The 57,671-nt window shown below is 62.5% G+C and carries 48 protein-coding genes, 1 tRNA gene and 1 riboswitch (1 of these 50 running past the window's edge); of the genes, 18 read left to right on the forward strand and 31 right to left on the reverse strand.

Features of this window, described 5'->3' with window-relative positions:
- Positions 1 to 266: 266 nt before the first annotated feature.
- Genes B9A15_RS19470 through B9A15_RS19485 form a run of 4 tightly spaced genes read right to left on the reverse strand, consistent with a single transcriptional unit; the run spans position 267 to position 5,324 of the window.
- Complete coding sequence (locus tag B9A15_RS19470) at positions 267 to 1,301, reverse strand: phytoene/squalene synthase family protein (RefSeq protein ID WP_244557042.1); 1,035 nt, start codon at positions 1,299 to 1,301, stop codon at positions 267 to 269.
- Positions 1,298 to 2,827, reverse strand: coding sequence for a phytoene desaturase (locus B9A15_RS19475; RefSeq protein WP_084412206.1), 1,530 nt, complete (start codon positions 2,825 to 2,827; stop codon positions 1,298 to 1,300). Before B9A15_RS19475 ends, B9A15_RS19470 begins: the two co-directional genes overlap by 4 nt.
- Entirely contained in the window at positions 2,824 to 4,014 is a 1,191-nt protein-coding gene (gene crtY, locus B9A15_RS19480; protein WP_084412207.1) for a lycopene beta-cyclase CrtY, read from the reverse strand. Before crtY ends, B9A15_RS19475 begins: the two co-directional genes overlap by 4 nt.
- Complete coding sequence (locus tag B9A15_RS19485; RefSeq protein WP_084412208.1) at positions 4,011 to 5,324, reverse strand: glycosyltransferase; 1,314 nt, start codon at positions 5,322 to 5,324, stop codon at positions 4,011 to 4,013. Before B9A15_RS19485 ends, crtY begins: the two co-directional genes overlap by 4 nt.
- A gap of 328 nt (positions 5,325 to 5,652) precedes the next feature.
- On the opposite strand from B9A15_RS19485, the gene B9A15_RS19490 reads away from it, so the two are divergent.
- Positions 5,653 to 6,933, forward strand: a complete 1,281-nt coding sequence (locus tag B9A15_RS19490) for an MFS transporter (protein ID WP_244557043.1) — start codon at positions 5,653 to 5,655, stop codon at positions 6,931 to 6,933.
- Between the two features lie 35 nt (positions 6,934 to 6,968).
- On the opposite strand, the gene B9A15_RS19495 is transcribed toward B9A15_RS19490, so the two are convergent.
- The 6 genes from B9A15_RS19495 to hemC all read right to left on the reverse strand — a co-directional run bounded on the left by B9A15_RS19495 (position 6,969) and on the right by hemC (position 13,391).
- Positions 6,969 to 7,772, reverse strand: coding sequence for a glutamine amidotransferase (locus B9A15_RS19495; RefSeq protein ID WP_084412210.1), 804 nt, complete (start codon positions 7,770 to 7,772; stop codon positions 6,969 to 6,971).
- Positions 7,773 to 7,778: 6 nt separating this feature from the next.
- A complete protein-coding gene (locus tag B9A15_RS19500) occupies positions 7,779 to 8,252 on the reverse strand; it encodes a tellurite resistance TerB family protein (protein ID WP_084412211.1) in 474 nt (157 codons plus the stop codon).
- Positions 8,253 to 8,341: 89 nt separating this feature from the next.
- Entirely contained in the window at positions 8,342 to 9,802 is a 1,461-nt protein-coding gene (locus tag B9A15_RS19505; protein WP_084412212.1) for a heme biosynthesis protein HemY, read from the reverse strand.
- A gap of 17 nt (positions 9,803 to 9,819) precedes the next feature.
- Positions 9,820 to 11,577: a COG4223 family protein gene (locus B9A15_RS19510; RefSeq protein WP_084412213.1), complete on the reverse strand. Its 1,758-nt coding sequence runs from the start codon at positions 11,575 to 11,577 to the stop codon at positions 9,820 to 9,822.
- A gap of 136 nt (positions 11,578 to 11,713) precedes the next feature.
- Positions 11,714 to 12,430 (reverse strand): uroporphyrinogen-III synthase, encoded by a 717-nt coding sequence (locus B9A15_RS19515; RefSeq protein WP_084412214.1) that lies wholly within the window; start codon positions 12,428 to 12,430, stop codon positions 11,714 to 11,716.
- Positions 12,431 to 12,440: 10 nt separating this feature from the next.
- Entirely contained in the window at positions 12,441 to 13,391 is a 951-nt protein-coding gene (hemC, locus tag B9A15_RS19520) for a hydroxymethylbilane synthase (protein WP_084412215.1), read from the reverse strand.
- 180 nt (positions 13,392 to 13,571) lie between these two features.
- On the opposite strand from hemC, the gene tsaD reads away from it, so the two are divergent.
- Genes tsaD through B9A15_RS19540 form a run of 4 tightly spaced genes read left to right on the forward strand, consistent with a single transcriptional unit; the run spans position 13,572 to position 16,490 of the window.
- The gene (tsaD, locus tag B9A15_RS19525) at positions 13,572 to 14,666 is read left to right on the forward strand and encodes a tRNA (adenosine(37)-N6)-threonylcarbamoyltransferase complex transferase subunit TsaD (RefSeq protein WP_084412216.1); all 1,095 of its coding nucleotides are present in this window, start codon (positions 13,572 to 13,574) and stop codon (positions 14,664 to 14,666) included.
- Entirely contained in the window at positions 14,663 to 15,667 is a 1,005-nt protein-coding gene (locus B9A15_RS19530; protein ID WP_084412217.1) for an NAD(P)H-dependent glycerol-3-phosphate dehydrogenase, read from the forward strand. The genes tsaD and B9A15_RS19530 overlap by 4 nt, the downstream gene beginning before the upstream one ends.
- Positions 15,668 to 15,726: 59 nt before the next feature.
- Positions 15,727 to 16,017, forward strand: coding sequence for a YciI-like protein (locus B9A15_RS19535; RefSeq protein ID WP_084412218.1), 291 nt, complete (start codon positions 15,727 to 15,729; stop codon positions 16,015 to 16,017).
- A 35-nt stretch (positions 16,018 to 16,052) separates the two neighbouring features.
- Positions 16,053 to 16,490, forward strand: a complete 438-nt coding sequence (locus B9A15_RS19540) for an EVE domain-containing protein (RefSeq protein WP_084412219.1) — start codon at positions 16,053 to 16,055, stop codon at positions 16,488 to 16,490.
- Positions 16,491 to 16,606: 116 nt separating this feature from the next.
- Here the strand turns inward: B9A15_RS19540 and B9A15_RS19545 are convergent, their stop codons facing one another.
- The 3 genes from B9A15_RS19545 to B9A15_RS19555 all read right to left on the reverse strand — a co-directional run bounded on the left by B9A15_RS19545 (position 16,607) and on the right by B9A15_RS19555 (position 18,504).
- Entirely contained in the window at positions 16,607 to 17,065 is a 459-nt protein-coding gene (locus B9A15_RS19545) for a GNAT family N-acetyltransferase (RefSeq protein ID WP_084412220.1), read from the reverse strand.
- A 120-nt stretch (positions 17,066 to 17,185) separates the two neighbouring features.
- Positions 17,186 to 17,797 (reverse strand): alpha-ketoglutarate-dependent dioxygenase AlkB family protein, encoded by a 612-nt coding sequence (locus B9A15_RS19550; protein ID WP_084412221.1) that lies wholly within the window; start codon positions 17,795 to 17,797, stop codon positions 17,186 to 17,188.
- Positions 17,794 to 18,504 carry a helix-turn-helix transcriptional regulator gene (locus tag B9A15_RS19555; protein WP_084412222.1) on the reverse strand — a complete coding sequence of 237 codons (711 nt, stop codon included), beginning with the start codon at positions 18,502 to 18,504 and terminating at the stop codon, positions 17,794 to 17,796. The genes B9A15_RS19550 and B9A15_RS19555 overlap by 4 nt, the downstream gene beginning before the upstream one ends.
- A gap of 427 nt (positions 18,505 to 18,931) precedes the next feature.
- Here B9A15_RS19555 and B9A15_RS19560 point away from each other — a divergent pair, with 427 nt between their 5' ends.
- From B9A15_RS19560 to thiC, 3 genes are all read left to right on the forward strand, one after another.
- Positions 18,932 to 20,074 carry a DUF4214 domain-containing protein gene (locus B9A15_RS19560; RefSeq protein ID WP_170923372.1) on the forward strand — a complete coding sequence of 381 codons (1,143 nt, stop codon included), beginning with the start codon at positions 18,932 to 18,934 and terminating at the stop codon, positions 20,072 to 20,074.
- A gap of 300 nt (positions 20,075 to 20,374) precedes the next feature.
- Entirely contained in the window at positions 20,375 to 20,761 is a 387-nt protein-coding gene (locus B9A15_RS19565) for a septal ring lytic transglycosylase RlpA family protein (RefSeq protein WP_084412224.1), read from the forward strand.
- 195 nt (positions 20,762 to 20,956) lie between these two features.
- A riboswitch (TPP riboswitch) is annotated at positions 20,957 to 21,073 on the forward strand.
- 218 nt (positions 21,074 to 21,291) lie between these two features.
- Complete coding sequence (thiC, locus tag B9A15_RS19575) at positions 21,292 to 23,145, forward strand: phosphomethylpyrimidine synthase ThiC (RefSeq protein ID WP_084412226.1); 1,854 nt, start codon at positions 21,292 to 21,294, stop codon at positions 23,143 to 23,145.
- 110 nt (positions 23,146 to 23,255) lie between these two features.
- Here the strand turns inward: thiC and B9A15_RS19580 are convergent, their stop codons facing one another.
- From B9A15_RS19580 to B9A15_RS19640, 13 genes are all read right to left on the reverse strand, one after another.
- On the reverse strand, positions 23,256 to 25,568 hold the full coding sequence (locus B9A15_RS19580; protein ID WP_084412227.1) for a 5'-nucleotidase C-terminal domain-containing protein: 2,313 nt from the start codon (positions 25,566 to 25,568) through the stop codon (positions 23,256 to 23,258).
- Positions 25,569 to 25,941: 373 nt separating this feature from the next.
- Positions 25,942 to 26,799: a DUF4214 domain-containing protein gene (locus B9A15_RS19585; RefSeq protein ID WP_084412228.1), complete on the reverse strand. Its 858-nt coding sequence runs from the start codon at positions 26,797 to 26,799 to the stop codon at positions 25,942 to 25,944.
- A 190-nt stretch (positions 26,800 to 26,989) separates the two neighbouring features.
- Complete coding sequence (locus tag B9A15_RS19590; protein ID WP_084412229.1) at positions 26,990 to 28,276, reverse strand: glycosyltransferase family protein; 1,287 nt, start codon at positions 28,274 to 28,276, stop codon at positions 26,990 to 26,992.
- Positions 28,273 to 30,618, reverse strand: a complete 2,346-nt coding sequence (locus B9A15_RS19595; protein WP_084412230.1) for a glycosyltransferase — start codon at positions 30,616 to 30,618, stop codon at positions 28,273 to 28,275. The genes B9A15_RS19590 and B9A15_RS19595 overlap by 4 nt, the downstream gene beginning before the upstream one ends.
- 3 nt (positions 30,619 to 30,621) lie before the next feature.
- A complete protein-coding gene (locus tag B9A15_RS19600) occupies positions 30,622 to 31,671 on the reverse strand; it encodes a class I SAM-dependent methyltransferase (protein WP_170923373.1) in 1,050 nt (349 codons plus the stop codon).
- A 296-nt stretch (positions 31,672 to 31,967) separates the two neighbouring features.
- Positions 31,968 to 32,276 (reverse strand): hypothetical protein, encoded by a 309-nt coding sequence (locus B9A15_RS19605; RefSeq protein ID WP_084412232.1) that lies wholly within the window; start codon positions 32,274 to 32,276, stop codon positions 31,968 to 31,970.
- A 153-nt stretch (positions 32,277 to 32,429) separates the two neighbouring features.
- Entirely contained in the window at positions 32,430 to 32,810 is a 381-nt protein-coding gene (locus B9A15_RS19610; protein ID WP_170923374.1) for a GtrA family protein, read from the reverse strand.
- A 28-nt stretch (positions 32,811 to 32,838) separates the two neighbouring features.
- Positions 32,839 to 33,774: a WxcM-like domain-containing protein gene (locus B9A15_RS19615; RefSeq protein ID WP_084412234.1), complete on the reverse strand. Its 936-nt coding sequence runs from the start codon at positions 33,772 to 33,774 to the stop codon at positions 32,839 to 32,841.
- Positions 33,771 to 34,727, reverse strand: coding sequence for a glycosyltransferase family 2 protein (locus tag B9A15_RS19620; protein ID WP_084412249.1), 957 nt, complete (start codon positions 34,725 to 34,727; stop codon positions 33,771 to 33,773). Before B9A15_RS19620 ends, B9A15_RS19615 begins: the two co-directional genes overlap by 4 nt.
- Positions 34,728 to 34,729: 2 nt before the next feature.
- On the reverse strand, positions 34,730 to 35,884 hold the full coding sequence (locus tag B9A15_RS19625; RefSeq protein WP_084412235.1) for a DegT/DnrJ/EryC1/StrS family aminotransferase: 1,155 nt from the start codon (positions 35,882 to 35,884) through the stop codon (positions 34,730 to 34,732).
- Positions 35,881 to 36,645 carry a trypsin-like serine peptidase gene (locus B9A15_RS19630; protein WP_170923375.1) on the reverse strand — a complete coding sequence of 255 codons (765 nt, stop codon included), beginning with the start codon at positions 36,643 to 36,645 and terminating at the stop codon, positions 35,881 to 35,883. The genes B9A15_RS19625 and B9A15_RS19630 overlap by 4 nt, the downstream gene beginning before the upstream one ends.
- Before the next feature lie 85 nt (positions 36,646 to 36,730).
- On the reverse strand, positions 36,731 to 37,840 hold the full coding sequence (locus B9A15_RS19635; RefSeq protein ID WP_084412237.1) for a DUF4214 domain-containing protein: 1,110 nt from the start codon (positions 37,838 to 37,840) through the stop codon (positions 36,731 to 36,733).
- 151 nt (positions 37,841 to 37,991) lie between these two features.
- Positions 37,992 to 40,178: a hypothetical protein gene (locus B9A15_RS19640; protein WP_084412238.1), complete on the reverse strand. Its 2,187-nt coding sequence runs from the start codon at positions 40,176 to 40,178 to the stop codon at positions 37,992 to 37,994.
- A 404-nt stretch (positions 40,179 to 40,582) separates the two neighbouring features.
- Between B9A15_RS19640 and B9A15_RS19645 the strand changes: the two genes are divergently transcribed.
- The 5 genes from B9A15_RS19645 to B9A15_RS19665 all read left to right on the forward strand — a co-directional run bounded on the left by B9A15_RS19645 (position 40,583) and on the right by B9A15_RS19665 (position 44,802).
- Complete coding sequence (locus tag B9A15_RS19645; protein ID WP_084412250.1) at positions 40,583 to 41,287, forward strand: response regulator transcription factor; 705 nt, start codon at positions 40,583 to 40,585, stop codon at positions 41,285 to 41,287.
- A 202-nt stretch (positions 41,288 to 41,489) separates the two neighbouring features.
- Entirely contained in the window at positions 41,490 to 43,289 is a 1,800-nt protein-coding gene (locus B9A15_RS19650; RefSeq protein WP_084412239.1) for a sensor histidine kinase, read from the forward strand.
- 13 nt (positions 43,290 to 43,302) lie between these two features.
- On the forward strand, positions 43,303 to 43,761 hold the full coding sequence (locus B9A15_RS19655) for an HPr kinase/phosphorylase (RefSeq protein ID WP_084412240.1): 459 nt from the start codon (positions 43,303 to 43,305) through the stop codon (positions 43,759 to 43,761).
- Positions 43,762 to 44,042: 281 nt separating this feature from the next.
- Complete coding sequence (locus B9A15_RS19660; protein WP_084412241.1) at positions 44,043 to 44,444, forward strand: PTS sugar transporter subunit IIA; 402 nt, start codon at positions 44,043 to 44,045, stop codon at positions 44,442 to 44,444.
- A 4-nt stretch (positions 44,445 to 44,448) separates the two neighbouring features.
- Positions 44,449 to 44,802, forward strand: coding sequence for an HPr family phosphocarrier protein (locus tag B9A15_RS19665; RefSeq protein ID WP_084412242.1), 354 nt, complete (start codon positions 44,449 to 44,451; stop codon positions 44,800 to 44,802).
- Positions 44,803 to 45,007: 205 nt separating this feature from the next.
- Here the strand turns inward: B9A15_RS19665 and mscL are convergent, their stop codons facing one another.
- Positions 45,008 to 45,445 carry a large conductance mechanosensitive channel protein MscL gene (gene mscL / locus B9A15_RS19670; protein WP_084412251.1) on the reverse strand — a complete coding sequence of 146 codons (438 nt, stop codon included), beginning with the start codon at positions 45,443 to 45,445 and terminating at the stop codon, positions 45,008 to 45,010.
- Between the two features lie 250 nt (positions 45,446 to 45,695).
- Between mscL and B9A15_RS19675 the strand changes: the two genes are divergently transcribed.
- Positions 45,696 to 49,169, forward strand: a complete 3,474-nt coding sequence (locus tag B9A15_RS19675) for a PAS domain-containing hybrid sensor histidine kinase/response regulator (protein ID WP_084412252.1) — start codon at positions 45,696 to 45,698, stop codon at positions 49,167 to 49,169.
- 11 nt (positions 49,170 to 49,180) lie between these two features.
- Here the strand turns inward: B9A15_RS19675 and gluQRS are convergent, their stop codons facing one another.
- Positions 49,181 to 50,089 (reverse strand): tRNA glutamyl-Q(34) synthetase GluQRS, encoded by a 909-nt coding sequence (gene gluQRS, locus B9A15_RS19680; RefSeq protein ID WP_084412243.1) that lies wholly within the window; start codon positions 50,087 to 50,089, stop codon positions 49,181 to 49,183.
- A 159-nt stretch (positions 50,090 to 50,248) separates the two neighbouring features.
- On the opposite strand from gluQRS, the gene B9A15_RS19685 reads away from it, so the two are divergent.
- The 3 genes from B9A15_RS19685 (at position 50,249) to B9A15_RS19695 (ending at position 52,650) form a co-directional block, all read left to right on the forward strand.
- On the forward strand, positions 50,249 to 50,911 hold the full coding sequence (locus B9A15_RS19685; protein WP_139798504.1) for a DNA-3-methyladenine glycosylase family protein: 663 nt from the start codon (positions 50,249 to 50,251) through the stop codon (positions 50,909 to 50,911).
- A 258-nt stretch (positions 50,912 to 51,169) separates the two neighbouring features.
- On the forward strand, positions 51,170 to 51,730 hold the full coding sequence (locus tag B9A15_RS19690; RefSeq protein ID WP_084412253.1) for an HNH endonuclease: 561 nt from the start codon (positions 51,170 to 51,172) through the stop codon (positions 51,728 to 51,730).
- Positions 51,731 to 52,188: 458 nt separating this feature from the next.
- Positions 52,189 to 52,650: a hypothetical protein gene (locus tag B9A15_RS19695; protein ID WP_139798505.1), complete on the forward strand. Its 462-nt coding sequence runs from the start codon at positions 52,189 to 52,191 to the stop codon at positions 52,648 to 52,650.
- A gap of 79 nt (positions 52,651 to 52,729) precedes the next feature.
- On the opposite strand, the gene B9A15_RS19700 is transcribed toward B9A15_RS19695, so the two are convergent.
- The 3 genes from B9A15_RS19700 to B9A15_RS19710 all read right to left on the reverse strand — a co-directional run bounded on the left by B9A15_RS19700 (position 52,730) and on the right by B9A15_RS19710 (position 56,953).
- Positions 52,730 to 53,701, reverse strand: a complete 972-nt coding sequence (locus B9A15_RS19700) for a 2-hydroxyacid dehydrogenase (protein ID WP_084412246.1) — start codon at positions 53,699 to 53,701, stop codon at positions 52,730 to 52,732.
- Positions 53,702 to 53,832: 131 nt separating this feature from the next.
- Positions 53,833 to 54,750 (reverse strand): cation diffusion facilitator family transporter, encoded by a 918-nt coding sequence (locus B9A15_RS19705; RefSeq protein ID WP_084412254.1) that lies wholly within the window; start codon positions 54,748 to 54,750, stop codon positions 53,833 to 53,835.
- Between the two features lie 4 nt (positions 54,751 to 54,754).
- Complete coding sequence (locus B9A15_RS19710; RefSeq protein WP_084412255.1) at positions 54,755 to 56,953, reverse strand: anthranilate synthase; 2,199 nt, start codon at positions 56,951 to 56,953, stop codon at positions 54,755 to 54,757.
- A gap of 717 nt (positions 56,954 to 57,670) precedes the next feature.
- On the opposite strand from B9A15_RS19710, the gene B9A15_RS19720 reads away from it, so the two are divergent.
- A tRNA-Ser gene (locus B9A15_RS19720) sits at position 57,671 on the forward strand; it runs 89 nt beyond the window's last position.

The raw sequence follows: 57,671 nt of genomic DNA on the forward strand, positions 1-57,671 counted from the left end.
CATTCATGCTGGCCTCCTTCCAGCCAGCATGTTGAATCACAGCCCAGAGAAAAGCGGAATCCTCAGCGACTCAGTTCGATGTCATCCCGCTCTAGCATCTTGGCCGGACGACCGAAGGGGATGCCCTGCTTCCGGGATCCGGCGCTGCCATGTTCTATCTATGCTCATCCGCACTGCGGAAGCACCGACCGCACCGCGCTCCCAGACGATCCGACGCCCCATCCAATCGGCACGGGGTCGTCGGAAAAGTCGAATATGTGCTGGCGTCAGGCATCGAGCCCGGCAATACGCGGGCGGGTCCAGAGATCGGTGGAGCGCTGCGGAAGCGTTCGGGCTAATCTGGAGGCCGCGACGAGGCGCATGCCGTGGCCGACATGGGCGATCTTGCGCACTGCCCCCGTTTTTGCCCGCGCATCGAGGGCTTGCGCCCCGCGACTCCTGAGAATGGTTCCGATCTCCCGGTAGACGCCATGGGCCGTCGCGACCGCCCATGCCGCCCGAGGCGGCAGCGCGGCGAGACCGTGAAGGGCGGAAGCATAATAGCCGTCGGCGAGATCGACGAGGCGCAAGACGAGTTGTGCCAGCGTCTCGCGATGGCGCGGCTCGCCCAGTTCGTCGGGCCTGATCCCCATCTCGTCCAGCCATTCGCACGGCAAATAGAGGCGCCCGGCGCGAAAATCCTCCGCGACGTCGCGGGCGATATTGGTCAATTGGAAGGCGATTCCCAGATCGCTGGCCCGATCGAGCGTTTCTGTGACCTTGGCGGTCTCGCGCTCATCCCGGCCCACCCCCATGACCACGGCCATCATAACCCCGACGACACCGGCGACATGGTAGCAATAATCGAGCGTGTCCCGCAGCGTCTCGTAGCGTCGCCCCTCTACATCCATGCGAAAACCCGCAAGGTGCTGGAGCGGCAAGGCCTCCGGCAAACGATGGCGAAGCGCCACGTCGCCGATGGCGTCGAACGCCCCCTCGCCCGTATGTCGTCCCCGGATGGCCGCAAGCGTCTTGGTCTCGAGTTCGTTGAGACGCGCCTCGGCATCGATTGCGCCAACGGGCGAGCGACGCGCAAAGCCGAGAATCTGATCGTCCACGACATCGTCGCAATGCCGGCACCAGGCATAGAGCATCATCGCGCTCGCCCGTGTATCGGTCCCGAAGAGCCGAGCGGCGGCGGCAAAGCTCTTCGAGCCCTTGGCAATCGTCGCCTGGGCCTCAGCCGCCGCGGCGGCACGGTCAGCCTTTCCGAGAGGCAGTGCGCGAGCAAGCATGGGCGACAGCGGTTCCGCGACGCTCATGCCGATACGCGCATCGAGGCTGCGTCAGCGATCATCAGCCCCGCCGTTGCCTTGGCCGAACCGACGACGCCTGGAACGCCTGCGCCCGGATGCGTCCCTGCTCCAACGATATAAAGATTGGGGATGGCGTCGTCTCGATTATGAGGGCGGAACCAGGCGCTCTGAGTCAGGATCGGCTCCAGCGAGAAGGCCGAGCCGAGATGGGCGTTGAGTTCGGTCGTGAAGTCGTTCGGCGTGAAGGTACGGCTTGTCACCAGATCGGCCTTCAAGCCCGGAATATAGTGCTCTTCCAGATAGTCGAAGATGCGGTCGCGATAGCGGGGCCCTTCGACCGACCAGTCGATATCGGCCTGGCCGAGATGGGGGACCGGGGATAGGACGTAGAAGCTCCCCATTCCATCGGGCGCCAGCGAGGGATCGGTGACGCACGGATTGTGCAGATAGAGAGAAAAGTCCGTGGCGAGTTCGGTGCCCCGGAAGATCTCGTCGATCAGCGGCCGATAGCGCGGGCCGAAACACACCGTGTGATGAGCAATGTCCGGCCGGTGCGTCTTGAGGCCGAAATAGATGACGAAGAGCGACATGGAAAAGCGCTTGCGCTTCAGCGCTCCGGCATATTTCGCGCCGCGCGCGGTTCGCCCGAGCAGCTTGTCATAGGTGTGAACGACATCGGCATTGGAGGCGACGAGGTCGGCCTCGAAACGGCGTCCGTCCGCGAGCTTCACGGCCTTGGCCTTGTCGTCCTCGACGACGATTTCGGCAACATCGGCCGAGGTCTCGATCCTGCCGCCGAGATCGGTGAAAAGCCGAACCAAGCCGTTGACCAAAGCCCCGGTTCCGCCGCGCGGAAAAAAGACGCCCCAGCGCCGCTCGAGAGCGTGAATCAGTGCGTAGATCGAGGAGGTGGCGAAGGGATTGCCGCCCACCAGCAGGGAATGGAAGGAAAAGGCTTGGCGCAGATGATCGTCCTCGATGAACTGCGCGACCTTGGAATAGACGCTGCGGTAGGCCTCTAGCCGGACGAGCTGTGGCCCGGCGCGAACCATGTCGCGGAAATTGAGGAACGGAACGGTGCCGAGCTTCTCATAACCTTCCCGAAAGACGTCCTTCGAATAAGCGAGGAAGCGGCGATAGCCTTCAACGTCCTTGGGGTTCAGAGCCTCGATCTGCCGATCGAGGTGCTCCTGATCGTCGGCATAGTCGAAACGGACGCCATCCTCCCAGGCTAGGCGATAAAAGGGCGCGACAGGCAGCAGTTCGACATAGTCGGCCATGGGTCGCCCGGCGACCTCGAACAACTCTTCGAGGGCCGAGGGATCGGTAATGACCGTCGGTCCGGCATCGAAGGTGAAGCCTTCATCTTCATAGACATAGGCCCGGCCGCCCGGCTTGTCGCGACGCTCTAGAAGGGTGGTCGAAATTCCGGCAGCCTGCAGGCGGATCGCCAGGGCAAGCCCGCCGAAACCGGCCCCGATGACGACGGCGCGGCGCCCCGTGCCGAAGGCGTTCGGTGCGATCCGGTTCATGCATAGGCTCCTTGAGGATGGCGAGAGGCGAGAACGCGCAAGGCGCTTCGCACGCTGACCGGCGGCTTGCCGGTGAGAATACGAAGCTTGTCGCCCCGTGTCAGCCGAGCGGCGTAAAAGCGCGAGACGACCGGCTCCGGCAGACGGTAAAAATGCTCCAGAATGCGGTAACGCTCGGCCGGGTCTCCGGCGAGATAGAGGAGCCTATTGAGCATGCGGAAGAAACCGCGGTCGGCCCAGGCGTCGATCGATTGGCGGCGTGTCGCGTCGAAGAGAGCCGCATTGGAATGGTCCGGCAGCGTGGCAATTCTGTCGGCGAGATGGACTGCATCGGGAAGCGAATAGCCTGTCGTCGGGTGGAACAGGGCCGCCGAAAGGCCGCTCGCCGGGAGCCCTTCGCGATCGGCCCAGAAGGCGTCGATGTCGCCCGAAAGCGCAATGGGCAGAACGCCCTCCTCTTCCCGCACGAGATCACCTTCAAGCCAGCCATGATCGCGCCGGTAAAGGTCGATCTTGGCGCGCGAGCCGTCCCGGTCTAGCGCGGCGGCGTCCGCATAATAGGTGTCTTCGATCAGAAGGCGTGTCGGCGTCAGCGGCAGCACATAGACGAAGCGATAGCCGTCGTCCTGGGGAACCGTCGCATCCATGATGGTCGGCTCGGCGACGCCATGGGGAGCGGCAAGCTCGATTTCCTGGCCTAGAAACTTCTGGAAGCCGAGGCTGAGATGGGGCCCCGGCCGATAGCCGCGACCATCGAGCGCCGCGCGCGCGCGAATCTGCGCTCCATCCTGAAGGACGAGACGCGTCTCCTCGCCTTCGCGCTCCACGGCTTCGACGGAGGACGACGTCTGCACCCGATCGCCGAAACGCTCGTTCAAAAGCGCGCGAAAGCGCTCCGAAGAGACGCTGAGATAGGCCGACGAGAGACGCCTGTGACGGTTTGGGAAGCGAACAAGGTTGCGGTCCCAGCGATAGGTGACGAAGGGCGCGAACCAGCGTAGCTCGTCTGGCGTCAGATCCTCTCCATGAAAAGACCAGGTATGATTGCCGCCCAGCTCGGGCCCGGCTTCCAGGAGCACGAAGGAAAGCTCTGGTCGCAGTTCGGCGAGCCGCCAGGCGACGAGGCCATTGGCGAGCCCTCCCCCGATCAAGGCGATATCGACCGGGCGGTCGGTCGTCTTGCTCACGCCACCAATCCTTGCAAACTCGTCTCCTTGTTCTGCCACCTCGAAGACCCGCTCAAAGCGGCCTCGGCAATGTCCGCTGCCATGACCGCGCCACCGGAGGCGCGGATTGGGCCGGCCATTCGACCAGCTGCTTTCCTGTAGCTATCTTCGCAGAGAAGCGCCTCAAGGGCACGGGCGAGTTTGCGGCGAGACAGAAGGACGCGGGGCAGCTTCAACCCGACCCCGTGATGGACGATGCGCGCCGCAATGCCGGGCTGATCGAAGGCAATGGGAAGAGCGAGAAGCGGCTTCCCGTCACGCAGGGCATCAAGGACCGTGTTCATGCCCGCATGGGTCACACAGACATCGGCCAGTGACAACGCGCTCGCCTGATCGACAAAATCGGCCACATGATCGGCCTCGAGCGAGGCTGCCTGCCGTTCGGTCAGCCGGCCGCAATGGGCGACGATCGTGGCTGCGCCGAGATCGCGCGCCGCGGCCACGATGGATTTCAGGAGGCGATGTCGATGCCCTTGCAGCGTTCCGAGGCTGACATAAACGACGGGCCGGCCAGCGCTGTGCTCCGGCAAGACGATCGGCGCAGGGGCCGTCGCCGCCGGGCGCCAGCGCCTGCGGATCGGGCCGACCCCATGACGGATCGACGAATATCCGCGCGGAAAATCGAACGCCTCGACGAGTTGCGAGACCTGCGCGCTCGTCGAAAGGCAGTCGGCGAGCTCGGAGCGAATTGGAAGACCAAGCTCGCGACAGGCCGTCTCGATCGCTCGGCCTTGATGTTTCAGAAGCCGGCGCGCGACCAACTCGCCGCCGCGATTGCGACCGAGACCCTCATCGCTCGGATCGTAGCGCCAGCCAAGAAAGGGAAGCGGAACGCTCTCGTCGCGATGCATCGGCAGCGCGGCAGCGAGCGACAGAAGCGGCAAGCCAAGCGCCTCGGCAATGAGACCGGCCGCGGGCTCCGTCTGATCGCCGATGACCGCGTCGCAGCCGAGGCGGTCCAGAAGACGCGGCGCGCAACGAGAGAGAGCGCCGGTCGCCTCGGCGCCGACCGCAATGGTCCGGAACAAAGCGAGCGGACCATCTCGGCTCGCCGCATCGACCATCCGCTCGGCAAGCCCCGCGCTCGGACCCTCGGCGCCATATTCGATAAGGCCGACACCCTCCGGCAGATCCTTCGAGAGGTGCCGGCCAGCCCCTTCCGGCAGGACAAAGCTTGCGCGATGACCACGCGAGACGAGCTCTTCGGCAACCGCTTCGAAGACCCGGAGATGGCTGAAGAGCGGCAGCGTGATCAATGCGAAATGCGCCATGGTCGGGCCTCTGGCCACTCCTCTTCCTCGGGTCTTCCGTACCCATGCGACGCCGTGGCGGCATCATGCGAAGGTTTTCCGTTGCATGATAACTGCCGATATCGTTACGCGTTCAACCGCTTCGCGAAAACCGCTGATCGCATCTTTGCCCGGCGCGGCGCCACAGATACGAAACATCTTCCCCGCCCTGCCCGAGGTCGACCGCATCGCGCATCGACAAAGCTAGGCGCGCGGGACCTTTCAGCCCTCCCAAAACCCTTTTGTCCACAGACCTTTTTGGTCTATGGCCAAATATCCCGCCTCTGGGCTTCTCAAGAAGGCCACTTCCTTGACCGATGCTGCTTCCGGATCGACCGGATCGAAACCGGCCCCCCAGGTCGGGCCTGAGCCGGACGACGATCGTTTCGCCGCTTTTAGAAATCCGCGCTTTCTTCGCTACTGGTTGGCGCGATTCTTCGCGACGTTTGCCACTCAGATCGTCATCGTCGCAGTCGGCTGGCAGATCTACGATCTAACCCGAGATCCGTTGGATCTCGGACTTGTCGGCCTTTGCCAGTTCATGCCTTCCCTGCTCCTCGTCCTCGTGACGGGCGTTGCCGCGGACCGCTATTCGCGGCGCTGGATCATGGGCGTCTCGACGCTGATCGAGGCGAGCGGATCGTTGGGTCTGCTGCTTCTGACCTGGCATGGGCTTGCCTCCCCGCTTCCCGTCTTCGCCATTCTGATCGCCTTCGGCGTCGCCCGCGCCTTTTTCGGCCCGGCGTCTCAGTCGCTCGTGGTCAATCTGGTGACGCGTCAGGAACTCGCCAACGCGATCGCCTGGAATTCCTCGTCCTGGCAGATCGCGGCGATCGTCGGCCCAGTCGCAGGAGGCCTGCTTTACGGGCTGTCGGCCCTTGCCGCCTATGGCGCCGGCGTGCTGCTCTTTCTCGCCGCCACCGTCCTTGTCCTATCGATCCGCGCCCCGGCCCAACGCACGTCGCGCGAACCTGCCAGCCTCGAAACAGTGGTCGCAGGATTTCGATATATCTGGAGGGAGAAAGTGGTGCTCGGCGCCATCTCGCTCGACCTCTTCGCCGTTCTCCTCGGTGGCGCGGTCGCATTGATGCCGGTCTATGCGCGCGACGTTTTGGCAGTTGGTCCTTGGGGACTTGGCCTCTTGCGCGCCGCGCCCGGCATCGGCGCCGTGGCGACGGCGATCTATCTCGCGGCCCATCCGATCCGAAACCATGCGGGCGCACTGATGTTCGGTTTCGTCGCCCTGTTCGGCGCCTTTACCGTCGTCTTCGGCTTATCTTCTGCTCCGTGGCTCTCGATCGTCGCGCTGATCCTTATGGGCGCCTCGGACATGATCTCGGTCTATATCCGCGAGACCCTGCTTCAGCTCTGGACGCCGGACGAGGTGCGCGGACGCGTCAATGCGGTGAACATGGTGTTTGTCGGCGCCTCGAACGAACTCGGCGAATTCCGCGCCGGCACCATGGCCGCCATCATCGGAGCGGTTCCGGCCGTCGTGATCGGCGGTTGTGCGACGATCGGCATTGCAGGCCTCTGGGCCTATCTCTTCCCCGATCTTCGCAAGGCGAAACATCTCGCCGCCCGGGATTGAGAGAAAGGTCAGACCCGCAAGGTGAGCGGCTTCGATCAGCCGCTCGCCTCAAACGGCTCGCCGAAAACTCGGGTCAGGAAGGCATCCAGCCAACGCCGCACCGGCGCATCATAGATCGCACGACCGTGGAAATGGTGCTTGCGAGCCTGGGCTCCGGGAAGAGCCAAGCGCTCATGGCCGCGCGTCGTCCAGCGGTGAAGCATAGCGAGGGTCAGTTCAGCGTGGAACTGGACGCCATAAGCCCGCTCGCCATAGCGAAAGGCTTGGTTCGGATACCAATCACCTTCCGCCAGAAGCTCCGCGCTTCTCGGCAACTCGAAGCCTTCGCGATGCCACTGATAGACCATATCGGGCCAATGTGGCAGGAAACGCCGCCCGTTCACCGTCGCCTTCAGCGGATAATAGCCGATCTCGGCATACCCCTCCGGATGCGGCGCCACGTCAGCACCAAGATGCTTGGCCAGCATCTGAGCGCCAAGGCATATGCCGAGAAAAGGTCGATCTTCCTTCAGCGGAATATCGATCCAGCCGAGCTCTTGGCGAATGTAATCGTCCGTATCGTTGGCACTGGGCGGCCCGCCAAAGACGATCGCGCCGCGATGGCCTTCGAGCGTTTCAGGAAGAGCATGGCCCAGCACAGGCCGGCGGATATCGAGCTTCAGGCCATGAGCTTCAAGCACCTGGCCGACCCGGCCCGGCGTCGAGTTCTCCTGATGGAGCACGACCAGCATCGGCCGGTCATCCTTGGACGCATCCAGACGATAGCGCGTCGATTTCAGACCTCGCTCGATTGTCTCCAAGGCGCTCGGCGCGTCTGCCTCGCTTGCAAAATGATCCATTCGTCGTCAGTCCGCTGTTCGCCCTGCGACCGCCCGCTTGCGGAGCATCCGGTCCCGGGTCGAGACGCCGAGCAGATCGGATACGCGCCAGATCACATTGTCCTCCAGCTCGTGAACCTGCCCGTCGGCGAAGGTGACCTCCCATAACTCTTCAACAAAACGGATGCGGGCCGCTTCGTCCAGTCGGGTCTTCAAGAGAGATGTAAAGCGATAGAGATCGACCGCCTCGTCATTGGCGGCACGGCCGGCCTCGGCGACACGCTCGGCTTCGGCGGAGGAAAGCCCGTAATCGCTGACGAGAACGCCGATCAGGCGCTTGCGCTCCTCCTCGGTCACCACCCCGTCAGCATCAATGACATGGAAGAGCAGCGCCGCCACAGCCAGGATCAGCTCGTCGGGCCCCTCGTCTTGAACGGGACGAGGTTCGCCCGCAATCTGCCGCATGACCGATCTCAGCCCATCGAACAGGGACGATGCCATGAGGGCTTCTCCTCAATCTGACGACCCGGCCAGCGGATGATGTCGCAGCCGGGTCCGCCTCATTGTTTCAAGCGAAGGAAACTGAACCGTCAGTGGGCAGCGCGAGCCTCGTCACCCTTCGGCTCGGACACGACGACAGGCCCGGCCGCACCATTCGCTTTCTGCCCTTCGATCTGTCGTGATTCGGTATCATCGCTTTCAGCCGGGCTCCGCCGATCGCCACCAGGGCGCTGCTCGATCATCCGGCTTCCGGCCTCCTGCGACTGTTCGAGCGGCGTCTTCCATTCGACCGCGTCGAGCTTGCGGCTGACCGGCGAAAGCGGCATCCAATCGTCGAGAATAATCCCATCGGCCATCCAGGCCGGATCGCGCCGCGCCTTGATCGCCATCGCCAGCCATTCGCGCACGCGGCCGACCTCGCCGCTTTGCTCCTCTTCGATATCGGCCAGAAGCAGATAGACGCCTTCGCGCGGATCCTTGTCGGCCGCCTTCAGCGCCGCCGTGCGTGCCATGTCCAGCTGGCCCGCATCGAGCGCTGCGCGCGCAAGACAGAGATCGGCTTCCACATGGGAGGATTGCATATCGGCGAGCTTGCGCGCCCGCTTCAGCCGATCCTCCACCGAGTCGCCGGCCCTGGCATGGACATAAGCGTCGGCGACCTGCGGGTGGGGCGAATGGGCCCAGGCGGTTTCCAGAATGCGTGCGCCGCGCCGCGTATCGTTGAGGCGAAAGGCTGCGCGCGCCGCAACAAGGGCGGCGGGCACGAAGTCCGGTGCGAGCTTCTGGGCCTTACGGCCGAGCGAGCGTGCCTGTTTCGGATCGGTGTCGGAGAGGTCCTGCGCCTTCGCCGTCAGGAGAACCGCGCGCAGACGTTTGGCCTCGCCGTCATTGACCAAACGCGTATTGGTTTGAGCCTCGAGGACACGAAGCGCGCCGTCCCAATCGCCGGAGCTGGACTTGCGCTCCAGAACTGCGTCGCCCGCCCAGGGCAGATTGGGCGCCAGGCGCAAGGCGCGCTCGGCATAATATTGTTCGGCCGCTTCGTCATTGACGCGCCGCGCCTCGACGAACAGGCCGCGCAGGGCCAGAAGCCGCGTATCGGGATCGCGCTCCATATCCTCGAAGATACCCCGTGCCCGGTCGTGATCGCCTTCGATCAGCGCCGTCTGGGCATCGAGAAAGCCGAGAAGTGGCTTATCCTTCGAACCGACACGCTTGGCGGATTTGCGTACCATCTCGCGGGCGACCGCAGCATTGCCCGCGCCTGCCGCCATAATCCCGGCGGTCAGGTAGCGATGGCCCTTGTTGGCGCTGCGCTTTTCCCGCCATGCGGCCCAGCGATCCGGCGCCTGGAAGAACTTCGCGATCGCCCAAGCGATGACAAGAACCGCACCGATGAAGATCAGAGTCGCGACCAGGAAGACGACGAGGCTGACCTCGACGCTCTGTCCCTGCCAGACGAAGGTCACCGATCCCGGATTATCCGCCAACCAGCCGAAGCCGAGATAGAGAACGAGAACGAGAATGAAGAATGTCAGGATAGCCCACATGGCCGACGTCGTGCCCCTTAGCCTTGGTTTTCTTGGCCGGCCGGTTCGGCGGCGGACGAAGAGTTGAGTAGGGATGAAACGGCCTCGGACAGCGCTTGATCCGTCGCAAGCCGCGCCTTCACGTCGGCGGCGAAGTCGGACCCGGCCTTTTGTGCATCCGCCGGCAGGCTTTGCCACTCATTCATGAAGGCCGCGAGATCGCCGGTCTCGATGGCATTGTCGAGGCGCGTGACGGTCGCCTCGGTGCCTTCGGCATTCTCGTCGACGGGACCGGCCGGGCGCACGCGAACCAGTGTCTGAAGCCCCGCAAGAACCTGCTCGCCGACCGGCGCATCGGTGCCGGGACCAGCAAGGGCAGCGGCAACGCGATCTTCCACATCCGGCCATCTTGCGGCGAGCGCCGTCTTGGTCGGGACGCCGCCATCGGCATAGGGTCGCAAAGCCTCGACCGTCGCCTCGGAGCCACCGGCCTTGGCAAAGGTGTCAAGTTCGCCGCCAAAGGAAGAGCCGGAATCAATCGCGCTCTTCAGCCCCGCCGCCGCCAGCGCAAGCCGCGCCTCGGCATTGGACCTCTCGAGCGCCGAGAGCCTTTGATCGCTTGTCTCGAGGTTCGACTTCAGCTCCTCCACCCCGGCTGCAGCCTGCTGTGCGGTTTCCGAGGCGCCGCGCGAGGACTGTGTGGCGGTCCGGGCGGCTTCTCGCGCGCTCGTCGCGGCCTCGTTTGCGCGATTGGCGGCCTGCTGCGCTTCGTCGACGGATTGTTGAAGTGTCTGGATCTGGCTCGACGCCTCGTCGGCACGACCGCGCGCCGCCGCAGCGCTCTCGGAAGCCGCCTTGATCGCAGCCGCGGTATCGGAATTACCGGACGATCCGGCTTCCAGACCCTCGACGCGCTGGGACAGAGCAGCAAGTTCCTCAGGCGTGACGACGCCCGCTCCGGCAACGTCGGCGCCCTGAGGAGCCGCGTCGAGATTCTGGCGCAAGGTATCGAGCTCGGAGCGCAAGGATGCGAGTTCCTCGCTCGACGCGCCCGAAGTGGCAGCGGACGGCGCAAAAAAGCCATTGGCCGAGAGAGCATAGGCGCCGCCAAGCGCGACAGCCGCGCCGACGATACCGGCCGCGAGCACGCCGCCAAATCCGACGCCGGAACGCTCATGGGACGAGGCCTGGGCACTTCTCGCAGCGGACGTGCCAGCAGCTGTCGCCCCTGTTCCCGCCGCGGTGGCCTTCGGTTTATCCTCGGCTGCGCTCTTGGGCTTTTCAGGCACGCGGGTCACCGCCGGCGGTCCCTGATAGCCGCCGGTCTTGGACCAATCGGAGTGGCTCCGCGCCTCGGCGCCCTCATTGGGTGGTATTGCCGTCGCGCTGCTTTCCTCCGTCGCTGGAGGCTCTTTGGACGATTCCGCACCCTTATTCGTTTCAGCCATTGGCGTTCCTTCAGTCGTCGATTCGTTCGCGCCCGAACTTTGGCGAGAAGCGTCCGGTTCCGCCTTCGCTTCGGTGAAGCCTTCGTCCTCAGCAAATTCCGTTTCCGGCGTTTCGGCCGACGTCTCGGTGCGGGTTTCGGATTTCGTCTCGGCAGATCCCGCTTGGGCCCGATCCTCCGCCGCGAACGCCTTGTCCGGGCTTTGCGGCTGCCGGGTCTCGGCTTTCTCGGGGTTGGTGGCCGTCTCCCCCTCGGCCTTAGACGCGCCCGTGGTCGACGTTTCGGCCGACAGGTCGATCGTCTTGCCGCGCGGGCGGCTCTGTCTCGAGCGTCGAGGACGGTTCGTCATCGGCAGGGCTCCCTCACCTCAGGCTGCATTCAACGCGATTCGAAACACCGGACGGCTCGCAACGCATGACGACCATTGGTCCCTCATTCGCAAGACTGGCGCAAGGCTGGACGCCCGCTCTCCCCTCAAACTTAGGCTAGGGTATCCATTCGAAAAGCGAAGCAAGCGACGGGCTTGTGGAAATCTTTGCCCTATAGGTCAGATCGACGGGCAAAGCGGCGGCGATCCGCTCGGACAAACAGAGAAGGTGCGGCTGTGCCTTGAGGGGCCATCCGAGCGATGCCTCATCGAGCCTTGCGACGAGCCTGCCATAAGCTTCCGCCTGCCCCCGAGACAGGATGAGAACGGCGTCGACCGGTGCTCTGCTCAGCGTCGATTGGGCGAAAGCCAGGTCGGGCATGAGGGGGGCGATGTCATAGACCTCCCAGATGCCGAAGGCGATATCGCAAGCCTCGAAAGCCTTCTCGAGGCTTCCGGACCGGTTCCGCCCGGCGGCATAGAGAAGATTCGGTCGCGCGGTTGCGCCAAACGCAGACCTGACAAGCGACGGCAGACTGGTCGCCGTCCCCTCTCCCGCAATGACATGGACCAGACCTACCGCTCGCGCCGCTTCGGCTGATGCCTCGCCGACGGCGAAGACCGGCCGCGTATCATCGGAAAAAACCTCCGCGAGACGCTCGACTGCTTTCGCGCTCGTCACGACGAAGCCGGTCCAATCCCCGACAGGCGCAGCGCTCTCCAAGCGGACGACGACCTCAAGCGGCAGGAGTAACGGCTCATGGCCGATACCGATCAGCTTCTTGGCCGTGTCTCGCGCCGATTCGGCCTCTCGAACGACCACAACCCTCGCCATCACCAGAGCCTCAGGCCTTCAGATCGGCCCATCTGGCAAAAAAGCCCTGTCCCGCCGCACTCAGAACGACACGCCCAGCTTCCATGCCGATCTCATGGGCATCGGACACCGGTCCGCTCTGATGCGTTTCATGCATCTCGCTCCCATCGGGAGTGAGAATCACGCCATGAAGCGTGAGCTGCCCATGCCCGTCGAGCTGGGCATGGGCTGCGATCGGCGTCCGGCAGGAGCCGTCAAGCTTGGCGAGAAAGGCCCGCTCCGCCGTCAAAGCGACCGTGGTGTCCGCATGCCCGATTGGCGCCACGAGTTCGGCGATCCGCTCGTCGCCCTCGCGGCTCTGGATGCAGATCGCACCTTGGCCGGGCGCTGGGGGGAACCGTTCGACCGAGAGGACTTCCGTCGCCGTCGAGGCCATGTCCATCCGATTGAGGCCGGCCAGCGCCAGGAGCGTGCCATCGGCTTGGCCCTCGGCCAATTTCCGCAAACGGGTCTGGACGTTGCCGCGGAAGATCACGACATTGAGATCGGGACGCAGGCGCTTGATGAGCGACTGACGGCGCAGCGACGCCGATCCAACAGTCGCACCCCTTGGCAGATCATCGATGGTCGCAACGTCGCGACCGATGAAGGCGTCGCGCACGTCCTCGCGCTCCAGAAAGGCCGTGATTACAAGGCCTTCGGGATTGGCCGTCGCCATATCCTTTGAGGAATGAACCGCGATATCAATCCGGCCATCAAGAAGCGCGGCTTCGATCTCCTTCGTGAAGAGGCCCTTGCCGCCCACCTCCGAAAGCGGACGGTCGAGGATGCGGTCGCCGGAGGTCGAGATGATTTCAATGCCGAAGGCGTCCTCGGGCAGTCCATGGGCGGTCATCAGCCGGGCGCGCACCTCGCTGGCTTGGGCAAGAGCCAGCTGGCTGCCGCGCGTTCCGATGCGGATGGGTGCCTCGGTATGGGACATGGACGATAGGCCTCCGTGACTTGGGCTTGCGTGTCGCTCTTTGTCATAGGCGCCCCGCTCGCTGCCATGCAATCACCCAGTCATGGATCGGCCAGAGGAGACGCGCCACATCAGTGAGGGCTTTTCTCCGATGACGAAGCCTGCCAGAACCCGCAGCAATAGCGAAGGAGCGTCACATCCATGCCCGACAAAGGGCCTTTCATTCTCGGGATCGAGACCAGTTGTGACGAGACCGCCGCGGCTGTTGTCGGGCGCGACAAAGCGGGCCGCGCCGCGATCCTGGCCAATGTGGTCCACAGCCAGATCGACGAGCACGCCGCTTTTGGAGGTGTCGTTCCGGAGATTGCGGCGCGGGCTCATGTGGAGGTGCTCGACGACTTGGTCCGAGCCGCCCTGAGCGAGGCGGATGCGGGCTTCGAACATCTGGCCGCAGTCGCGGCGACAACCGGTCCCGGCCTGGTCGGCGGCCTCATCGTCGGTTCGGTGACGGCGCGCGCGATCGCCCAAGCCCGCAACCTTCCCTTTCTCGCCATCAACCATCTCGAAGGCCACGCTCTGACCCCGCGACTGACGGACGAGATCGCCTATCCCTACCTCCTGCTGCTGGTCTCGGGCGGCCATACACAGATCCTTCTCGTTCGCGGCCTTGGCCTTTATGAGCGCTGGGGAACCACCATTGACGACGCATTGGGCGAAGCCTTCGACAAGACGGCCAAGCTCCTGCGCCTCGGCCATCCCGGCGGACCGGCCGTCGAATGTGCGGCCGAGACCGGTGATCCCACCCGGTTTGCCCTGCCCCGGCCGATGCGTGGAGAAGCCAAGCTCGATTTTTCCTTCTCTGGGCTGAAAACGGCGGTCCGACTTGCGGCCGAGAGAGCGGCCCCTCTCGACGAGCAGGCGGTGAGCGATCTCTGCGCGTCGTTCCAGGCCGCCGCTGCCGCCAGTGTCGGCGACCGCATCGCCCGTGCGCTGGCCCGTTTCCGCGAAGAGCTTCCCGAGATCGCCTCACCGGTCCTTGCGGTCGCGGGCGGCGTCGCAGCCAATCGCACGATTCGGGCTGCACTCGAGGGCGAGGCCAACGCTGCGGGCTTTGCCATCGTCGCGCCGCCCTTGAAGCTGTGCACGGACAATGCCGCGATGATCGCCTATGCGGGTCTGGAGCGCTTTGAGGCGGGGCGCCTTGACCCTCTCGACACACCGGTTCGCCCGCGCTGGCCGCTCGACGAAACGGCCTTGCCCGTGGTGGGCTTTGGCCGTCGGGGAGCGAAGGTATGAGCTTGGCGAAGGACGAAAAAGGGCGCTTTGCCGTCGTCGGCGCCGGTGCATGGGGCACCGCGCTCGCCGCGCTTTACGCATCCGCCGGCCATGAGGTCTCGCTCCTTGTCCGCGATGAAGCACGCGCGGCGACGATCGCCGCAACCCGCCGCAACGAAGCCTATCTGCCAGGTATCGACCTGCCGTCGACCCTCCATCCCACCGCGAACCCTTCGGCGGCACTCACGTCGGCCGACATCGTTCTCCTCGTCGTCCCGGCACAGGTTCTCGGCAGCGTCGCGAAAGAGCTTGTGCACGCGATCCCTTCGAAGGCGCTCGTCGTTCTCTGCTCGAAGGGCATCGATCGGACGACGGGTCGCTTTGCGTCTGAAAATGTCCGCGAGATCATAGGCGCACGCCGGCTTGCCGTCCTGTCCGGCCCGAGCTTTGCGGCCGACGTCGCACGCGGTTTGCCGACCGCCGTTACGGTTGCCGCTGAGGAGGCGAGCGCGGCCGATGCGGCTGCGGCTCGGCTTTCGACCGAAACTTTCCGCTGTTACGCGAGCGACGATGTTGCCGGCGTCGAGGCCGGCGGGGCTCTGAAGAATGTGTTGGCGCTTGCCGCAGGGGCAGCGATCGGCCGTGGTCTCGGGGAATCGGCCAAAGCGGCCATCGTCACGCGTGGTTTCGTCGAATTGCGCCGCTTAAGCGCAGCGCTTGGCGGGCGGGCGGAGACCACCATGGGGCTTTCCGGTCTCGGCGATCTGCTTCTCACCTGTTCGACGGCTCAGTCCCGCAACTTCGCCTATGGGCTCGCCATGGGTCGGGGTGAGCCGCTCAGCGGCCTCAAACTCGCCGAAGGGGTGTTTTCCGCCGAGATCGCCTCGCGTCTTGCTCGCGAACGCGGCGTCGAGGTCCCGATCATCGATGCGGTGGCCGACATTCTGAAAGGGGAACTTTCACTCGATGAGGCGATGCGACGGCTTCTCACACGCCCCTTGAAGCGCGAGTCCGCCGACTGAACCCGATCTCAAGCAGCCCTTCGAGGCTGCCCGTCACAAAAGGACAAAGGAAGACAACGATGCTGTTTGCCATTCTCTGCGAAGACAAGCCCGGCGCCCTCGAGCTTCGGATGGAGACCCGCCCGGCCCATCTCGACTATCTCAAGAGCCTCGGCAAGACCCTGAAATTTGCCGGTCCATTCATCACCGATAAGGAACAGACGCCTTGCGGTAGCCTCGTCGTCATCGAGGCCGAGGACGCGGAAGCGGCAAAGGCGATCGCCGACAAAGACCCTTACGCCGAGGCTGGGTTGTTCGAGAGCGTGTCCATCCGCCCATGGGTCTGGGCGATCAACAACCCGGAATCCTGATCGATCTCCAACTCCCAGCAAGGAGCGCGAAGACGTTGCAATATTGGCTGTTCAAATCCGAGCCCTTCAAATGGTCCTTCGAGCAGCAGAAGGCGAAGGGCGAGGCCGGACAGGAGTGGGACGGCGTGCGGAACTATCAGGCACGCAATTTCATGCGCGAAATGGCGGTCGGCGATCGCGGTTTCTTCTACCATTCCAACGAAGGCAAGGCCGTCGTCGGGATCGTCGAAGTGATTGCGACCGCCCATCCGGATTCGACCGCCGAGGACGCCAAGTGGGAGTGCGTCGACATCAAGGCCATGATGGACGTGCCAAAGCCTGTCACCCTGGATGACGTGAAGGCTGAGCCGCGACTGAAGGACATGGTGCTGGTCAACAATTCGCGCCTCTCGGTCCAGCCGGTCACGGCGGATGAGTTCGCCCTGGTCTGCGAGATGGGCGGTCTCGATCCGAAAGAGGCGATGGCGAGCTAAGCCGCCCGTCCATCAGACGAAACCCGTCAGCTTCTCGGGCAACGACGGATTTCAGCGGAGTTCCTGCGCTGTAGCGGCTTTGGGGTGGTGTCTGGTTCACTCGGCCAAGCAACGGATCAATCGAGGTCGCGGCGCATGGTGGCCATGCCGTTCGAACGGCCAAGTTCCTCATAGCCCGACGATTCGTAAAGCTTGAGGGCCGGTTCGTTGTCGAGTTCAACCTTCAGGGTGATCGAGAGCGCACCGAGGTCGCGCGATGCGTTTTCAGCAAATTGCGCGAGCTGGGTGCCGGCGCCGCCTCGCGCCTCTTCCTCGACGAAGACATAGACGAGGTGGCGCACTTCCGGGCCGATCCCCACCCGCAGCGCGAAGAAACCGACTTCGCGCCCGCTCTCGTCGAGAAGATAGAAGGATTCGTCATCCGGCTCGTTCAGCCATTTCTCCTGCCATTCCAGCGGATCGAATGGATGCTTGGCGTTTGGATTGACGAGAGCAAGATCGCTTTCCTCTTTGAGAAGGCGGGCAAGTGGGGCGAGATCGAACGGTGCGTTCCGGCGGATCGTCAGCTCGGACAAGGCTCTGGCTCCTGGTCGGGTCGTCGGTTGTCGGCGGATTTCGGGTCGCTCCTCGCATGGGCATAATGCTCGGCGCAACCGGGCGGCCGCCCTTTGGCTCCTCCGCCCGCATGGCGCCTCTTAAGCCTTGGTCACACGCCGCAAGGTGAGGTTGAGCCGACCCCCATTCTTCAGAAGAGCAGACGTCGCCGGGTAAATTCGGTCGACGCCGTGATAGGCAAGCCTTCCCTCCCCGCCAAGCACGACCACATCGCCGGAGGCAAGGCGCAACGACGTCGTGCGCCCGCCCCGTGTGGTCTCGCCGACACGGAAGCGGCAATCGTCGCCGAGCGAGATCGAGACGACCGGCGCGGCGAAGTCAGCTTCGTCCTTGTCCTGATGCATCCCCATCTTCGCCGTCTCGTCATAGAAGTTCACGAGGCATGCCTCGGGCGGCGCATCATGGCCGGCGATTTCGTCCCACAGCGAAAAGAGGCGCTCTGGCATGGCGGGCCAGGATTTGCCGGTCACCGGGTGGGTCGGCTGATAGCGATAGCCGTTGCGGTCAGCGACCCAACCAAGGCTGCCGCAATTCGTCATCCGAACCGAGAGCGGCTTGCCGGTTCGCGGCATGACCGGCTGAAAGAGAGGCGCTTCGGCGACGACGGCGCGAATATCCTCGAGCAGCGCCTTCTGGGCGGCGGGATCGAGGCAGGACGGCACATGCCGCACGCCCTTCGGCAAAACATTCACGAGAGATAGCCGAGCTGCGCCGCGAGCGCGACCGCATGGGTCCGGTTGGAGGCCCCGAGCTTGCGCTGCGCAGAGGTCAGATATTGAGACACGGTGTATTCGGATAGGCTGAGGATCGTCCCGATCTCTTGGGAGGTCTTTCCCAGCATTGCGAGGCGCAGGCTGTCGCGCTCGCGCAAGGTGAGCGGATTGTTGCGCCGGTTTTCCTCGAACCGTAGCGCCGCCAGCATGCCGAGAAAGGAAAAGGCGAAGCAATGTAGCGCCTGGATCGAGGCGCGATCGGGGAGCGCGTTCGGACCGGCAAAACTCAGAACGCCGCTGAAGGCGGTCAAGGCGTGAACCGGCAGAAGAACGCCCTCGCGCCAACCTTCGCCAGCCAGAAACTTCGCGCCGGGCGAAGGATCGTCGTCCGAGATGCCATAGAGCGTATCGAGATCCCATTCGAAGGGCATCGGATCGGTGGCTAGAGTCGCGACGACGACCTTGTGGCGATGAAGCCCGGTCGTCTCGTAGCTTCGTTGAAAGGCAGGGGACCAGTTGCCGAGCAGATAACGGGTCTGAAGCCCCTCCTCATCCGTTGCCGGCATGGCGAGCGCGGCGGCATGGGTGAAGCCGAGATCGGCGGAAACGGACAGAAGCTCCGCGGTCAGAGCATCCTCGTCCCACGGACCGTCGAGACTGGCGATGCGATGAAGGCAATCGGTCATGCGACGCGGCCCGATCCGCACGGACAGACGCGTCCGTTTACGGGACAGCGTCGTCGATCCCCCCGCCAGTCGAGCGCCCCGTCGATCATCGAACCGTCTGGCATTGATCCATCCCTCGTCGATCCGGCGCAATCGAGACGATTGGCCGTCTTCTCCGCACGCAGCCACTTTGAACGCATTCCGCCACAAATTTGAAGCCTTGCGCAAACGGCAAACCCCACTTCTGCTCCAGAGCGGGACAGCCTCTTTCAGAAGAAATAAGGAAGAGTCCCGCCTCAGCACCGTTTACCATTCTTCAATACAGCGGCTCGCCGCCATTGACCGAAACTCTCAGAGAGATTTACTTCCGGTTAGCCAAGCATTCCGAAAAATTTTCGGATTATATTCAAATTTTAACTTTCCCGAATCCAATCGCCGGAGGCGTAGAATGGGTATCGCGCGCATCGATCCGAACACGGTTCGAGACGGCTATCTGCAAGAAGCGAGCGCGGACGACGTCTTCGTCCTCGCTGTCGAACAAGGCTGGTCCTATCGAATCGATCTTCTGTCATCCGACGGGTCACTCGATCCCCTTCTCTCGGTCTATGAAGCATCGAGCGGCCGTGTCTTTGCCAATGACGACGTGGATCACAACGGCGGGAATTTCAATGCGAGCCTCGGCTTCACGGCCGCGGCGTCGGGCGATGTCTATATCGACGTCTCCAGCTGGGGCGACATCACCTTCGGTGGCTACCACCTGGTGGTGAACCCGGTCGGCCACGTCTATGATTCATCCAGCTTCCTTTTCACGGATGTCGATATGGGCATCTTCGAGAGGGCCCGCACCGTGGTTCTGGACCAGCCACATGTTGGATCGATCGACTTTTCCGGCGATATCGACATGTTCCGTCTCGACGTGATCGCCGGTCGGTCCTACACGGTCGATCTCAGCGATCTGGGAGCCGGGCTCGACATGGCGCTCGAAGTCTTCGGAGCGAACGGCCACAGCATCGGCTTCAACGACGACCGGGGCGACGGAAGCCTCAACTCCCGTGTCCATTTCACTGCCGAGGAAACCAGATCGGTCTATCTGGAAGCCTTTTCACACGCGGGCACGATCGGTGCCTACCGCCTCGATGTGAACGGTGGATATGGCGATGACAACCAAGGTTCGGACCACCTGAACGGTCTCTCCCCAAACGACGCGAAAGAAATCGCCTATCTCTACGAAGCGGCGCTCGGACGTCAGGCTGATATTGACGGGCTCAATTTCTGGATTGATCAAAAAGAGTCGGGCTTTTACGACGATGGGGATATTGCCCTGGAATTCGTTGGTTCGACCGAATTTCGCGGACGCTTCGGCGATCCGGAAGCGATGACCAATCAGGACTTCGTCGAGCGGCTGTATCTCAACGTCCTCGATCGGCCGGGCGAAACCGCCGGCGTCGCTTTCTGGACTCATCAGGTCGATACCGGCATGGATTGGAAGGAGCTTCTCTGGAGCTTCGCGACGAGCGAGGAAAACACCGCCAATTCTCAATATATCGATACGCTGACCGATGATGGGTCCGGCTGGTGGTATTTTGCCTGAGCCGAAACGGCGGCAATCCTCAGAGGGCGGCGAGTCGAAACGTCGCCCTCGGGAATGGATTTTCCTCGCGATATTCACAAGTTACGATTTCCTCAAAAAAGTTCCCCTTCAGCGCAAAAACCTTCTCTTCGCCGGATTCAGATCACTCTTTCGTCACATGAGTTGAGGATATGGCGCCTCACCGACCGGTCCGAGGGGTCTTGCGGGACGAAGCGTCCGAAGCATCGACTGGCGGCTTAAGATGGGGTCAGCGCAAACGCCAAGCTGCGACGCGCTCATAACGCTTCACAGGTCTGACGAATGAAGTTCACTGCCAAGGCGGTCCTCACGGCCGCTGTTCTCGCCTTCGCCTCTGCGGGTGCCACTGTCGCGACGACCGAAGTCGTCTATGCGGGTTCCAAGGCAAGCGCCGGAACCGCTTCCTATTACGGCAAGCGCTTCCACGGCCGCACCACGGCCAATGGCGAACGGTTCAACATGAACGCCATGACTGCAGCGCACAAGTCGCTGCCTTTCGGCACAAAAGTGAAGGTCACCAATCGCAACAACGGCAAGTCCGTCGTCGTGCGCATCAACGATCGCGGCCCGTATCACGGCAATCGCGTGATCGATCTCTCCCGCGGCGCCGCCGCGAAGATCGGCATGCTGAATTCCGGCACGGCGCGCGTCAGCATTCAGGTCCTCTGATCGGACCGATAAGATGCGAGGGATCGTTCAATGCGATGGACATCCCTCAAAGCCGGTAGGGTTCGAGCGAAGGCGGAGCGTCCATGATGGGCCCTCCGCCTTTTTTCGTGCACCATTTCCGTGGTCGGCGGACGAGATTGGCTATTTGGCTCTTCGCTGGCCCGCTTGACAGCGCTCCGCGGACTGATAGCGTTGATCCCATCCAAGGGGAGGTCCGGCAGGGACCTGAGAGGCCGACGGGAGCGATCCGCGCGGCGACCCTTCGAACCTGATCCAGTTCATACTGGCGTAGGGATGGGAAGCCGGACAGCGACGATGCATGAATTGCATCCCGTCAAGCCGGTAGCGGCTCGTACAATCGTGGGGTTCGCCCTCGGCCGCGCTCGTTCTCCTCGACAGCCCGACTGGATCTCCGCAGACCGCCATCTCGGATCGACGCCATAGGCGTCTCATCCGTCTGCCGGTCGGACGCAATGTCGAAAATGGCGAGCCGGTGCGCCGGTTCCCTTTCGACGGTCAGGAGAGCCGTCATGAATGCGCCAGAAACGTTCGAAACACCGAAAGTGACAACCGGTGCACTGCCGGCCTCGCGCAAGATCCATCGATCGAGCGACCGATTTCCAGGCCTGAAGGTGCCGCTTCGGGCGATCTCCGTCCATCCAAGCGCGAGTGAGCCGGATGTCGTCGTCTACGACCCGTCCGGCCCCTATACCGATCCAGCTGCTTCGATCGATATTGGCCAAGGTCTTCCGCGTATTCGCACCCCGTTCATCGAAGCGCGCGCCGACACACAGGCCTATGTCGGCCGAGCGGTGAAACCGGAAGACAACGGCAATCTGCCGATTGAAAAGCTGACGCCGCAATTTCCCCTCGCTCATCGTCCGTTGAGGGCCAAAGATGGGCGACCGGTGACCCAGCTCCAATATGCCCGAGCCGGGATTGTCACCGCCGAAATGGAATTCGTCGCGATCCGCGAAAATCTCGCCCGCGAAGACGCCGCCGCGTCTCGGAAAAGGCCGGATGGACGCCCTTTCAAGGCGGCCATTCCGGATTTCATCACCGGCGAATGGGTGCGCGAGGAAGTGGCCTCCGGCCGGGCGATCATTCCGGCCAATATCAACCATCCTGAAGTCGAGCCGATGGCGATCGGCCGTAACTTTCTCACCAAGATCAACGCCAATATCGGCAATTCGGCCGTCACTTCGTCCATGGCCGACGAGGTCGACAAGATGGTCTGGGCGATCCGCTGGGGCGCCGACACGGTGATGGATCTGTCGACGGGCCGCAACATCCACAATATCCGGGACTGGATCATCCGCAACGCGCCGGTGCCGATTGGCACCGTGCCGATCTATCAGGCGCTGGAAAAGGTCGGAGGCATCGCGGAGGATCTCACTTGGGAAGTGTTCCGCGACACGCTAATCGAACAGGCCGAGCAAGGCGTCGACTATTTCACCATTCATGCCGGCGTGCGTCTTGCCCATATCCCGCTCACCGTCGACCGAGTGACAGGTATCGTCAGCCGAGGTGGCTCGATCATGGCCAAGTGGTGCCTGCATCATCACCGCGAATCCTTCCTCTACGAGCATTTCGCGGAGATCTGCGAGATCATGGCGGCCTATGACGTCTCCTTCTCGCTGGGCGACGGGCTGAGACCCGGTTCGATCGCCGACGCCAACGATGCGGCGCAATTTGCCGAACTCGAAACCTTGGGCGAACTCACGAAAATTGCCTGGGCCCATGGGTGTCAGGTGATGATCGAGGGTCCCGGCCATGTGCCGATGCACAAGATCAAAGAGAATGTGGATCTCCAGATGGAGCTCTGCGGCGAAGCGCCCTTCTACACGCTCGGGCCGCTCGTGACCGACATCGCCCCGGGCTATGATCACATCACCTCAGGGATCGGCGCGGCGATGATCGGCTGGTTCGGCACGGCGATGCTCTGCTACGTGACGCCCAAGGAGCATCTCGGCCTGCCCGATCGCGATGATGTGAAAGTCGGCGTCATCACCTACAAGATCGCTGCCCATGCCGCCGATCTCGCAAAAGGCCATCCGGCCGCCAAGTTACGCGACGACGCCCTGTCTCGCGCGCGCTTCGAGTTCCGCTGGGAGGACCAGTTCAATCTTTCTCTCGATCCCGAAACGGCGCGCGATTATCACGACCAGACCCTCCCGAAGGAGGCCCATAAGGTCGCCCATTTCTGTTCGATGTGCGGGCCGAAATTCTGTTCGATGAAGATCAGCCAGGACATTCGCGAGGCGGCTAGAGACGGAAAAGCCAAGGCCGAGGGTATGGCGGACATGGCGCAGAAATACCGCGCGAGCGGCGACCTCTATATGCCGGTCGATGCATTCGCCAACGAGGCCCCGAAAGCGAACTGACCGAGCGCCGCTCCAGCAAAAGCAATGAAAACCCCGGTGCAGCGGCTGCACCGGGGTTCCTTAGATGCGAGGCGCGACCGGGTGCGAGGCGCCCGGCGGCTGATGGTGGCTCAGGCGATCGACGTCTCGATGCCGTCCACGGCCGCAAAGCCGAGGAGGAGAGCATCGAAACCATCGGCTTCGACGATGTCGTCCCAATAGTCGAGCTCGGCATCGACCGCTTCGCGACCGAAGCCGTTCTGATAGACGAGGCTGATCGCATCGCGGGTCGAAAGACCGTCGATCTGATCGGTGAACTCGCTGCTGGTGACGAAGAAAGAAGCCGCCTGTTCGACCGTCAGGGACTGGCCTTTGTTCGCATTGATCCAGAAAGCCTCGCCATTGGTCTCGGCGTTGCGGTTGAACGCCGCCTGATAGAAGACGTCCAGATCCTGGCGGAACTCGGCATCGCCCAACACGGTGTCCTGACGCAGGTCGAGGTTCTGGATGCGCGTGTCCTCGGCCTCGGGCGTGTCGGCTCCCATGAAGGCATTCGATTCACTACCGAATTTTTCGGAAAGGTAATCGCCAAGAGCCTTCTGCTCGCCGAGCGCGTTGGCCGGCGCCTCAGGAAGATCGGCTTCGGCATCGTTGATGATCGACGGATCGATCGGATCGGAGAGCGTGCCGTCCTGAAGGAGGAAGCGGAAGTTCTCCGCGTTGTCGCGGAAGGGATAGCCATCGCCGCCACCAGCGATGAAGTTGAGCGTCACGATCGAAATGGTCGACGGCGCGTTCTCGACGATCTGACCGTCTTCGACGATCGTCGCCAGCACTTTGCCATCTGCATCGATGAGCGCGACATTCTTGATCCGGGCACCCGACTCCGCACCCTCGTCGTAAGAATAGCTGACTCCGCCGACCTGCGGGAACGCGCCCTCATTATTGGCGACACCGGCCGCGTAATCGAGGATGTTCAAGAGGCCCTGAGGCGTCACGTCCGCGACGACCAGCTTGTTGTCGAAGCGCAGCGCATTCTCGATATCGAGCTGGGAAACGCCGCCGAGGGGCTTGCCGGCTTCCGGATTGGCGATCGGGCGAACCTCTTCACCTTCCTGGTTGACCGAACCGATCGAAGCGCGGATGCCGCCGCCATTCTTGATGGAGACGACGAAGCTGTCGCCGCCCAGCGCGTCGAGCGCGGCATCGCGATTGGCGTCGGCGGTCAGATTGCCGAGATTGGTCTCCTGGCTGCGGACGATCGCGCGCTCGCCTTCCAGATAGACATCCGTGCGGCCGAAGACGGTGCCGTCCTTGTCGTTGATGACATTTTGGACGGCATTGGTGATGGTGCGCACCTCGCTGCCGATCGAGCCGTCGGTGAAGGCGACGGACTCCAGCTCGTCGACGGAGACGCCATAGGCCTTGGCGACGATCTCGGCGCTGGACGCATAGGCGCCGCTTTCGGCAACATCATAGCTGCCCGGAACGTAGTTGCCGTTCTCGTCGAACTTGACCACGAGGCGACCGAGATAGGTGAATTCGTTGTCGGTGTTGACCAGAAGCGTCGTGCCGCCGGCCGCATCGGTGATCTCGATCGGATAGGTGTCCGAGAACTCCGCCGCATGGCCGTTGAACTGAACGGCCTGATCGTCGGCGTCGCCGATCCGCTCGTTGGAGCCAGCGCCCACGATGATATCGACCCCCTTGAGAAGGGTTGCCAATTCGCGCTCATTGTCGAGATTCTGCAGATGCGACATCAGAACGATCTTGTTGATGCCGTCCGCGATCATCCGGTCGATGATCGGCTGAAGCTCGGCGGCTAGCGCCGACATGTCATCTTCATTCGGACCGTTCACGGTGGTCCCGGTCGGGGAGGAAATGTTCTCCAGACGCTGGGTCGTCGCGCCAAGAAGGCCGATGCGCTCGCCGCCTTCGGTGATGACCGCAGCGGGAACGATGGAGCCCGGTGCCAGCGATGAGGCCTCGGGAAGCGTATCGCCGCTCAGCGTGTCGATATAATTGTTCGACAGCGAGGAGTCGCCGGAGAAATCGACATTGGCGGTAATCTGCGGGAACAGCGCGCCGACCCAGTCGCCCGACGGAGAGATCATTTCGTCATAGGCACGGGAACCGAGATCGAATTCGTGGTTGCCGATCGTCGAGGCTTCGGTGCCGAACGCATTGAGGATTGCGAAATCCGGGCGGCCGCGCCCGGCGGAGCCGATGGCTGCGACATCGGAGATCGACGGATCGGCACCGGCCGTCAGGAACGGCCCCGGGATGACGTTGTCCCCACCCGACAGAATCAGCGTGTTTGCATATTTGTCGTCGAAATAATCGATCAACGCGCCCATCAAAGGTGCCGTCTGCGAAGCCAGAAGGCCCGCTTCCGGATCGCCGAAGTGAAGCAGCTGAAGCGTGTAATAGGAGGACTGATCCATTTTAAGCGTCCGCTATGGCTCGGGCGGTAGGCACTCATCGACCCACGAAGTTCCCGACATGACAGAAAGCGCCAACCGCGCGGATCGTGATGTGTCGATCCGCGCCGTGGCACGTCGATCCCGGCGGCCGAGCCTCTTTTCGGCAAGGTCGCGGTGCGGGTCGCTGTTATGGGCGCCATGCAAAAACTGCATGACGGAAGCGTTACAGAAATATGTCGCGGGTCGTTGAGGCCGCTTTTGAGCCTCTGGAAAATGGATTGCTAGCGAAGCGAATTGCGTACCGGCGCGCGTGACGAGCAAAAAACAATGCCGCGCATCTCCATCGATGGGAGACGCGCGGCGCCGGGTCGAATCGCTATTTTTGGATGGATCGTCAGAAGAAGTAGCCGTTCGCGAAAGCCGCATCGACATTCGTCGAATTTTCTTCCGACAAGGCCAATCCGGAAAGCGCCCCGGCGACGTCGATCTGGCCCGACGAATAGGCGTTGGCCCAGAAGGTAAGACCAGCGTCTTCCGGATCGCGATCAAGGATATTGCGATAGAGCTCGGTCACGAAGGCGACCGCGTCGTCGATGATGCGCGCATAGGCGGTTTGGAACTCGTCGGAAGCGACGAAGGCATTGGCGACCGCGTTGAAGTCAAGAACGGCGTCATCAAGAGCATCGATCCAATATTTGAAGCCGGCGGAATCCGGCATCCGGCCGAATGTCGCCTCGTAAAGACCGAGGAGATTTCCGGCCGCACCGTCCTTGTCCAGAGCCAGCGTCCCGTCGGCGAACTGGATGCGTTCGAGATTGCTCAGGCTTTCGGAGAAGCCATCCCCCGTGATGGTGACGCTCGTCCCGTCGACGCGGATTTGAACGCCGCTGTAGGGCAAGCTGTAGGTTGCGGTCCCCAAACCGCCATCTTCCGTAACGACACCAACCGTGCCGCCACCGCCATTCTGACCACCCTCGCCTACCTCGGCCCCATTCAGATATTCGCCGATGACCGTATCGCGATCAAAGGCCTCGAGCGCTGCCAGGAGCTCTTGCTTTCCGGCCTCCACGAGCGAGGGGTTCTGCCAGATGTAACGCAGAAGATCGGCTGTCTCGGGCGTCAACGAGCCTGGAGGCGCAGTCGAAATGATCACCTCGACATCCAGCGTCTGGGTGAGGTTTCCGTATTGTTCGAGAATATCGATGAGAGCGCCGATCGTCAGATCGATAAAGGCCGAAAAGTCGAAAGTCATACGCTTTGTCCCCCAAGCGGCCTCGCCGCCCACACTGCCGCAAGGTCAGATACTCACTTTCGCCAGTTCGAACAACAGATAGACTGCTTCTTAACCGCAATCCAAAGCCATTATGACTTTACGGCAACAGGACCGCTTTGGCCGGCTGATGGTGGCGTTCCACCTCAATCTCCCACGGCCGCACGCCTCTCTACATCGATCCCCGACCAAGATGTCGATCGATCACGCCTTTGGCCTCCAGGGGCGCCGTCCAGCCGATGACACTGTCGGTGACACCGACGAAACGATGCTGGGCGAATTGCCGCGCCAACCCTCGACGAGCGTCCGTCAAGCGTTCGGTAAATCCAAGAAGCGCGTCGACATAGGCCTCAGGTGCATGAACAGTCTCGAGCCGCCTGCGTCCGGAAAACCCTCGATCGTCGAAAACGGTGCGGTCGCCGAGGAGCGCGGTGAGATAGGAATCGAGAAGCCCGGCTTCTTCTTTGGGATGAGCCTTCAAAACGGTCTCGTCCGGCAACTGCGCAAACCAACCGATATCCGAGACCACCGAGGGCACCCCTGCATTGAATATGCGGAGCTGCGATCCCGAGGCCTCGCCAATCGTCGGAAATCGAAGATTGAAGACGAGGTCTGCTGATGCCAACGCCTCGTCAAGTTCGGCCTCTGGCACGAAACCCTTGAGGGTGACGATCTCCTGCAGACCGCGATCGGCGATCCAACCGCGAACCATCGGCTCGTCCCAAATCGGCCCGTAAATATCGAAGCGGAACAGGTCGCGATCGGGTTGACGCGCCAGCGCGTCGAGCACGGAATCGATGCGGCGATGAATGCCGAGATAGCCAAACTGCACGAGGCGGATCGGACCGTCGCGCTCGACCCGCCGCTGCAGCGGACCGGCTTCATAGGGAAGTTCGACCTGAAGCGCGGGAAGCTCGTTCCGCTCGACCTCCTCGCGGACCAGTTGCGTATGGCAGACGGCGCCAAACGCATTGACGAGTGCCGGCGAGAGAAGTGGGAACGGTTTCATCGCCTCTCCCGGTTCGAGGCCGGTCAGAACCTTGTGGGCGACCTCGATTGCCGGTGCGCCATGGACGCGTTCCAACTCACGCAGATAGATCGGTCTGCGGTCGTGACGCTCCAGCCAGTAATGGAAAAAAAGACCATGCAGGTCGGCTTCGTGGAGAATGACGATACCCGGCACCATCCAGGCCATTTCCTGGATCGGCCAGTGAAAGCCGCCGTGATTGCCGAGATTGTAGAAGATCGCGTCGGCCCGATTGAGCGCGGCATAATCCTCTGGCGTCCTTTCGAAGCGCCTTATTTCGACACCGGCAAGGTCCGGCGGAACGGGGTTTTCAGTCGCAGTCCATATCGTCACTCGTGCCTTGCCGGCAAAAGCCGGCAAGGTTCGATTGGTGAAGTGGCCGATATCGGTGCGATCGGGCGGCAGGGGCGAGACCCAATGGATCGTCTTCATGAGAAATGCGTCTTCAGCGCTTCGATGGCGCCAGCCCGGGCCGGCAGGCTGATGCGCCGAACTCCGAGATGATGCAGCCAACCACGCCCCTTCTGTTCGAACTCGACGGTCAGGATCGCGGCGGGCGAACCAGCCGGAAGTCCGATCGGCAAGACGAGCGGGCGCTTTGCGCCGGCGGGAACGATCACGGGCAGGTCGATGGTGAAGCTTTCCCGGCGACCATCCGGCTCCAACGCGTTGATGCTGAGGACGATGTCCGCACCGCTCCAGTCCCGATGGCCCTGATTGTCGAGCGAAAGCGTGACCATCTCGCCATCTGCACTCTCGACGCGGATCTGGCCACGGAAGGCGAAGGGATCGCCCAGATAGAGCGAACCACCGTCATTGCGCCGTCGAGATCCGGTCTTCGTACCGGCCCAGAAGATGTTCTGCCCCCGAAGATCGAGCGGAAAATCGTCCTTTTCGAGGTCGGCCAGCATGGGCGTAAAGGGGTCGATCTCCTTGCGATAGACGTCGCGGGTTTGGAGAAGGTCCGTTTCGAAACCGGTGATCTGTCCCAGAAACTCGACCTCGTGCGGCGTGTATTCGCGGTTATGGCGTCCATAGACGCCGTGATAGGGAACGAAGACACCGAAGGAATAAGGCGCGCCGCCGCGATGGGCGAGTGCCAGGGAGCGATAGGAGACGATGTTCGGCGTCGTCACCACGAAGCGCCCGCCTGGCCGCAGCACGCGAGCCGCTTCCTCGAACATATGGGCCGGATTGAGCGCCAGATGTTCCAAAACCTCCATCGCCAGGACGAGATCAAAGCTTTCGTCGGGAAAGGGAAGCCGCTCGGTTTCCAGATTGGCGGAACGCGCTTCGACAATGAGATCGTCCCCGCCGCGCATCGAGGGAAAACGCTCGCGGCCATCAGCTTCGGCCTCAACGATCGAGGCAAAGCTCGAGCCTTCGCGCGTCAGCTGGATCAGACCGAGAAAGGCATGGGGGCGCCCGCCGCCAAGATCGAGAACCCGCAAGTCGCGCTCTTCGGGCACATATTGCAGGGTCTGGAGATAGCGCAGCCAGTGACCGTCGAGATAGCGACGCACTTCGAGACTGGCATGGTCGCCCATGGCAAAGGAATCGAGCACCGTGTCGATCGTCCGCGCTTCGGCAGGCAAGCCTTCGACGATCTCGGTCTCCTTTACCGCAAGACGTTCGGCATAAGCGGCGACACGGCTGAGATCGAAGGCGGCGGAGGGCGGCGGCGTGCGAAGTGGTGCTGCATCGCGCGGCGGCGGAAGATGCGCCGTGTCGTCCGCGAGAAGGCGTTCGAGCACCGGCTCCCAACCGATATCCATCGCGAAATAGCGCTCGCGCGCGGCTTCACCGAGCCGTCCGCGCAGAGACCGGTCCTCATAGAGCCGGTCGAGTTCCCGGGCGAGCGCCTCGGCCGTCGGCTCGACGACGAGGCCTTCGACCTCATGACGAATGAACTCCAGCGGACCGCCGGAATCAAATGTCGTGAGCACCGCCTTTGCGGCGAGCATCGCCTCCAATGTCACATAGCCGTAGTCCTCGTCGATCGGAACGAAGGCGACGGCCTGGGCTCCGGCATAAAGCTCGGAGAGCTCTTCGACAGGTAGCCCTTGATACCATTCGACCCGCTCGGACAGGCCATGCTCCGCCACGAAAGCGTGGAGCTCAGCCTCATAGCGAGGAACATCTGGCTTGCCGACGAAGATCAGGCGAACCGGCGTGCGCGTCAGAGCGAGCGCTTCGAGCACCAGCTTCTGACGCTTTGCCGGACCGATCCGGCTCGGCACGAGCACATAGCCTTTGTCCGCGCCGGGCTTCAGATAATCGGAGAGCGGGGGCGGGTGATAGATCGGCGTCGATTCGATCCCGATGAAGCGGCGCATGCGCTCGGAGACATTGGCCGAGATCGTGTAGACGGGCCTGCCCTCGAAGGCGCGCGTATCGGCATCCTCGATGGCGGCCTTCACCATGGCGCCTTCCGGCTGTGTCAAGAGGTCGCTCGTGCCGTCCTCCCACATATCGTAGGCCTGACGATGCTGGTGGAGCACCCAAAACCGCTTGCGCGCATGGCGGGCGAGATAGGCGGGAAACTTCAATCCGATCGCGAGATCGATATGAAGACCGCCCAATTCGTCGATATCGACGAGGCTGCCCGCCAAGAGAGTGTCGAGGAGCTTCGACGCCGGATTCCAGTTGTGCGGGACCGACACGATCTCCGCCTCATGGCCGGCCATCTGGAGCTGACGCTGAAGACCTTCCGCCAGAAGCTCGGCACCGCCTCTGACGAAAGGAACCTGCGCGTTGAGAAGAGCGATACGCATGGGTCAGACCGCTCCCTGGCCGTCGGCCTCGAAACGCTCCAGCGGACGACGGGCGAAGAAGCCGTAATCCTGATAGCCGAACAGAAGATAGGCGAAATCACCGGGCATCGTCTCCATCGCCTCCTTGAGCCGCGGATGGGGATGAAGCGGCCTGACGATGCGCTGATCGAAACCGACGGTTTCGGCCAGAACGTCCAGAAGACCGCTCGGGACCGGCTTCTGATGGGTCGGGTCCATGTGGAAAGTGGAGGCCCCGACAGTGAGCGTCTCGGGGTTGGGCGTCTCGACGATCAGCTTGCCACCCGGTTTCAGGATACGCCGAATCTCCAGCATCCACTCCGCCAGGGTTTCAAAGGGAAGATGCTCGACGATGTGGAAAGCCGTGACGGCCATGTAGCGCGCCTCCGGCTCGCCCCGCATGAAGGCGAGCGCGTCGCCTTCTCGAACGGCGAGACCATGATCGCGAGCCTCGGCAAGCTGACCGGCATTGGTGTCGAGGCCGAGCCCGTCGATCTCACGATCGCGCAACAGCTTCAGCCATTCCCCCCGTCCGCAACCAAGATCGAGGACAGGACCGCTGGTCAAAGAGTCGGCATTGAGGGCGTCGAGTTCGCTCAGATAGATCGCCTGACGGGAGGCGATGTCTTCGGTCGTCCCGCGATACCGGTTCTCGAACGCGACGTAGAAATCGTCGAGAAGGCTCTTCACGCGAGGCGCGATCGAAGCAGGCGTCATCGCGGGCGCAGCGGGGATCGCCTCGTTCGGGTTGCGAAGCATGATCCGCTCGACGAGGTCGACATTGCTGGCCAGTGCGGCGATCCTGGCGTCCTGACGTACCCGCGCATGGTCGCCCCGCGCCAAATCGGCCGACGATCTCTGGGAAAGGGCGGTCTGCTGGACGCCGATTTGGCGAAGCCCCTCTTCCAGGCGCCGCACCTTTTCGCGAAGCTCGTCGGTCTGGCGCTGGGCATCATCGCGTCCGGTATCGGTCTCACGGCGCATATCGTCGACGGTATGGCGCAGACCGTCCGTCTTCCTGTGCGCGTCATCCAAGTCCCGACGAAGGTCGTCTATCCGGCGATCGAGATGGTCCAAACGCGCTTTGTTGCCATGGACGAGACCGCGCGTTCTGTTGAGGCGTAGAATCGAAAGGCCGTAACGAAACAACGGTCCGGTGATGCGGCTGCGGGACAACGCGCCGTGCAAGCCCGTACGCTGCTGTGATCGGTTGTCGTCTTCTGGCGGCATGTGGGCGCTCCTTCGGATATGCACATGGCCGAAACGCGGAACCGCGGGTCCCTGTCAGCCAATGGGGATACGGCCCTTCGAAAGGCCGCCTCGCACAAACGTTATTCCGGGGTATCAAGGACTTGGCCTGAGACGAGCTGACCTGCCCGCTCGATGACGTCGAGCGTCGTCGGATTGCCCACGTGAACATCGGCATGTTTCGCAGCGCTCACCAACCACGCCACGAAACGATCGCGGTCCAGGCTGCCGGATTCGATCGCAGCCTCGGCGAGCGAAGCGAATGCGTAGGCATAGCCGAGGCTCGTCGCGGCGACATCCTCTTCCATCGCCCGCTTCGTGGCCTGCATTTCGTTTCTAAGATCTGAGATCAGCTCCCAGACCGTCTCGATCGGCGGCTGCATGTCGGACATCGGACTTTCAAACTCTTCGGAGCCTTGCTCCCATTGACGGTTGGTTCTCGTTACGCGGCAAGGCGTCGTCCCGATAGAGGCGGCGTTCGGAAAATCGGCCCTGCGTGTCCTCGGCGTGACCCTCTAGCTCGTATCGATGACGATCGTCGCCATTCAATGGCGGAAAATCCAACGACTAGCCAGAAAGGTCAGCGGCACGGTGAAAAGGATGGCGAAAGGGGTCGCGAAGACCGCGGGCAGCGCAAGCATCTCGACCCAGAAGGCAACAAGGGCGAGACCAAGACCAAACTGAACGAGATACATCAGAGGAAACAGGGCTTGGCGCCAGGACCGCGAGCGGCTTTTGAAAACGATGCCGCGATTGAGGGCGAAGGAGATGCCGATCCCGCAAACGAAGGCGATGCTGTAGGCCAGAGCGTAGCCGAGCGGTGCCAAAAGCAGGAGATAGATACCGTAGGTCAGCCCCGTATTGACGATGCCTGCCCCAAGAAAACGGATCAGGGGTCCTCGGCCATCGGCATCTTGCCGAGCCATCGAAGGCCTCGGATTCATCCGATCCGCTTTATCTTGGCGGCGTCGCGAGAGCACGGAACTCGGCATAGCTGGTGATGTAGTCCGACCGGTTATAGGGCTCGGAGGCAAAGACCTGCAATATCGCATCTTCCGAATGGCCCCATTGCGTGCCCCAGTGAAGGACGGGCAGGTGCAGACCATGGGTTGGACCATCGAGCGTCACCGAGAAACGTTGACGACCATCGTCCACGAAAACCGAGACCCGGCCAGCCAGAACGACGAGGACCTGCTCGCATCGTCTATGGGCATGATTGCCGCGCGTTTCACCGCCCGGCACGCCATAGACCAGGAAAGAGCGCTTCGGGACGAAGGGCAGATCAGCCGCAAAATCGATGACCGCGAGGCTGCCGCGCTTTTCGGCAACCTCATGAAAGGACAGGAGGCGAGGATCACCCTCGGCGATCGCAGCTGCTGATCTTTGCGCGGGCGTATCTGTCCCCTCCTTGTCCGATGCAAAGCCGATAACCCTTGCCGGGTTGCCGACGGCGATCGCGTAAGGCGGCAAATCCTTCGTGACCACGGCCCCGGCCCCGACCATGGCCCGTTCGCCGACGTGGATGCCCGGCAGGATCGTCGCATTGGCGCCGATCGAGGCGCCATTTGCGACGCGGATCCTCGGAAAGCTCTCGGGCCAGGCTCGACTGCGCGGGAACGGATCGTTCGTGAAGCTCGCATTGGGCCCGACGAAGACGTCATCTCCGAGTTCCACGCCATCCCAAAGCTGGACCCCGCTCTTCACCGTCACCCGGCTTCCCAGACGGACATCATTCTCGATGAAGACATGGTCGCAAATATTGCAGTCGTCACCGATCCGCGCGCCGGGAAGGATATGGGCGAAAGCCCAGATACGCGTCCCCTCGCCGATCTCGGTGCTCTCGCACAGACCGTTCGGATGGACGAAGACGGACGGTTTGGCGTCACTCATGGGGAAGCGCCCTCCTCGGGCGCAGAGCCGGGAAAGCTCTTGATCGACATCGGGATGGCGATCGGTCGCTGTTTGGTATTCTCATAGGCCCGCCAGGCATAGGCCCCGACAATGCCCAGCCCGAGGAGATTCACCGAGCCAACGAAAGACGTCACGATGATGCTCATCGTATAGCCTGGCACATCGATGAAGCCGAGCAATCGGGCGAAGAATGCCGTCAGACCGATCGCACCGAGGACGAGGACGGCCGCCCCGCCAATTCCGATGAGAAGCCGTATCGGCAGATCGGTAAAGGCGAAGATCGAATCGAGGAGATAGTTGAGCTTTTTGGCGAAGGTCCAGGCCGAGCGCCCATGAAGGCGCTTGCGCCGCTTATAGGTGACCGTCGCACGGCGGAATCCGAGCCAGAAAATCTGTGCCACAAGCGAACTCTGCCGCTCCTCCATCGACAGGAGCGTGTCGCGGAAAATGCGATTGCAGGCGAAGACGTCGACACCGCCGGGCGGCATGTCCGGCACGACGAAGCGGCGATAGAGCCGCCAGAAGATCGCCGAGAGGGTTCTGTCGCGCCATGGGTCTTCACGCGCTTCGCGGGCACCGACGACCACGTCCACGTTCCCGCCTCGAAGCGTCTCGTCCATCTTAGTGACGAGTTCGGGCGGCTCCTGAAGATCGGCGGCCATAACCGCGAAACGATCGCCTTCGCCGGTCTCCAACCCGACACGGATCGCTGCGAAAGAGCCGAAATTGCGCGAGAGCAGGACGAGCTTTGCGGCGAAGGGCGCATCGGGCAAAAGGTCGCGAAGGCGTTCATAGGAACGGTCGGGACTGCCATCGACGACAAAGACGCATTCGAAACCCTCGGGGCATCGTGCCGCGATTCCCGCGATCGCCCGGACGAGATCCGGGATCGACCCCTCGTTTCGATAGACAGGGATGACGAGGGTCAGCACGATCAACGGGCTCCGGGTGAGGTCGTGGCCGCGATCGGCTGAATCTCGGCAAGGACCGACGCGGTCCTCGACAGGACATGCTCGACGTCCTCCTCCGCCATTCCAGGAAAGCAGGGAAGCGTCAGAACATCGCCGGAGGCCCTCTCGGTCTCGCCAAGCAGGACAGGCGTGAGATAATTGCGATTGGCCTTCTGCCAATGATCGGGCACGGGGTAATGCACATCCGTCCCGATGCCAGCCGCGCCAAGTGCGGCCTGGACGGCATTGCGCTCGCGCCCCCCGAGCCGGATCACCGCCAGATGAGCAACATCCGCCTGTTTCGCTTCGACTGTCGCCGGAAACCGGACCAGATCGGCAAGCCCATCCCGGTAGCGCGCGAGAATGGCCTGGCGCTCGGCGTTCCAGCGATCGAGATGCGGGAGTTTTTCGCGGAGGATCGCGGCCTGGAGCGTGTCCAATCGGCTGTTGCGCCCGCCGGCCTCGACCACGTGATATTTGTCGCCCCAGCCATATTGGCGAAGGCGTCGCACCCGAGCGACGAGCTCCGCGTCCGATCCGACCACCGCGCCACCGTCACCGATGGCGCCGAGATTCTTCGTCGGATAGAAACTGTAGCATCCGAGGCGCCCGAAGGTGCCGGCCCCCTGCCCCAGAAACCGCGCGCCATGGGCCTGGGCACAATCCTCGACGACCGGGATACCGGCTTCGTCGGCGAGCGCCAGAATGGCCGACATATCGGCCATGCGGCCGTATAGATGCGTGGCAATGATCGCCTTTGGCCGTGCTTCGAGCTTCGACAAGGCATCAGACAAGGACGCTGGCGACAAAGTGAGGCTTTGCGGATCGACATCCACATAAGCGGGCGCCGCCCCGATCGCATGGATTGCGGTCGATGCGTAATAGCCGGCATTGGCGACAGTCACGACCCCGTCGCCCGCTTTTACCCCGAGGGCCCGCAATGCGATTTCCAGCGCATCGGTCCCGTTACCGACGCCGACGCAGTCCCGAGCCCCGCAATAGGCGGCGAATTCGGCTTCGAACCGTTCGACCTCGTCGCCCAGCGCAAAGCGCTGGCTCGCGACGACCCGGTCGAAAGCCGGTCGCAGAAGCTCCGGCGTATTCACCGCTCTGGTGGAGAAGATCGGCACGGAAATCATTGGCCAGCCTTAGAGGATTTGGTCCCCATTTCTGCGACATAATCGCGCCAGGCGCTCGCGCCGACAGCCAGGAAGAGACGCTGGCCATCGCGTTCACCAGCGGCGACCTGCAAACCGATCAGCGCCTGCGTATCAGCAGAAAAGAGCGGGCCGCCTGAATAGCCTTGAACGATGTCGCCGGCTGCCGTCAGGGTCGTCCCCGAGCGCCCGACGATCGTGCAATCGGCGGCGACCGAGAGCTGGTAAGGCCGCTCGCGCGCAAAGCCGGCGGAGATGCAGGGCAGATCGGCTCCGCCGATATCCGCCGCGATCGACGCTGGGCGAATTGAAGCCGGTGCCGCATCCTTCAAAGTGAGGATCGCCCAATCTCGGTCGATCGATCTGAGCGGGTTCGCCGGATCGTAGGTTTGATCGATCCGAACATCCTCGGCGACGGTCGCGAAATCATACGAACCCCGATCATAGCCGAGTACGAAATGAACGGAAGACGGGGGCAGGAAACGCTTGGTGCGCTGATTATAGACGCAATGGGCTGCGGTCATCGCGATTTTCGGCGCGACGAGAACGCCCGTGCAGCGGCCATAGGCTTCCGTATTGACCTGACCAACCGCCTGGAAGGGTGGCGCATCGATATCCACGGGACGCCTGTCGGCTGCCGCCGCGCCAGACGCCGCCGCGCTTGCAAGCGCGACTACGACAGGAAGGCGTGTCAGCCACAGCCGCGCGGCATAAGGGAAGAGAGCAAGGGGCGCATGAACCATGACAGGTCCATACGCCAACATTGCGCGGCGAAAAAGATCGCCGTCCTCAGCGGGCGAAACGACCGCCCGCAGTCACGGCCGCCGGTCAGGCGAAGAAGATGCCGTCCTCGATGGCGGCACCCACCGCGGCGATATTCTCGGAGGAGGCCGAGAAATTGTCGAGCACGAACGCCCGATCATAGACGCCGGAATTCAAGGCGTTGACCCAGAAGGCCGTCCCTGCCGCTTCTCCGTCCCGGCCAAGGACATTTGTATAAAGGGCGTCGACGAAGCCTGTATTGCTCAGTCCACCGTAAAGCGCTTGTGCCTCATCCGAGCGCAAGAAAGCGGCGGCCAGAACCTCGGTCGATGTTCCGCCGTCGCGCTGGGCGATCCAGAACTCAAGCCCGGTCTGATCCGGTTCTCGGCCAAAGGCTGCCTGATAGAGTCGATAGCCGATCGCGGCCGACTCGTCCGGCGCGACATCGAGCCGATAGTAGGCTCCGCCCGCCAGATCGACCCGCTCGATCCGCGTAACCGTGTTGGAATAGCCCTCGCCAGTGACCTTGAAACTGCCATTGCCGAGCCCGTCGATCACGAGGCTGGTCTCGCTATAGACGATGCGATCGAACCCTGAACCGCCATCGAAATAATCGTATTGCGACCCGCCATCGAATCGATCGGCGCCGCTGGTGCCGGCCTCCAGATTTGCGGCCCCAATGGCTCCGACCGCATCTATATCGGCACCGACCGTGGAGCCCGATTTGTCGCCTTCATTGATGTCGTCGACGATACTGACGAAACGGAACGGCGTCGCCACCGAGACACCGGCGGCGGCAAGGAACGGGTCGATGTCGATCGAATCGGTCGACCCGTCGACCTTGCCGACCGATATCCAGTTGACACCGTCGGCGCTGATTTCGATGAACTGGTCTTCGACATCGGGACCGATCTCGAAGATGTGCAATTCGGGATCGCTGTTGCCGCTGGCCAGAAGGACATTGTCGTCGAAGGCGACGATCAGCCGACCACCGGCGCCGAGCGAGACATAGGTGCCCGCACTGGACGCGTCGGGAGCCCCAATCGCGCCTGCTGGCGTTTGATAGGTTGCGCTGGGAACATTGCCGCCAGAGAAGGCCGGATCATAGGCGATAACACGGTCGGCGAAGGACACATCACCCAAAGGAAAGGTGATGCCACCATATTTGGTTTCCATGATGGATACTCAAAAATGCAACGCCCCGAGACCCGAAGGCTTCGCATTGCACTCGCTCTGCGTCAAGCGTGGAGGGATCACTTCGTCGAAATCAGCGGCGATCGCTCCGGCTTGTCTCAGTCACTTCGAGCGTTGCCGTCCTTCCGCTTCGTCAGTGCGACTGGGGGACCAATTCGATCCAGTCGAAATAGGCCTTATAGGACGGCTGCGGCGAGGCGGCCTCGTCGATGAAGACCAGGCTGTTCTCTCCGTCCCGCAATAAAGTGCGCGGCACGTCGGCGTGCAGTTGCGTGCCTTCGAACTGCGCGGGGACCCGTGTCCCGTTCACCTCGACACCGAGGCGGTCCCGGACACCCGGACCACCCTCGCCTGGAATCTCGGCCGTCAAGCGATAGTCGGTCTCGGCCGGGGAAAGATCGAAGACGAAGCCCGCCCGGTAGCGGGTCTGCCAACTCGTCGAGCGGTGCGCGAATGGGGTAGCCGTCCACTCGACCGGCAGCCAGCCGAACCCGCGAACCGGCCATTCGAGATCCCACCAGGCGCCGAAATCCCAACGAAAGCGATCGCTTCGCTCGCCTTCGCCGATCCGTGGGAACATCCCGAAATCGAGAGGCCAAGCGCTCGGTCCGAGCACGGCATCGATGCGGTCCACCGTCGCTGCCTCTCTCGGCGGAAGGCTCTCCGACCGCCACTGTCGAATCAGCGCGGGAATGTCGGCTCCCAGTTGGCTCAGCGTCAGGACTCTCGTCTCGTCCTTCATGTGGACGCGAGGCCAACCGGTCAGGCCGCCTCGTTCGAACGGCAGGCTCGGGCGGAACACGTAAGCGTTTGCGCTCTCCCAACAGGTTCCGGGTCGGTTATAGGGGTCGAGAGCCGGCCACGCATGTTCCGGTTCGTAGCAGACATCGAGACGGCCTTCGAAATTGCGACCGTAAATATAGCTCAGCGCATAGAGAAATTGGCCGCCAAGCCCCCAGATCCCATTGATGGCCCCAGTCTGGTCGAGAAACACGATCGACTTTTCGCTCGGCTCTGGACCGATCTTGGCAACGGCGGCCGCGAGCACCCGTCGCTGATATTCGGCAAGCTGGGTGTAGTGATGAAATTGGAAGAGCTGGAAGACGAGCCCAGCGCCGAAGCTCGCAGCGAGCACGACCGTCAAGGCAGGCCTGAAACGGGTAACCGGCATGAGCACCGCAAGCCACACGAGCGCTGCCCCGATCGAGGCGAAGATGAAGGTTCGCTGGGCCGTCGCCACATGAAACGGAGAGGCGATGTAGGGCAGATATCCGCAAGCCAGCAAGACGAACCCGATCAGGGCGATCCGCAGCGCGCGGAAGCGATCGACCGGCACTTCCCGTGCCGGACCCGTCATCGGAGCAAGAAAAGCTCCGGCGCTTAATCGAAAGGACAAGAGAACGAGGGCGCAAAGGAGCGCTGTCGCGATCAGCGGATAGAGCGGATTGCGCAATGCTTCGACGGCCATGGAACCCGCGTCCCACCAGCCTTCGAAAAGCGCCCGAATGAAACCGACGGAGAAAATGAGCGGCAAGCGCTCGATCATTCCCTGAGCGGCGGAGCCGGGCGTGCCGATCACGGCATTCTGATAGGTTCCGCCATCGAGAAGCACGCTCGCGATATAAAGGGCGCAGAGAGCAAAACCCGTCACCCATGCAAGAGCGATGTCGAGCCCGCCCCTCAAACGCCGAATAGCGCGCCAACCATCTTCCGCAAAGGCGAGGCAGAACGGCAAAGGCGCCAGAAACAGCGCCGTCTCATACATCAGCCCGGACGTTACCACGAGCACGGGCAGGAGAAGGCAAAGGCCAAGGCGCGACAGCCCCTTTTGTCCTTCTGCCACCGGGAAAAGGGCGCCTGCCAAAAGGAGCAGCGCAAGACTCATCTCGATATGGAAGCTGCGAAACGGATATTGCAGCGTATCGGCGGGATAGAGCACCCCCATGGCGCCGAACCAGAGAGCCAAGGGCAGCGAACGTGTCAAGCGAAGGCCGATCGCAGCGAGCGCCGAACATTTGACGAAGAGGCTCGCGATCATCAGCCCATGCCAGGCGGAGAATCCGTCGGGTTCGAGAGTGAAGGCGAGCGCGTGGGGAAAGACCGTCAGTGGGCGCATACGGTGATGGGCGAGCGGTGTCGCCGCATCGGTGATGTACCAAACGCCCGAGCTCGCGAAATAGGTCAGAACCTGCCAAGCCTCGATCAGCGCCGACATTCGGAAGCCGAAGGGGAACCAGACGACGAGCAGAACGACAGCCATGAAGACGGCAATCATGGCGGCGGCGCCCGAGATTGGTGTCGATCCTTCTCGCTTCGTCATCCCGTTCGGTCCTTTCGCCCATTGCCCTCTCGACGCTTGGGTGGTCTTGGCAACGAGACCAGGGCTTTGGTGCGGCGCCATAGGCCGAGCACTGCATTTTCGCAATCGCGGCACGCTTGCAGACCCGACGCGCGCGCCCTTCGTATCGCCCGATCAAAGCGGAACGAACCACGCCAAACCTTGCGGGAGGCCATCGGATGGCCTAGCTCCCTGACGAAGTGACGGGCCCTCTCGCCAATGGCGGAAAAATGATGCAGGCTTGCCACAGATCGCAGAAAACTGCGGCGCGTCCGCTTCGAGCTTCCGAAACCGCTCGGCATTCATGCCCGGTTCGGGAACCGCGGACGATGCGAGGGAGCGCCGATTGGACGCTTTCGCGCACACTGACAAAGGAGACGCTCAACATGCCCACCATCGCGCTCGTCGATGACGACCGCAACATCCTCACATCCGTGTCGATAGCGCTGGAGAATGAAGGGTATCGCGTCGAAACCTACACTGACGGGGCATCGGCTTTGGAAGGGCTGCAGCTGCGTCCGCCCAATCTGGCCATCTTCGATATCAAGATGCCCCGCATGGACGGCATGGAGCTCCTGCGCCGGCTTCGTCAGAAATCGGATTTGCCGGTGATTTTCCTCACATCGAAAGACGAGGAGATCGACGAACTCTTCGGCCTGAAGATGGGCGCCGACGACTATATCCGGAAGCCGTTCTCTCAAAGGCTGCTGGTGGAACGCGTGCGAGCGATCCTTCGACGGGGCCAGCCCAAGGATGCGGCGGCCGTACGCCCCGGCACCAATCCAGAAACCTCGCTCGAGCGCGGCCAGCTGGTGATGGACCAGGAACGCCACACTTGCACTTGGAAGGGCCAGCCGGTGACGCTGACCGTCACCGAATTCCTGATCCTTCAGGCGCTAGCCCAGCGGCCGGGCGTCGTCAAAAGCCGCGATGCGCTGATGGATGCGGCCTATGACGAGCAGGTCTACGTGGACGATCGCACCATCGACAGCCACATCAAGCGCCTTCGCAAGAAGTTCAAGGCGATCGACGACGAGTTCGATATGATCGAGACGCTCTATGGCGTGGGGTACCGCTTCCGAGAGGTCTAGGACGGGTCGAAGCGCAACCATTCCAGCGCAAGGCCTCGCGCCAGCGTCCCAAGCCCCACACCACAGCGCTCTCTGCAAGCACGGAGCGGGTCGGGCACGAGGACGGATCTTGAACGCCAGCGCCACCGGCCAACCGCATTGGTCGCCTGGCTAAGAAGCTAGAACGAAACCCGCAGCAAAGCGAAAGTTCGAACAGACGCATATGGTCGCGATCAGCCGGTCGGCAGAGGAGAACAAGCAGCGCGAGAGCGAGGTCAAACGGCGTAAGCGCCTGAGGCGGCTACCGATCGTGCGGCGATGGCTGTTCCGTATCCGCTGGGTCCTTGCTCATACGATCTTCTCTTCCCTCACCCGGCGCATCGTCTTCCTCAATCTCGTCGCGCTGATCGTCCTTGTCTCGGGCATTCTCTATCTGAACCAGTTCCGCGCCGGGCTGATCGATGCCCGCGTCGAAAGCCTTCTGACCCAGGGCGAGATCATCGCGAGCGCCATCGCATCCTCGGCGACGGTGGATACGAATTCGATCACCCTCGATCCCGAGCGCCTTCTTGAAATGCAGGCGGGCGAGACCCTGACGCCCTCCTCCGACGGAACCGAGAGCCTCGACTTTCCAATCAATCCCGAAAGGGTCGCCCCGCTACTCGGTCGGCTGATCTCGCCGACCCGCACGCGGGCCCGGCTCTATGATCGCGATGCCAATCTCATCCTCGATACCCGCCATCTCTACTCCCAGGGTCAGATCCTGCGATACGGCCTGCCGCCGGTCGAGCCCGAACCTCATTCGGCGATCGACGAAGTGGTCGAGTGGTTCGAACATCTCTTCTCGCGCAACGAATTGCCGGTCTATCGCGAGACGCCCGGCGGTTCCGGCACGACCTATCCCGAGGTGGTTAATGCCCTGACCGGCGGCCCGGCAACGGTCGTCCGGGCGACGGAGAATGGCGAGCTCATCGTTTCGGTCGCGGTGCCGATCCAACGTTTTCGCGCCGTTCTCGGTGTGCTTCTCCTCTCCACACAAGGTGGGGATATCGATAAGATCGTTCAGGCGGAGCGAACCGCGATCGTGCGCACCTTCGCGGTCGCGGCCCTGGTCACGATCGCTCTGTCCGTGCTCCTGGCATCCACCATCGCGACGCCGTTGCGGCGCTTGTCGGCGGCCGCGACACGTGTCCGGCGCGGGGTCAACGATCGGGCGGAAATTCCCGATTTTGGCGATCGGGCGGACGAGGTCGGAGACCTGGCCGTCGCCCTCAAAGGCATGACCAAGGCGCTTTACGCCCGCATCGACGCGATCGAGTCGTTCGCGGCCGATGTCAGCCATGAATTGAAAAATCCGCTGACCTCTCTGCGCAGCGCCGTCGAGACCTTGCCGCTTGCCAAGAACGAGACGAGCCGAAGCCGGCTTCTCGAAATCATCCAGCACGATGTGCGGCGCCTGGATCGTCTCATCACGGACATTTCAGACGCCTCGCGTCTCGATGCGGAACTCGCGCGGCAAATCGCTCAGGCGGTCGATATCGCGAAACTCCTCGAATCCGTCGTCGAAGGGATTCGGGGCCGCGTGAAGCCGGATCGCGCCACGACGATCAACCTTTGGGTCGCGCCCGTGCCGGCCAATGTGAAGGGCGGGACGCTCGTCAGCGGCCATGATCTGCGGCTCAGTCAGGTCTTCACCAATCTGATCGAGAATGCCCGCTCCTTCGTTCCCGCTGAGGGCGGACGGATCGACATCACCGTCCGCCGCCGCGCAAGCCGACTGGTCGTCACGGTGGAGGACAACGGTCCCGGCATCCAGGCCGAGGATATCGACCGCATCTTCGAGCGTTTTTACACCGACCGTCCGAATGCCGAGGCCTTCGGGCAGAATTCCGGTCTCGGCCTGTCGATCAGTCGGCAGATCGTCGAGGCCCATGGCGGAACCTTGAAGGCCGAGAATATCGGCGATCCGGACGGGCGAGCGAAAGGGGCACGCTTTACCGTTTCCCTGCCCGCCGGCACCTGAGCCCAGCGGCAGAATGTCGGGAACGTCTAGCGAGAACATTCATGGCACAGCGCTCGTCATCGGCGAGAAGGGCCTTCTCATTCGCGGGCCCTCAGGCAGCGGCAAATCGAGCCTCTGCCTAAGCCTCTTACGACGCGCGCCGGGGCAAGGCCTCAGCGCTCGTTTGGTGGCGGATGATCGCGTCGATTTGTCCCTCATAGGCGACCACGTTCACATGAAGGCGCCGGCACGATTGCAAGGTCTTATCGAGGTCGCAGGGTTCGGCATTGTCCGGGAAACGGTCGCTTCCTCGGCAATCCTCGCCCTCGTGATCGATCTCGAAGAGCGGTCGGCGATCTTGCGAATGCCGGAGCCGGGAGACCGTCAGATCCGCATCGCCAACCAAACGATCGCCCGCATTGCCCTGCCCGCCCGCGAAGCCTCGTTTTGCGCCGATATCCTCCTGACGCTGCTGGCCGGCGGCCATGTCTGACGTGATCCTTGGGCGTGAACTGTTGCATGCGCGCCAGATTCGCGTTCCCGTTCGTTTGAAACGCGGATACCGCTTGCGGTTTGCCTCGCCAATGCCAAGATGCCTGGAAAGAATGCAGACTGGATCAAGGCGCGGCCGCATGGGCCGAATCTTGTCGTCTTTATTTCTAAGAGTTCATGACGATTGAGACGGAAAATCAATCTCTTATCGTTTTGATCGGGTAGAGAGACTGCGTGAGGGAGGCGGATGGTGATCGATCGCTCGAAAAGCGACGGGTACAGATGATCGGGCTGGTACTCGTTACACACGGGCGCTTGGCCGACGAATTCCGCAATGCCGTGGAACACGTTGTCGGCCCGCAGGAAGCCTTTGAGACGATTTCGATCGGCCCGGAAGACGACATGGAACAGCGCCGCACCGATATCGTCGAGGCCGTCGGCCGGGCGGACCGCGGCAAGGGTGTGATCATTCTGACCGACATGTTCGGCGGCACGCCGTCCAATCTCGCCATCTCGGTGATGGATGGCAGCCGCGTTGACGTGCTGGCTGGCGTCAACCTGCCAATGCTGATCAAGCTGGCGAGCGTGCGCGTCGAGAAGCCGATCGCCGAAGCGCTGGTCGATGCGCAGGAAGCCGGCCGGAAATATATCAACGTGGCCAGCCGGGTTTTGAGCGGAAGCTGACATCATGCGTAGCGTGTCGCATAGTCATTCGGATGAAGTCTCGGACGAGGACGGGACATCGTGCTCCCCGGGGGGACCACGATCGGCTGTCGCCGAGCGCAGCCTGACCATCTGCAATCGCAGAGGCCTTCACGCTCGGGCATCGGCGCGCTTCGTTCAAACCGTCGAACGCTATGACGCGGAAGTGACGGTTGCCCGCGACGGCATGAGCGTCGGCGGGCTTTCCATCATGGGTCTGATGATGTTGGCGGCGACCATGGGCTCACAGATCCACGTATCGGCCACCGGGGCCGAGGCCCACGCGGTCGTCGCGGCGCTGGCCGATCTCGTGGCCGACCGCTTCGGCGAAGAGATTTGAGATCACGCGCTCGAATGACGGTTGTATGCTGCCTTCACGCATTGAACTCTGGACAAAAGCGCGGAACAGATCGCGACCGTCGCTAGAGTGTCGGGCGGTAAAGCAAGATCGGCCGCTGCTCTATAACTCTTTGACAACGCGCCGGGTTGGCGAAAAACCGGCATCCACTTTTTCACCCGGTGCTCTTGGCTTCGCCGCTTCGGCGTCAAACGCGGGGCTGCTGACCCGATTGCGCGGCCAGAAGATCGCGAATCTCCTCCAATAGGCGTTCTTCGCGTGGCGTCTCGGCCACCTCCGCCGGCTTTTCCTCCTCCTGCCGCTTCAGCCGATTCATGAGCTTGACGACCATGAAGAGGATGAAGGCGACGATCAGGAAATTGATGGCGAGCGTCGCGAAGCGACCATAGGCGAGGACCGGTCCTTCCGCCCGCGCCTGATCGAGGGTCACCGCCGTGATCCCCTCCTTTAGGGGAACGAACTTGTTGGTGAAGTCGACGCCGCCGGTGATCGCCGCCACGATCGGCATGAAAAGGTCCTGGACGATCGAGTTGACGAGGCCCGAGAAGGCCGCGCCGATGATGATACCGATCGCGAGATCGACCATATTGCCCTTCAGGGCAAACTTCTTGAATTCCTGCAGCATGCCCTTTGCGGCCTCTTCCTTCGACGGCGAACTCTCTCGGCGCAGGGATATGGCTTCGGCACAGGTCCCGGCAATCGTCTCGTAGAGCACATCGGCTCGAAGTGTGTTCGCTCTTCGCTCGGGCGATGAGATCAAACCCGCTTCGGACGAGCTTCCATCTGGACAGCCTGTTTGGCGGGTGTTTCTCTCGAACCCGTGGAGAGCCGACCGGCATGGCCTGGTCGAAGCGGATCGGGAGGCGAAAACGACAGTGACGAGCGGGCTTATCTTCATCGTCGCGATCGTCTATCTCCTGATCCTGTTCGCCGTCGCCTATTGGGGCGATCTGCGCGCCCAGATCGTGGGTCAGGTTCGAAGCCGGCCGGTGATCTACAGCCTCAGTCTCGCGGTCTATTGCACATCATGGACGTTCTATGGCGCGGTCGGCACCGCTGCGCGCGACGGGATAAGCTTTCTCGCGATCTATATCGGCCCGATGCTGGTCTTTCTTTTCGCGCCGACCTTCATCGAGAAGCTGGTGCAACTGTCCAAGGCCGAGCGCATCACCACGGTCGCCGACTTCATCGCCTCGCGCTATGGCAAGGATCAACGGGTCGCTGCGCTCGCGACGCTGATCGCCGTCATTGGGACTGTCCCCTATATTTCGCTCCAGCTGAAGGCGATCGCGACCAGCGTGACCGCGCTCGTCTCCTATTTCGGACCCGCCTTCAAACTGCCGCCGCTTTTCGGCGATCTTGCTCTCGTCGTCGCCGTCGTGCTCGGCCTGTTCACGATCTTGTTCGGCACGCGCCATGCCGATGCGACCGAACATCAGAGCGGGCTCGTTCTGGCCGTCGCGATGGAATCGATCGTCAAGCTCGTGGCGCTCCTTGCCATCGGCATCTGGGTGACCTTCTTCCTCTTCGAGCCGGGTGAACTTTTGGAAAAAGCCTTGGACAACCCGCAAGTCATGGCGGCTTTCACGCGGCCGCCTGACGGCGAGTTCTTCGCGGCGCTTGGCCTGTCGGCGCTGGCAATCGTGCTTCTGCCGCGCCAATTCCACATGACAGTGGTCGAGAACCGCGATCCGGTCGAGATTCGCCGAGCTCGCTGGATCTTTCCCCTTTATCTCGTCGGCATCAATCTCTTCGTGATCCCGATCGCGGCCGCCGGGATTATTCTTCTGGGTAGCGCCGTCGATGCCGACTTCTACGTCCTCACTCTGCCTTTGAGCGCAGGGTCGGACACGCTGGCGATCGTCGCCTTCATCGGTGGGCTGTCCGCTGCGACCGCCATGGTGATCGTGGCGAGCGTCGCGCTCTCGATCATGGTCTCGAACGATCTTGTCCTGCCGACCCTGTTCCAAAGAAAGATCGGCGATCCCGGCCGTAGCGATGCAACGCGCCTCATCCTCAATGTCAGACGATCCTCGATCCTCGCGATCGTCTTCCTTGCCTATATCTTCTATCGCCTGGCGGGCGCTGGAAGCGGTCTGTCCTCCATCGGGCTTCTCTCCTTCTCGGCCATCGCGCAGCTCGCCCCGCCGCTCCTTCTCGGTCTTTTCTGGCGCAGAGCCCATGCAAGGGGGGCGATCGTCGGGCTCGTGACCGGCATTCTCGCCTGGTCCTACACGCTGCTTCTGCCGACCATCATCGGCGCGCCGTCGACGGCCGATCATGTCCAAAGCACCACCTCGCTCGTATCGCTCTTTCCGGGCTTCGACCCTCTTCTCTTTGGCAGCGTCTTCTCCTTGACGATAAACACGATCGGCGTCGTCATCGGTTCGCTGACGCGGCGCGCGACGCCTCTTGAGCGTATCCAGGCCTCCGTTTTCACGACGGCCAACAGCCAAGGCCGGATCGGCCCGGGCGGAATGCGTGCCGGCGTCACCATCGCCGAGCTGAAGGCGGCGATCGCGCGTTATCTCGGCGCCGATCGCACCGAACGCTCTTTCGAGACCTTTGGTCGCCAGGAGCAGCGGCAGCTGCAACACGACGCAGTTGCCGACACGGCCATCATCCGCTTCTCCGAGCAGCTACTCGCCTCTGCGATCGGATCGGCTTCGTCCCGTCTCGTCCTGTCGCTTCTCTTCCAGCGCCATGCCGATTCCTCCCGCTCAGCCCTGCGGCTTCTCGACGATGCCTCGGAGGCACTGCAATATAACCGCGATCTCCTGCGCATCGCTCTCGACCAGGTGGATCAGGGCCTTGCGGTACTCGACGCCGATTTTCGCCTCACCTTCTGGAATCGGCAGTTTCGCGACCTCCTCGCGCTCCCGGCCGAATTCGGTCAGGTCGGAACGCCGATCACCGCCATTCTCGACCGGCTCCAGGCCGCCGGCGAGATCGATGGGCGCGTTTATGAAAAGACGTTCAACGCGCTGACGGAGCCACCCGTCTCCCGCCTTCTGACCCTTGCCCGCTCCGATCGGGTCATCGAGATCCGCGCCAACCCCATGCCCCAGGGCGGCATCGCGGCGACCGTCTCCGACATCACCGAGCGGGTGCGCCAAGCGGCGGCTCTTCGCGAGATGAACGAAACGCTGGAGGAACGCGTGCGCAACCGGACAGCCGCCCTCACGGCGGCAAACGAGGCCCTGGGACGGGCCCGGCGCGACGCGGAAGCAGCCAATCTCGGCAAGACGCGCTTCCTTGCTGCGGCCGGTCACGACATTCTTCAGCCACTGAACGCTGCCCGGCTTTACACCTCCGCGCTTCAGGAGCGCTTCTCCGACCTGCCCGGCGCCGAGATGGCGGGGCGCATCGGCTCGTCCCTCGAAGCCGTCGAAACAATCATCGAGGCGGTTCTCGACATTTCGCGGCTCGAAGCCGGCGGGCTTCAGCCTAGGATGGAGGATTTCGAGCTGGAACCGCTTCTGCGGCAGGTGGAGTCGGACATGCGGCCGCTGGCTGCCGAGCGAGGCCTTTCGCTGAAATTCGTCGGCACAAGCACGACGGTCCGTTCCGACCGCGCCTTGCTGCGGCGCCTGATCCAGAATCTCGTCTCCAATGCCGTCAAGTACACGCGGACGGGAAAGGTCGTGGTCGGTGTCCGCCACAGGGGCAACAATGGTGTCGAGCTGGAAGTCGTCGACAGCGGCATCGGCATTCCCGAGGACAAGCTCGATGCGATCTATACGGAGTTCGTGCGGCTCGATGAGGGGAGCCGTACGGCGGCCGGCCTGGGCCTCGGCCTATCCATCGTCGACCGCATCGCCCGCACGCTCGATCTCCCCATCAGAGTGCGCTCCGTTCACGGACGCGGCTCGCGGTTCCGCGTCGGCTTGCGCCAGGCCCAAACAAAGCCCCGACCCGCTCAAGCGCCTGCCTCCGAGATGAAGAAAGCTGGTACGGGGGCGATGACCGGCACCGTCATCGTCTCGATCGACAACGAGGCGGCCATCCGCGAGGGAATGCGCGCACTTCTGTCCGGTTGGGGCTGCACAGTCCACGCCCATGCCTCGGCGGCCGAGGCGATCGAGAGCCTTGCGAATTTGCAGACGCAGCCTGACGTGGCATTGATCGACTACCATCTCGACAAGGGAACAGGTCTCCAGGCGGCAGCCGAGTTGCGCGAGGCTATCCGCGCCGATCTTCCGATCGTTCTCGTCACCGCGGACCGCTCGCTAGAGCTTCGCGAGGCGGCGAGCGCGGTCTCGATCGAGGTCCTGTCGAAACCGCTCAAACCGGCGGCCCTACGCGCGCTCCTGCGGCGCCTGTCGCAGCCGCCGATCACCGCCGAATAGGCCGGCGTTCGTCAGAACACCTCGCTGAGCACCTCTCGCAAGCCCACCATCCGCACGATATCCTCGCGCTTCATACCGGCTTCCCGCAGCGCGCGCAGCGAGGTGTCCTGGGCGCTCTTCGAAAGCTTTCGTCCATCGGAGCCGAGGATGAGGTCGTGATGATGATAACGCGGGCTCGGCAGCCCGAGCAGGGACTGAAGCAGGCGATGGACGCTCGTTGAAAAAAACAGATCGCGGCCGCGCACCACATCGCTCACGCCCTGAAGGGCATCATCCACGACGACCGAAAGATGGTAGCTCGTCGGAATATCCATGCGCCCGAGAACGACGTCGCCCCATTGCATGGGATTGGCTCGAATATCTCCTGTCTCGCCGGATGGCCCCTCGCCGCTTTCCTGCCAATGAAGCGCCGGGACGAATTCGATCGCTTTCTCCATATCGAGGCGCCAGGCAAAGCGCTCCCCCGCGGCCATCTTTCGCTCGCGTGCCGCGGTCGAGACCTTTCGATCGAAGCCCGGATAGAGCGGCGCTCCGTCCGGATCACGCGGCCAGTCATGCCCGTTCTCCTCACGATAGCGTTCGGCGAAACTGCGAATCTCGCCCCTCGTCATGAAGGCTGGATAGACGAGTTCTTCGGCCGCCAGGCTTTCGAGCGCCGCGGCATAGTCGGCGAAATGATCCGACTGGCGACGCGGCTCCTCGTCCCACTCGATGCCGAGAAAAACGAGATCGTCGAGGACTTGCCTCTCGAAGGCCTTGGTGCATCGCTCCCGGTCGATATCTTCGAGGCGCAGAAGAAAACGCCCGTTATTGGCCCGCGCCATCGCGTGATTGATCAGGGCGGAATAGGCGTGGCCGAGATGCAGCTCTCCATTCGGACTGGGGGCGAATCGAAACACCGGCCGGTCTGTCGAGGTCACGGGCGAGCTCCTGTCGGGCGTTGGATCGGCCTTGAACCCTCAAAGGGCGGCGGGCTCGATGGCTTTGAACACTGCGCCTTCGCAAGAAGGCTGCGGCCGCGTCGCGACTTTGCGGATGGCGGCATCGGCCTATCGACGGAATGCGAAAGGAGAATGGCGATGACCAAGGGGACCAAAGAGGCGCGACTGATCACCTGCGAGGCCGATATCGCGGCAGGGCTCGATGCCCTGGTGGCGCTCGACCCACGCCTTGGCCCCGTCGTCGAGACCGCTGGCATGGTGCCGCTGCGCCTGCGCCCCGGCGGCTTGAAGGGCCTCTGCGCGATCGTCACCGCGCAGCAGGTCTCGAAGGCGAGCGCCGATGCGATCTTCGGCCGGCTCTCGGACCAAGCCGATCTCGACGATGCCTTGGCGGTCGCGTCACTGAGCGATGACGCCTTTCGCGCAGCCGGGCTCTCGCGCCCCAAACAAAGGACGATCCTCGGTTTGGCTGAAGCGGCAGCAGACGGTCGGTTGGATTTCGATCGTCTCTCGAGCGCTTCGGGTCCCGATGCGGTTGCGGAACTGATGGCCTTGAAAGGGATCGGCATCTGGACGGCGCAATGTTATCTTCTCTTCTGTGTCGGCCATGCAGACGTCTTTCCTGGCGGGGATCTCGCTCTTCAGGCGGCGCTCGCCCATGCCTTCGCGCTCACAGAGCGACCAAAACCCAAGGAAGCGGATGCGATCGCCGCCGCGTGGGCGCCACACCGCTCGGTCGCCGCGCGGCTTTTTTGGGCCTATTACGCGGCGACCGCCCGGCGGGACGCCGTGCCCCTTTGACGCCTTGCCCGCGACCCTTCGTCCCGCGCCTGCCGGGCGGCGGAGAGCACCCGCACCGCGCCTTCAACAGCGATCCACGAACTTATCCACAACATCTTCACACCCCCTCGCCGGCTTGGAGATCATCACGATTTGCGCAGGGAAATGGGCAGGACGCCGCACCGCGGAAGGGCAAGGCTTCACAAAGGCGACATGTTGGAGCACGATAACGCATACGGGACCTAACTCCGGGTCCATAAAGAGGAAAGGAGCTTGTCGGTGACGATCGCTGTCCCTCAGGATCTCTCCCCGGCGCTCGTCCTGAACGCAGACTACCGACCACTGAGCTATTATCCCTTATCGCTCTGGTCGTGGCAGGACGCGATCAAGGCGGTGTTCTTGGATCGGGTGACGATCCTTGCCGAGTATGATCGGGCGGTTCGAAGTCCGCGCTATTCGATGCGCCTTCCTTCCGTCGTTTGCCTCAAAAGCTATATCAAGCCAGCGCGAAACCCCGCCTTCACGCGCTTCAACGTCTTCCTCCGCGACCGCTTCCATTGCCAATATTGCGGATCGCCCCATGACCTCACCTTCGATCACGTCATTCCGCGATCCCGTGGCGGACTGACCACCTGGGAAAATGTCGTCGCCGCCTGCTCGCCCTGCAATCTGAAAAAGGGCGGCCTCATGCCGAAAGCCGCCGGTATGATCCCGCGACAGACCCCCTATCAGCCGACCGTTCACGATCTCCACAACAACGGTCGTCTCTTCCCGCCCAATTATCTCCACGAGAGCTGGCTCGATTATCTCTACTGGGATTCTGAACTCGATCCCGAGTGAGGAGCGCTTCCGGCTTCGAGTGGTCATAGAGATCAGCGGCGCGAAACGGGCATCTGCCACTGACAGAGCCTGGCACTCGCTGTTCAATCCTGTAGAAGCGCCCGGTGCTTCTTGAGTACCGGGCGCGCTCTCTATGGCCTACCCTCCCCGACATCCCTCGGACAGAAGAGCGTGGACCGTTTTTTTGAACACGAAGCGAGAAACGCTCTGATATCAACATTTGCCATTCGCCCGGCGCCCGTTCGATGAGCGGTCAAAACGCCTGTGATCGTGTTCAGTCGGCCTGTGCGCGCAGATACTTGGATCGCTTTCCATTGGCCGTCAAACGGTCTGTAATGTTTTCATCATCGACTTCGCCGGAACGATTAAAGAAGCGCTTCATTCTCCGTACACAACATGCGACTTGAATATTCTTATCAGGAATACTTCCGTCGCACATCTCAATACGGAGGACATTCATGCTTCATATCGCAAAAACCGTCGGAATTGCCACACTTATGTCCGGCTTCGCCCTTGCCCCGGCGCTCGCACAGAGCGACAGCAACACCACAAACAATGCCGGTTCATCAGATATGTCTTCGTCCGGCGCTGCCGCTTCCGGCGGCAACGGCATGTCCAGCGAGGCGATGGTCGCCAGCCAGGACAAGGTGCTGAAAGCCCTTGAGCAGGCCGGCTACACCGACGCTCAGGTGATGGACGCCGCCTATCTCGTGCGGGCATCGACGCCGGATGGGGAGACAGTGATCATGATGATCGACACATCCGGGCGCGTGATCGGCTCCTCGGCAGCAGGCGGTCAGATGGACTCCACAGGGACGGGTAGCAGCGGCACTCAGTCCGGGACGAGCACCGGCTCCAACGCCGGAACCAATTCGACCGGCAGCAGCGCGGGCGACTCGGGCTCGGCCAGCAATAACTAAGTGCCTGCCTCGAAATGAATTTTTCGGACTATCCCGCCCCGGCGTCTCTCTTCGCCGGGGCTTTTCGCCCGAACCGCCCTTAACGGCGGGCGACGACATTGACGAGCTCGTCTCCGGCTGCCAGGCGACGGACATTCTCCGCGATCGTCTTTTGGCGGCGCTCGATCGTGCCGAAGGTCCAGGCGGACATATGCGGCGTCATCAAGACATTCGTCAGCGTCTCGAAGGCAAAGCGCGAGGGCTTCGGGTTCGGTGCATCTCCCGTCGGATAGACATACCATGTGTCGATGATCCCATCGATCCGACCACTCGACAATGCCGCGAACAAGGCGGCTTCATCGATCACCGGTCCGCGACCGACATTCATGATCAGAGCACCATCGCGCATCGATGCGAGTGCCTTGGCATCGATCAGGCCTTCGGTCTGTTCCGTAAGCGGCAAGGTTGCGATGACGATATCGGCCGAGCCCATGAAGGCTGACAAGTCCGATAGAGCGAAGGCTTGATCGATCCCAGCATTGGCGTCCGGCGCCGATCGGTTGCAGACGGTAACGCCCATTCCGAACGCCTTTGCCGATTTGGCGATCGCCTTTCCGATATGGCCAAAGCCGAGAATACCGATCGTCTGGCTGGAGAGTTCGCTCCGGAGCCCCGTCGGCTTTCCCGCCCAATAAGACCAATCGCCGTTCCGGAGCTGATCATCGGCTTGGCCCAACGGAACATGGCGGGCGAGCAGCGCAGCCATTACATATTCGGCGATGGCGCCCTCATGCCCAAAAGCGTTGCAGACGGTCGCGCCCTCGGGAAGCCTGGCCATATCGATCTTATCGACGCCCGCTGCCGGGGCCTGATAGAGTTTTGCGCTCAGCGGAACCGGATGATGGGCGCTCAAGGCGACGCCCACCACGACATCCGCCGATTCGAATATTTCTTTTTCTCCATCGCGCTCCAGCGCGTCCGAGACGAGAGCAACATCATGCCCCGGCTTCAGATGCGCCTCAAAGCCGCGCAAGAAGGTTTCGGCGTTCGAGCCGTGAAAGACGATACGCATGAGGGCGCTCCGCTGAGTTGGTCGTCTCGCCTTAGCAAATTCGCCTGCGACGGAAACCCATCTCTTGCCGATTTAAGAAAGTGACCAGGAGCGGCTGATCAGACGTCAGCCCAATCTACAAAACGGGAACTCTACAAAACGGGAACGCCCGTTTGCTGTGCTTCCTCTTCCGGCTCCACATGAATGTGGACTTGAGCATTCTCAAATGCCGCGCCGAGCCCCTCCTCGATCCGGTCGCAGATGATATGGGCATCGCCCACGGTCATTTCGCTCGGAACGACGAGATGAAATTCGATGAAGATCATTCGCCCGGAACGGCGCGTGCGCAGATCATGAACCTCGATCGCGCCGGAGGCATTCGCCGAGATCAATTCGCGGACCTTGGCCTCCTCCTCCGGCTCGATCGCCTGATCCATGAGCCCGGACAGCGACGTGGTGACCACGTTGAAGCCCTCGCGCAGAATGTTCAGCGCGACAAGGGCCGCCAGAAGCGGATCGATGATCGGGATATGCGTCCAGGTCGCGACGACGAGGCCACAAAACACCCCAACGGAGGTGAAGACATCGGCCATCAAATGCCGGGAATCGGCGGCGAAGGCGGGCGATCGAACCCGTCGGGACAACCGTTTGAGATAGAGCGCCCAGCCGAAATTCAGCGCCGTGGCGCCGGCATTGATCGCAAGGCCCAGAGCGGGCGCATCGATCGCGCGCGGCTCCTGGAACGCGCCCCAGGCCTCGATGAGGATCAGCACGGCGGCACCGGCGATCATTACGCCCTCGACGACCGCCGAGAAATATTCCGCCTTGGTGTGACCGAAGGGATGATCGCTATCGGCCGGCTTGTAAGACAGCGAGATCGCCCAGAGGGCGATGAGCCCCGCCACCACATTGACGATCGATTCCAGCGCATCGGAGAATAAGGCGACCGAGCCGGTCACGTGGTATGCGGCATATTTGATGGCCAGAACCACGCAGGCGATCAGGACGGATGCGATCGCCACGCGCTTGGCGAGCGGTGCGCCCGCCTCCTCCTTTCCCAACTCGGCCATTGCTTCAGGCTGCCCGTTCGCGAGCCCGGCGCGGCAGATGGGCGACGACATTCTCGATCATGCGCAATCCCGCATCGCCGCCAAGACTCATAATGCTCTCGGGATGAAACTGCACGGCGGCGATCGGCTCCGAGCGATGCTCGAAGGCCATGACGATCCCGTCGTCGCTCTCGGCCGTCACCTCGAAATCGCGCGGCAATCGGACCGGATCGGCGAAGATCGAATGGTAGCGCCCGATCGTCACCTCCTCTGGAAGGCCCGAGAAGATGATGCCAGGCTTGGAGACGCGAATGCGGGAGGGCTTGCCATGATAAGGAATGTGAAGCGTGCGCAATTGCCCGCCATAGCTTTCGGCGAGCGCCTGAAGGCCGAGGCATACGCCGAAGATCGCCGAACCATGGGCCCGCGCCTTTTCGATCGTGCCTTTGCAGTCGAAATCCGACGGTGTGCCGGGCCCTGGCGACAGCACGACGAGATCGGGATCGATACGCTCGAAGATCTCCTCGGCAACTGGCGTTCGCACAGTCGCAACGCTCGCGCCGGTCTGGCGGAAGTAATTCGCCAGCGTGTGAACGAAGGAATCCTCGTGATCGACGAGAAGGATCTTCAGCCCCTCGCCCACCTTGGCGACATCGCGTAAGGCGCGCGCTTCGTTGCTCTTGCCAGCGTCACGAATGGCGCCGAGCAGCGCGGAGGCCTTGAGCTCGGTCTCGGCTTCCTCGGCTTCGGGATCGGAATCGAACAGAAGCGTCGCCCCCGCCCGCACCTCGGCAATGCCGTCCTTCAGGCGGATGGTGCGAAGCGTTAGGCCCGTATTCAAATCGCCGTTGAAATGAACCATGCCGACCGCACCGCCATACCAGGCGCGCGGGCTCTTCTCGTTTTTCTCGATGAAGCGCATGGCCCAGAGCTTCGGCGCGCCCGTCACCGTCACCGCCCAGGCATGGGAGAGAAAGGCGTCGAAGGCGTCCATGCCGTCTCTCAGACGGCCCTCGATATGGTCGACCGTGTGGATGAGGCGCGAATACATCTCGATCTGACGTCGTCCGATGACCTTGACCGAGCCGGGATCGCAGACGCGGCTCTTGTCGTTGCGATCGACGTCGGAGCACATGGTGAGCTCCGACTCGTCCTTCTTCGAGTTCAGAAGTTTAAGCACCTGCTCGGCGTCGGTGATGGCATCCCCGCCGCGCTGGATCGTGCCCGAGATGGGGCAGGTTTCGACTCGGCGTCCGCTGACGCGCACGAACATTTCCGGGCTCGCGCCAATCAGGAATTCATTGCGGCCGAGATTGACGAAGAAGGAATAGGGCGATGGATTGACCGCCTTCAGCCGGCGGGAAATCTCCGACGGGCGATGTTCGGCGCGCTCGTAGAAGACCTGGCCGGGAACCACCTCGAAAAGGTCGCCTCTAACGAACTTTTCCTTCGCCTGCCGGACGAGATCAGCATATTCGCCAGGCTGGTGGTCGCCGCGACCAGGAACCGTTTCGCTCGGCTTGAAGGGCGCGGGCGATCCGCCGCCGGCGAGTCCCTCGGTCGAGACACCATCGCGGGCAAAGTCATAGGCCGTCAGCGTCGCGGTCGCCGAATAATGGTCCACTTCGAGGATTTCGTCCGGCAGATAGAGGACGAGGTCCCGCCGATCGTCCGGGCGCGGCAGACTTTCGGCGATCGGATCGAACTGAAAGGCGAGATCGTAGCCAAAGGCGCCAAACAGGCCGAGGCGGCTGTCGTCCTCGGACTTGAAGAGAGCGACGATGGCGCGCAGCACCGAAAAGACCGTCGGCATGCGCGAGCGCTCTTCTTCCGTGACCGCCCCTTCCGGCGTCTTCACGGTAAGGCTCAGCTTCTCGTCCGAGACCGTCATCGCGGAGATATCGGCCAGACCGTCCAATGCCTCGGCCACGAAGCCGAGCAGGACGCCTCCGCGCCCGTTCAGCGCCTCGATCATCATTTCGCGTCCTGCCGAGGTGATCGCCAGAGGCGGATCGACGAAAGCGATGTCCTGGCGCGTATAGCGGCCCGGATATTCGTAATTGGAGAAAAGAACGGCGCCGCGCCTGTCGTTCAACTGATCGAAATAAGGTTCGATCGCGCCCTCATAGGTCACGGAGCGCTGGTGGCGCGTCACCTCGACCCCGCCCACCGTCAGATAGGTCTCGCCCATGTCGCGGCCGTCCCCGAATTGTCCGCCTGCCATGTCCGTCATCTCCTGTCTCGAAGCTCGGACTGCCTGCGTCATAAGCAAAAGGCCGCAGGCGATGTCCGCAGCGGCCTTGTTCGTCGTCTCAGTTCACGTCGCGTGACTGCCGGGCCGCTCTTAGAGGGCCCGCCACCACATTTTCGCGAGGTTCAGCGTCGTGTTCATGGGTGATGCGATAGCCGAAGCAAAGGCCGGACGCAAGCACGGCATACCAAGCGGGGATCACGGCACACGAGTGATATCACCAGTCTGCGGTTTCGACCTCAGATCGATGGCCTGGGACCGGCGATATGCGCCCGCGCTGCGCTTGAAAGGTTCAGCGGCCCGTTGCGTCAGCATCCTGGCCCGCTGGCATCAGGATCGATCACGCGCCTTGATCTCGTTCGACACACATCTTGTCGGCGGAGAGACGCGATCCTTACAGCCGACAGTCTCGCTCGAAACAAGCGCCGTCCTCGGCTTTTCGATATGCTGCAGCCTCCTGCAAGCCAATCAAAACACAGCAGCCCAGCGCCTGCCCCTTCAGCGCATTTTCTGAGCGAAGCTCATTTCGCCTCTTGTCTTTTAGGTCCGCCTCTTGCTAAGGAGCCGTCGCGCTGGCAATGCCGAGCGTATTCGACCATCCGGTTCATCGATGAGCGGTTTGGAGGTGGCAACAGCCTCTTCTCATCGACTTTTAGAGCGATCCGGCTCCCCTATCGGGAACACTTCTGCG

It is taken from the genome of Fulvimarina manganoxydans, from assembly GCF_900176465.1.
GTDB classification, from domain to species: Bacteria; Pseudomonadota; Alphaproteobacteria; order Rhizobiales; family Rhizobiaceae; genus Fulvimarina; species Fulvimarina manganoxydans.

Coding starts and splice junctions, on each gene's coding strand:
- mscL (WP_084412251.1), bottom strand. CDS start 45,445: ATGCTGCAGGAATTCAAGAAGTTTGCCCTGAAGGGCAATATGGTCGAT.
- B9A15_RS19485 (WP_084412208.1), bottom strand. CDS start 5,324: ATGGCGCATTTCGCATTGATCACGCTGCCGCTCTTCAGCCATCTCCGG.
- B9A15_RS19555 (WP_084412222.1), bottom strand. CDS start 18,504: ATGACCGATTGCCTTCATCGCATCGCCAGTCTCGACGGTCCGTGGGAC.
- B9A15_RS19590 (WP_084412229.1), bottom strand. CDS start 28,276: ATGAAGACGATCCATTGGGTCTCGCCCCTGCCGCCCGATCGCACCGAT.
- B9A15_RS19580 (WP_084412227.1), bottom strand. CDS start 25,568: ATGGATCAGTCCTCCTATTACACGCTTCAGCTGCTTCACTTCGGCGAT.
- B9A15_RS19705 (WP_084412254.1), bottom strand. CDS start 54,750: ATGGCCGAGTTGGGAAAGGAGGAGGCGGGCGCACCGCTCGCCAAGCGC.
- B9A15_RS19560 (WP_170923372.1), top strand. CDS start 18,932: ATGGGTATCGCGCGCATCGATCCGAACACGGTTCGAGACGGCTATCTG.
- tsaD (WP_084412216.1), top strand. CDS start 13,572: ATGCCCGACAAAGGGCCTTTCATTCTCGGGATCGAGACCAGTTGTGAC.
- B9A15_RS19710 (WP_084412255.1), bottom strand. CDS start 56,953: ATGGCAGGCGGACAATTCGGGGACGGCCGCGACATGGGCGAGACCTAT.
- B9A15_RS19495 (WP_084412210.1), bottom strand. CDS start 7,772: ATGGATCATTTTGCAAGCGAGGCAGACGCGCCGAGCGCCTTGGAGACA.
- B9A15_RS19500 (WP_084412211.1), bottom strand. CDS start 8,252: ATGGCATCGTCCCTGTTCGATGGGCTGAGATCGGTCATGCGGCAGATT.
- B9A15_RS19640 (WP_084412238.1), bottom strand. CDS start 40,178: ATGACGAAGCGAGAAGGATCGACACCAATCTCGGGCGCCGCCGCCATG.
- B9A15_RS19615 (WP_084412234.1), bottom strand. CDS start 33,774: ATGAGTGACGCCAAACCGTCCGTCTTCGTCCATCCGAACGGTCTGTGC.
- B9A15_RS19700 (WP_084412246.1), bottom strand. CDS start 53,701: ATGCGTATCGTCTTTCACGGCTCGAACGCCGAAACCTTCTTGCGCGGC.
- B9A15_RS19650 (WP_084412239.1), top strand. CDS start 41,490: ATGGTCGCGATCAGCCGGTCGGCAGAGGAGAACAAGCAGCGCGAGAGC.
- B9A15_RS19630 (WP_170923375.1), bottom strand. CDS start 36,645: ATGGTTCATGCGCCCCTTGCTCTCTTCCCTTATGCCGCGCGGCTGTGG.
- B9A15_RS19565 (WP_084412224.1), top strand. CDS start 20,375: ATGAAGTTCACTGCCAAGGCGGTCCTCACGGCCGCTGTTCTCGCCTTC.
- B9A15_RS19660 (WP_084412241.1), top strand. CDS start 44,043: ATGATCGGGCTGGTACTCGTTACACACGGGCGCTTGGCCGACGAATTC.
- B9A15_RS19605 (WP_084412232.1), bottom strand. CDS start 32,276: ATGTCCGACATGCAGCCGCCGATCGAGACGGTCTGGGAGCTGATCTCA.
- B9A15_RS19595 (WP_084412230.1), bottom strand. CDS start 30,618: ATGCGTATCGCTCTTCTCAACGCGCAGGTTCCTTTCGTCAGAGGCGGT.
- B9A15_RS19695 (WP_139798505.1), top strand. CDS start 52,189: ATGCTTCATATCGCAAAAACCGTCGGAATTGCCACACTTATGTCCGGC.
- B9A15_RS19665 (WP_084412242.1), top strand. CDS start 44,449: ATGCGTAGCGTGTCGCATAGTCATTCGGATGAAGTCTCGGACGAGGAC.
- B9A15_RS19505 (WP_084412212.1), bottom strand. CDS start 9,802: ATGTGGGCTATCCTGACATTCTTCATTCTCGTTCTCGTTCTCTATCTC.
- B9A15_RS19475 (WP_084412206.1), bottom strand. CDS start 2,827: ATGAACCGGATCGCACCGAACGCCTTCGGCACGGGGCGCCGCGCCGTC.
- thiC (WP_084412226.1), top strand. CDS start 21,292: ATGAATGCGCCAGAAACGTTCGAAACACCGAAAGTGACAACCGGTGCA.
- B9A15_RS19530 (WP_084412217.1), top strand. CDS start 14,663: ATGAGCTTGGCGAAGGACGAAAAAGGGCGCTTTGCCGTCGTCGGCGCC.
- hemC (WP_084412215.1), bottom strand. CDS start 13,391: ATGTCCCATACCGAGGCACCCATCCGCATCGGAACGCGCGGCAGCCAG.
- B9A15_RS19510 (WP_084412213.1), bottom strand. CDS start 11,577: ATGACGAACCGTCCTCGACGCTCGAGACAGAGCCGCCCGCGCGGCAAG.
- B9A15_RS19515 (WP_084412214.1), bottom strand. CDS start 12,430: ATGGCGAGGGTTGTGGTCGTTCGAGAGGCCGAATCGGCGCGAGACACG.
- B9A15_RS19585 (WP_084412228.1), bottom strand. CDS start 26,799: ATGACTTTCGACTTTTCGGCCTTTATCGATCTGACGATCGGCGCTCTC.
- B9A15_RS19470 (WP_244557042.1), bottom strand. CDS start 1,301: ATGAGCGTCGCGGAACCGCTGTCGCCCATGCTTGCTCGCGCACTGCCT.
- B9A15_RS19535 (WP_084412218.1), top strand. CDS start 15,727: ATGCTGTTTGCCATTCTCTGCGAAGACAAGCCCGGCGCCCTCGAGCTT.
- B9A15_RS19655 (WP_084412240.1), top strand. CDS start 43,303: ATGTCGGGAACGTCTAGCGAGAACATTCATGGCACAGCGCTCGTCATC.
- B9A15_RS19635 (WP_084412237.1), bottom strand. CDS start 37,840: ATGGAAACCAAATATGGTGGCATCACCTTTCCTTTGGGTGATGTGTCC.
- B9A15_RS19610 (WP_170923374.1), bottom strand. CDS start 32,810: ATGGCTCGGCAAGATGCCGATGGCCGAGGACCCCTGATCCGTTTTCTT.
- B9A15_RS19625 (WP_084412235.1), bottom strand. CDS start 35,884: ATGATTTCCGTGCCGATCTTCTCCACCAGAGCGGTGAATACGCCGGAG.
- B9A15_RS19645 (WP_084412250.1), top strand. CDS start 40,583: ATGCCCACCATCGCGCTCGTCGATGACGACCGCAACATCCTCACATCC.
- B9A15_RS19685 (WP_139798504.1), top strand. CDS start 50,249: ATGACCAAGGGGACCAAAGAGGCGCGACTGATCACCTGCGAGGCCGAT.